The 45,061-nt window shown below is 57.6% G+C and carries 36 protein-coding genes and 3 pseudogenes (1 of these 39 cut by a window edge); 19 read left to right on the forward strand and 20 right to left on the reverse strand.

The features are described 5' to 3' along the window. Positions 1-801: the 5' portion of a histone deacetylase gene (locus NC979_RS18300; RefSeq protein ID WP_190519555.1), read on the reverse strand. 144 nt of this gene lie to the left of the window's left edge; 801 of the gene's 945 nt are visible here — the first part of the coding sequence; the start codon lies at positions 799-801; the stop codon falls past the left edge of the window. Positions 802-1,048: 247 nt separating this feature from the next. Here NC979_RS18300 and gyrA point away from each other — a divergent pair, with 247 nt between their 5' ends. Next, entirely contained in the window at positions 1,049-3,706 is a 2,658-nt protein-coding gene (gene gyrA / locus NC979_RS18305; RefSeq protein WP_190519557.1) for a DNA gyrase subunit A, read from the forward strand. A gap of 14 nt (positions 3,707-3,720) precedes the next feature. After that, entirely contained in the window at positions 3,721-4,152 is a 432-nt protein-coding gene (locus NC979_RS18310) for a VOC family protein (RefSeq protein WP_242024025.1), read from the forward strand. Between the two features lie 7 nt (positions 4,153-4,159). Here NC979_RS18310 and NC979_RS18315 read toward each other — a convergent pair whose 3' ends face one another. Together NC979_RS18315 and NC979_RS18320 are read right to left on the reverse strand one after the other, a co-directional pair. Next, positions 4,160-5,047, reverse strand: coding sequence for a 3'-5' exonuclease (locus NC979_RS18315; protein WP_190519559.1), 888 nt, complete (start codon positions 5,045-5,047; stop codon positions 4,160-4,162). Between the two features lie 87 nt (positions 5,048-5,134). Continuing rightward, positions 5,135-6,181, reverse strand: coding sequence for a sirohydrochlorin chelatase (locus tag NC979_RS18320; RefSeq protein ID WP_190519561.1), 1,047 nt, complete (start codon positions 6,179-6,181; stop codon positions 5,135-5,137). 261 nt (positions 6,182-6,442) lie between these two features. On the opposite strand from NC979_RS18320, the gene NC979_RS18325 reads away from it, so the two are divergent. The 3 genes from NC979_RS18325 to hemL all read left to right on the forward strand — a co-directional run bounded on the left by NC979_RS18325 (position 6,443) and on the right by hemL (position 9,740). After that, positions 6,443-7,264, forward strand: a complete 822-nt coding sequence (locus NC979_RS18325) for an ion transporter (RefSeq protein ID WP_190519563.1) — start codon at positions 6,443-6,445, stop codon at positions 7,262-7,264. Positions 7,265-7,476: 212 nt separating this feature from the next. Then, positions 7,477-8,316 (forward strand): cell division ATP-binding protein FtsE, encoded by an 840-nt coding sequence (gene ftsE / locus NC979_RS18330; protein ID WP_190519565.1) that lies wholly within the window; start codon positions 7,477-7,479, stop codon positions 8,314-8,316. A 122-nt stretch (positions 8,317-8,438) separates the two neighbouring features. Continuing rightward, positions 8,439-9,740, forward strand: coding sequence for a glutamate-1-semialdehyde 2,1-aminomutase (hemL, locus tag NC979_RS18335; RefSeq protein WP_190519567.1), 1,302 nt, complete (start codon positions 8,439-8,441; stop codon positions 9,738-9,740). Between the two features lie 113 nt (positions 9,741-9,853). Here hemL and NC979_RS18340 read toward each other — a convergent pair whose 3' ends face one another. The 3 genes and pseudogenes from NC979_RS18340 to dnaK form a co-directional block, all read right to left on the reverse strand. Next, on the reverse strand, positions 9,854-10,339 hold the full coding sequence (locus NC979_RS18340) for an allophycocyanin subunit alpha-B (RefSeq protein ID WP_190519569.1): 486 nt from the start codon (positions 10,337-10,339) through the stop codon (positions 9,854-9,856). 227 nt (positions 10,340-10,566) lie between these two features. Further along, complete coding sequence (locus NC979_RS18345) at positions 10,567-11,514, reverse strand: DnaJ C-terminal domain-containing protein (RefSeq protein WP_190519571.1); 948 nt, start codon at positions 11,512-11,514, stop codon at positions 10,567-10,569. A gap of 1,073 nt (positions 11,515-12,587) precedes the next feature. Further along, positions 12,588-14,489, reverse strand: a pseudogene (gene dnaK / locus NC979_RS18350) (molecular chaperone DnaK); the annotation flags it as partial. 261 nt (positions 14,490-14,750) lie between these two features. On the opposite strand from dnaK, the gene NC979_RS18355 reads away from it, so the two are divergent. The 5 genes from NC979_RS18355 to NC979_RS18375 all read left to right on the forward strand — a co-directional run bounded on the left by NC979_RS18355 (position 14,751) and on the right by NC979_RS18375 (position 21,117). Next, positions 14,751-15,332 (forward strand): Uma2 family endonuclease, encoded by a 582-nt coding sequence (locus tag NC979_RS18355; RefSeq protein ID WP_190519575.1) that lies wholly within the window; start codon positions 14,751-14,753, stop codon positions 15,330-15,332. A gap of 88 nt (positions 15,333-15,420) precedes the next feature. Continuing rightward, a complete protein-coding gene (locus NC979_RS18360) occupies positions 15,421-15,672 on the forward strand; it encodes a UPF0175 family protein (protein ID WP_190519577.1) in 252 nt (83 codons plus the stop codon). Then, on the forward strand, positions 15,669-16,157 hold the full coding sequence (locus tag NC979_RS18365; RefSeq protein WP_190519580.1) for a PIN domain-containing protein: 489 nt from the start codon (positions 15,669-15,671) through the stop codon (positions 16,155-16,157). Before NC979_RS18360 ends, NC979_RS18365 begins: the two co-directional genes overlap by 4 nt. 192 nt (positions 16,158-16,349) lie before the next feature. Next, positions 16,350-19,592, forward strand: a complete 3,243-nt coding sequence (locus NC979_RS18370) for a valine--tRNA ligase (protein WP_190519586.1) — start codon at positions 16,350-16,352, stop codon at positions 19,590-19,592. 145 nt (positions 19,593-19,737) lie between these two features. Next, positions 19,738-21,117 (forward strand): MATE family efflux transporter, encoded by a 1,380-nt coding sequence (locus NC979_RS18375; protein WP_190519588.1) that lies wholly within the window; start codon positions 19,738-19,740, stop codon positions 21,115-21,117. Between the two features lie 40 nt (positions 21,118-21,157). Here NC979_RS18375 and NC979_RS18380 read toward each other — a convergent pair whose 3' ends face one another. Further along, the gene (locus tag NC979_RS18380) at positions 21,158-21,568 is read right to left on the reverse strand and encodes a hypothetical protein (RefSeq protein WP_190519590.1); all 411 of its coding nucleotides are present in this window, start codon (positions 21,566-21,568) and stop codon (positions 21,158-21,160) included. A gap of 382 nt (positions 21,569-21,950) precedes the next feature. Between NC979_RS18380 and NC979_RS18385 the strand changes: the two genes are divergently transcribed. From NC979_RS18385 to NC979_RS18400, 4 genes are all read left to right on the forward strand, one after another. Continuing rightward, on the forward strand, positions 21,951-23,264 hold the full coding sequence (locus tag NC979_RS18385; protein WP_190519592.1) for a sensor histidine kinase: 1,314 nt from the start codon (positions 21,951-21,953) through the stop codon (positions 23,262-23,264). A 105-nt stretch (positions 23,265-23,369) separates the two neighbouring features. After that, positions 23,370-24,482 (forward strand): phosphate ABC transporter substrate-binding protein PstS, encoded by a 1,113-nt coding sequence (pstS, locus tag NC979_RS18390; RefSeq protein ID WP_190519595.1) that lies wholly within the window; start codon positions 23,370-23,372, stop codon positions 24,480-24,482. Between the two features lie 257 nt (positions 24,483-24,739). Beyond that, on the forward strand, positions 24,740-27,337 hold the full coding sequence (locus tag NC979_RS18395) for a replicative DNA helicase (protein WP_190519597.1): 2,598 nt from the start codon (positions 24,740-24,742) through the stop codon (positions 27,335-27,337). Positions 27,338-27,501: 164 nt separating this feature from the next. Further along, on the forward strand, positions 27,502-28,170 hold the full coding sequence (locus tag NC979_RS18400; RefSeq protein ID WP_190519598.1) for a dienelactone hydrolase family protein: 669 nt from the start codon (positions 27,502-27,504) through the stop codon (positions 28,168-28,170). Between the two features lie 113 nt (positions 28,171-28,283). Here the strand turns inward: NC979_RS18400 and NC979_RS18405 are convergent, their stop codons facing one another. The 4 genes and pseudogenes from NC979_RS18405 to NC979_RS18415 all read right to left on the reverse strand — a co-directional run bounded on the left by NC979_RS18405 (position 28,284) and on the right by NC979_RS18415 (position 32,295). After that, positions 28,284-29,939, reverse strand: coding sequence for a CheR family methyltransferase (locus NC979_RS18405; RefSeq protein ID WP_431191085.1), 1,656 nt, complete (start codon positions 29,937-29,939; stop codon positions 28,284-28,286). A gap of 32 nt (positions 29,940-29,971) precedes the next feature. Next, a pseudogene (locus NC979_RS25415) lies at positions 29,972-30,133 on the reverse strand (hypothetical protein); the annotation flags it as partial. Between the two features lie 3 nt (positions 30,134-30,136). Next, on the reverse strand, positions 30,137-30,748 hold the full coding sequence (locus NC979_RS18410; protein ID WP_190519600.1) for a chemotaxis protein CheB: 612 nt from the start codon (positions 30,746-30,748) through the stop codon (positions 30,137-30,139). Between the two features lie 470 nt (positions 30,749-31,218). After that, on the reverse strand, positions 31,219-32,295 hold the full coding sequence (locus NC979_RS18415; protein WP_190519602.1) for a chemotaxis protein CheB: 1,077 nt from the start codon (positions 32,293-32,295) through the stop codon (positions 31,219-31,221). Positions 32,296-32,591: 296 nt separating this feature from the next. Here NC979_RS18415 and wrbA point away from each other — a divergent pair, with 296 nt between their 5' ends. After that, complete coding sequence (gene wrbA / locus NC979_RS18420; protein WP_190519604.1) at positions 32,592-33,206, forward strand: NAD(P)H:quinone oxidoreductase; 615 nt, start codon at positions 32,592-32,594, stop codon at positions 33,204-33,206. 3 nt (positions 33,207-33,209) lie between these two features. Here wrbA and NC979_RS18425 read toward each other — a convergent pair whose 3' ends face one another. The 5 genes from NC979_RS18425 to leuB form a co-directional block, all read right to left on the reverse strand. Further along, positions 33,210-34,568, reverse strand: a complete 1,359-nt coding sequence (locus NC979_RS18425) for a sensor histidine kinase (RefSeq protein ID WP_347403936.1) — start codon at positions 34,566-34,568, stop codon at positions 33,210-33,212. Between the two features lie 231 nt (positions 34,569-34,799). Further along, on the reverse strand, positions 34,800-35,543 hold the full coding sequence (locus tag NC979_RS18430; RefSeq protein ID WP_190519606.1) for a DUF561 domain-containing protein: 744 nt from the start codon (positions 35,541-35,543) through the stop codon (positions 34,800-34,802). Between the two features lie 153 nt (positions 35,544-35,696). Then, complete coding sequence (gene hpsE / locus NC979_RS18435; RefSeq protein WP_199308845.1) at positions 35,697-36,854, reverse strand: hormogonium polysaccharide biosynthesis glycosyltransferase HpsE; 1,158 nt, start codon at positions 36,852-36,854, stop codon at positions 35,697-35,699. A 104-nt stretch (positions 36,855-36,958) separates the two neighbouring features. Next, on the reverse strand, positions 36,959-37,201 hold the full coding sequence (locus NC979_RS18440; RefSeq protein WP_242019869.1) for a hypothetical protein: 243 nt from the start codon (positions 37,199-37,201) through the stop codon (positions 36,959-36,961). 117 nt (positions 37,202-37,318) lie between these two features. Then, positions 37,319-38,401, reverse strand: a complete 1,083-nt coding sequence (leuB, locus tag NC979_RS18445; RefSeq protein ID WP_190519608.1) for a 3-isopropylmalate dehydrogenase — start codon at positions 38,399-38,401, stop codon at positions 37,319-37,321. Positions 38,402-38,718: 317 nt separating this feature from the next. Between leuB and NC979_RS18450 the strand changes: the two genes are divergently transcribed. From NC979_RS18450 to NC979_RS18460, 3 genes are all read left to right on the forward strand, one after another. Next, entirely contained in the window at positions 38,719-39,369 is a 651-nt protein-coding gene (locus NC979_RS18450; RefSeq protein WP_190519610.1) for a YqiA/YcfP family alpha/beta fold hydrolase, read from the forward strand. A gap of 170 nt (positions 39,370-39,539) precedes the next feature. Then, positions 39,540-40,124, forward strand: coding sequence for a DUF3038 domain-containing protein (locus NC979_RS18455; protein ID WP_073608763.1), 585 nt, complete (start codon positions 39,540-39,542; stop codon positions 40,122-40,124). Between the two features lie 50 nt (positions 40,125-40,174). After that, positions 40,175-41,521 (forward strand): DUF4335 domain-containing protein, encoded by a 1,347-nt coding sequence (locus tag NC979_RS18460; protein WP_190519612.1) that lies wholly within the window; start codon positions 40,175-40,177, stop codon positions 41,519-41,521. A gap of 17 nt (positions 41,522-41,538) precedes the next feature. Here the strand turns inward: NC979_RS18460 and NC979_RS18465 are convergent, their stop codons facing one another. The 3 genes from NC979_RS18465 to NC979_RS18475 all read right to left on the reverse strand — a co-directional run bounded on the left by NC979_RS18465 (position 41,539) and on the right by NC979_RS18475 (position 42,732). Continuing rightward, positions 41,539-41,988: a ferredoxin gene (locus tag NC979_RS18465; RefSeq protein ID WP_190519614.1), complete on the reverse strand. Its 450-nt coding sequence runs from the start codon at positions 41,986-41,988 to the stop codon at positions 41,539-41,541. Positions 41,989-42,084: 96 nt separating this feature from the next. Beyond that, positions 42,085-42,477: a DUF1257 domain-containing protein gene (locus NC979_RS18470; RefSeq protein ID WP_190519616.1), complete on the reverse strand. Its 393-nt coding sequence runs from the start codon at positions 42,475-42,477 to the stop codon at positions 42,085-42,087. A gap of 39 nt (positions 42,478-42,516) precedes the next feature. Further along, positions 42,517-42,732 (reverse strand): DUF2997 domain-containing protein, encoded by a 216-nt coding sequence (locus NC979_RS18475; protein ID WP_190519618.1) that lies wholly within the window; start codon positions 42,730-42,732, stop codon positions 42,517-42,519. A gap of 811 nt (positions 42,733-43,543) precedes the next feature. Between NC979_RS18475 and NC979_RS18480 the strand changes: the two genes are divergently transcribed. Beyond that, a complete protein-coding gene (locus NC979_RS18480; RefSeq protein ID WP_190519620.1) occupies positions 43,544-44,818 on the forward strand; it encodes a class I SAM-dependent methyltransferase in 1,275 nt (424 codons plus the stop codon). Between the two features lie 102 nt (positions 44,819-44,920). On the opposite strand, the pseudogene NC979_RS18485 reads toward NC979_RS18480, so the two are convergent. Further along, positions 44,921-45,061, reverse strand: a pseudogene (locus tag NC979_RS18485) (photosystem II q(b) protein); the annotation flags it as partial.

Here is a 45,061-nt window from a genome sequence, read left to right on the forward strand (position 1 = left end):
ATTGACATTGGCTAGGGGATCCGCGGCGTTGGCGTCATACCCAGCACTGATGATGAGCAAGTCGGGGGCGAAGGACTTGAGGAAGGGCATTACCTTTTGGTCAAACTTTAGCTGATAGTCGTCGCTGGTACTGCCGGGGGGCATGGGCAAGTTCAAGACGTTTTGGTGAAAGCCGGTTTCGCTGCTGTGGCCCGTGCCGGGGTAAGCAGGAAGCTGGTGGAGAGAGCAGTAGGCGATCGCCGCGTTCTCCTCTACTAAAGCTTGGGTGCCGTTGCCATGATGCACATCCCAATCGAGGATAGCAACGCGATTAACCGCAGATTGTTCTAGAGCATAGTGGGCTGCGATCGCCGCATTGGAAAACAGACAAAAGCCCATGCCGCGATCGCGCACCGCATGGTGCCCCGGTGGCCGCGCCAGCACAAAGGCCGAGTGCCCCGTTTCTAGAACATAATCGACGCCATCGAGCCAAGCGCTCACCGCCAGCTGCGCTACGGCGTAGCTAGCCTCAGACACCACAGTATCGCCGTCGATGTGGCCACCGCCCGAGTGGGCAATTTCCCGCAGAGCTGTGACATAGCGGGGGTTGTGAATTTGGGCGATCAGGGTATCTACATCCCGCTGGTTCACTGGGGTGGGTTCGCGCCAGTCGAGGTGATCGGCCCAGGCAACTGTCTCTAAAGCAGCCACAATCGCTTTCAATCGGCCCGCGTTTTCGGGGTGGAAACTGCCGGTATCGTGGGTCAAAAAATCGGGCGAATAGATAACGCCAAAATCGGCCAGGGTGAGAGCGTGGTGCACGGCAAAGTCAGGGGTGGTGAACTACTACGAATTAAGGATGCAGTCGGGGCGGTAAAACGTCGCTAAATCAGGCCTCTTGTGCCCCTACACCCACCATAGCGTCTGCTGATTTGAACCGGGGAATTCGTGCTAAAATATAACTCACATGAGTCCGCAAAAAACATGCTGATTAAGCGCTATTCAGCACCACTCGGTGCGAGGGTCTGACTAGCGCTTTGTTGTTCGCAAATTCGGAGTTTTTTAGCCTATGGCAACCCCAGAAGAGCGTATCGTCCCCACGGATCTGCGCGTTGAAATGCAAAGCTCTTACCTGGAATACGCCATGAGCGTGATCGTGGGTCGGGCGCTGCCAGATGCAAGGGACGGGCTCAAGCCGGTGCATCGCCGCATTCTCTATGCTATGCACGAGCTGGGTTTGGCTGCCGATCGCCCCTTTCGTAAATGCGCCCGTGTAGTCGGAGAAGTGCTGGGTAAGTATCACCCCCACGGCGACACAGCGGTGTATGACGCCCTAGTGCGCATGGCTCAAGATTTCTCTATGCGTATGCCGCTGATTAACGGTCACGGCAACTTTGGTTCTATCGACAACGACCCGCCAGCGGCGATGCGATACACCGAGTGTCGTCTGCAATCGCTGACCAGTGACTCGCTGCTGCAAGACATCGAGTCTGACACCGTCGATTTTGCCGACAACTTCGACGGCTCTCAGCAGGAGCCAGTGGTCATGCCGTCTCGGTTACCCCAGCTGTTGCTCAACGGCTCCTCGGGTATTGCCGTGGGGATGGCAACTAACATTCCGCCCCACAACCCGGGTGAGCTAATTGATGGCGTAATTGCGCTGATCAACAACCCCGACATCACTACCGCCGAGCTGATGGAAATCATTCCCGGCCCCGACTTCCCCACGGGCGGGCAGATTTTGGGTCGCAGCGGCATTCGCGATGCTTACATGACCGGGCGTGGCTCTGTCACCATGCGCGGTGTAGCCAGCATGGAAACCATCGAGCACCGGGGACGGCCCGATCGCGAAGCCATCATCATCACCGAGCTGCCCTACCAGACCAATAAGGCGGGAATGATCGAGCGGATCGCCGAAATGGTGAACGAGCGTCGCCTGGAAGGGATTTCGGATATTCGCGACGAGAGCGATCGCGACGGCATGCGCATCGTTATCGAGCTGAAGCGCGACGCCTACCCTCGAGTTGTGCTCAACAACCTCTACAAGCAGACACCGCTGCAAAACAACTTTGGCGTCAACATGCTGGCCTTGGTCAACAGCGAACCCCAGCTGCTTGGCCTCAAGCGCATGCTGGAGGTCTTCCTCGAGTTTCGCGAAGAAACCATTGTGCGCCGTACCCAGTACGAGCTGCGCCGGGCCCAAGAGAAAGACCACATTCTCCAGGGCTATCTGATTGCTCTGACGAACTTAGACGCCATTATTGCGCGGATTCGTGGTGCGGCTGATACCCCCGCTGCCAAGCAAGAGCTGATGGATACCTACAGTCTGTCAGACTTGCAGGCTGACGCTATTTTGCAGATGCAGCTGCGTCGCCTTACCGCGCTAGAAGCTGACAAAATTCAGCAGGAGCACGAAGAGCTGGTCGCCAAAATCACCGACCTGGAGGATATTTTGGCCCGTCGCGAGCGGGTGCTCGAAATCATCACCACCGAGCTGGGTGAGCTTAAGGCCAAGCACAATAGCCCCCGCCGCACCATCATTGAGATGGACGATGCGGAACTGACCGACATCTCCCTGATTGCCAACGAGCAGGTGGTCATTCTGGTCACCGACCAAGGCTACATCAAACGGATGCCGGTAGCCACCTTTGAGGCCCAGAGCCGCGCCACCCGAGGCAAAGCCGGGGCCAAGATGAAGGAAGACGACGGCGTGCAGCACTTCATCACCTGCTACACCCACGATTACCTGCTGTTCTTTAGCGATCGCGGCGTCACCTACGCCCTGCGGGCTTACCAGATTGCCGAAGGTTCTCGAACCTCGCGGGGTATGCCCATTGTGCAGATGTTGCCCATTCCTAAAGAAGAGGCGATTACCTCGGTGCTGGCGGTGCGCGAGTTTACCGACGAAGAATACCTAGTGATGCTCACCCAGGGCGGCTTTGTGAAGAAGACGGCCCTATCCGCCTTCAGCAACATTCGCACTAATGGGTTAATTGCCATCTCCCTCGAAGAGGGTGACCACCTCAGGTGGGTGCGCCTAGCCCGCAACACCGACAGCATCTTGATCGGCTCGCGCCGGGGCATGACCATTCACTTTAAGGCTGATGACGACCAGCTGCGGCCCCTAGGTCGCCCCACGCGTGGGGTGCGGGCCATGGCTCTGCGCAACGGCGACGAGCTGATCAGCATGGATATTCTGCCCAGTCAGGTGGTGGAAGCGGTGGTGCAGGCCACGGAGGCAGGCAGCAACAGTGACGATGACGATGATATCGTGACCAACGGCAGTGAGGGTGGCCCCTGGGTGCTGGTGATTACCGCGTCGGGTCTGGGCAAGCGGGTGCCGGTGGCCAAGTTCCGCCTGCAGAACCGGGCCGGTATGGGCCTGATGGCGATTAAGTTCCGCAAGCGCGACGACGCCTTGGCCTCGCTGCTGGTGGTGGGCGAGGGCGATGAGCTAATGCTGGTGACTAACCGAGGCATTATCATTCGCCAGCGGGTGAACGATATCTCGATTCAGTCGCGCCCGGCGACCGGTGTGCGGTTGCAGAGGCTCGATGCAGAGGATGCGATCGCCGCCGTCGCTGTCGTACCCCCCGCCCTGCAAGAAGAACCCTTCGAGGACACGGTAGAAGCGATTGTGGAAGCGATCGAGGAGGCTACCGAGGTATCCACCGAAGTGATCCTTACCGAGGCATCCACCGAAGCCACTCTTGAGGAACCCATCTAACTACTGCCCCGCCCTTGGGAAAGGAAGTCGCCATGGTGGATCTGGGGTTAACTCACATTGCCCTGCCCGTCGCTGATGTAGAACGAAGCATTGCGTTCTATAGGGCCTATGCAGCGATGGAGGTGATCCACCACCGGGTCGATCAGGCAACGGGGGTCAGGGTTGTGTGGCTATCTGACCACACGCGCCCTTTTGCGATCGTGCTCATCGAGCAAGCTGAGGTGCAGCCCCTGCTGACACCCTTGGCCCACTTGGGAGTCGGATGCAAAAGTCGCGAGGCAGTGGATACCCTGTGCAACCTGGCCCGGCAGGAGGGTTGCCTACTGCAAGACCCGCAAGATTCTGGCTACCCGGTGGGCTACTGGGCCTTTTTGCGCGACCCCGATGGCCACACGTTGGAACTCTCCTACGGGCAAGAGATTGGGCTGACCGTGGAGACTGGCTGACGCAACCTTAGGCCGCTTGGTCTGTAGCTACGGCGGTGGCAGACAGGGGAATAACCATGGCATCGTTGGGTGGGAGGTTGAAACTGTCCCACCGATGCAGGTATTGAGTTAAGTGATGGTCACCTTGGGCAATGCGATCGCCCAGCATTCGCCGCACCCGCAATTCCTCTTCCAGGTACTGTCCTGCACTAAAGAACCCAGCGAACCGTGCCGTTCGCAGCCACACCAGGTAGGTACTCAACGCGTCAAACTGGCTCTGCGCCACGATCGCTCGCAGATCTCCCTCAACCCACCAGTCCACCACATCGTGGGGTTGCGCCCCCACCTCGCCCGGAATGCCCATCGCCGCCGCTAGTTCGTGCAGAGTAGGCGTAGCAATCCCCCAGCCGCTGAGAATACTTTTCAAATCAATATGGGCATCGCCGTGGCGGCTGAAATAGTCGCTGCCCCAGCCCTTGTCGGCCCGGCGGCAAAACTCTGCTGCCGAGACACCTGCCACCAGCCCGCGCTGAAGCAAGATCGGCAGGTCAGCGGTTTGAGAATTAAAGCCCACCAGCTGAGGATGGTGCTGCCCCAGATAGCCCAGAAAAGTAGAAATCAGTTCGCCTTCATCCATCAGGCGATCGATCTGTCTGGGCAGAGTGGTCAGCCGCAGGTTGACCTCGCCGTTGTGCTGCTCTCGCACCACTGCCGAGACCGCCACTAAGCGGCACAGCGCTGTTTTGAGATGGGGCCGAGGTTTTTCTGCCGTGGCTCCAGCCTTAGCCCACATCACCTCAAACACCTCGGCATCCGATAGCGTGGCGGGCAGGCCGTACACTCGCCGTCCCGATGTCGGGTCAGGCACCCACTCTAAGTCAAAGGCGCACACGTGCCGACTGACAGATTTAAACATGGCTGCTCCCTGGGCTGCGCTAAAGACTTACCTAGGCCGCTGCCCAGGCGCTTCTTTAAACATTCCCAGCCCAAGTCAGATAAGCAGCTAGGGCACCTGCCAGGCCCGCTGATGGTAATCGTCGGGTTCGGGAAAAAGATCAACGGGTTCGCCGTGGTGATGGCCGTGATCGTGGCCGTGACCGTGATCATGGGCATGACCTTGTTCGTGAGCATGCCCGTGGTCATGACCGTGACCGTGCTGACCACCCCCGGCAGCCAGGCGAAATTTACACATTTCGCAGTTCATCGCTACCTGGCCCAGGTGGGTTTCAATTTCGCGATCGCGCAAAATCTGCATCAGTTGAGGATGACTGCCCATCTCCGGCAGGTAGCTCACCAGCTGTTCTGGATAGGCTGCCTGCTCCTGCTCACAGATGCCCATGATTTTCTTGATCAGCACCCCCGTAAAGAGGAAGTAGGGCAGCACAATAATGCGTTTTGGCTCGTACATCCTGGCGCGGCGAAATCCCTCTTCTAGGCGGGGATGGGTAATGCCAATAAAGCAAATTTCAACGGTTTTGTAGCGGCTGCCCTCCCACACAATGCGAGCTAGCTTGTAGACATCACCATTGGCATCGGGGTCGCTGGCTCCCCGACCCACAAACAGCAGCACCGTATCTTCGCGGGCAATATTGTTGGGATTGAATCGAGGCGTATCTAGCTCCGCCAGCCGCTCCTGCCAAAGCTGAATAATGGCCGGGGTAATGCCAAAGTGGCGACCGTAGTGAAAGGTTACCTGGGGGTGGCGCTGGCGAGCCCGATCTAATTCGTTGGTAACATCAAACTTGTTGTGGCGAGCGGCAAAGAGCAAAATTGGCAGCACTGAAATGTCGGTGTAGCCCTTCTCCACACACAGATCTACCCCGTCTTGAATCGTCGGTTCTGTTAACTCTAAAAAGCAGGGAATTACCGGGCGAGAAGTGTCGAGTTTCTGGTAGGCGGCGGCAAATTCTAGAACGCGATCGCGCCCCTCCGTATCTCGGCTGCCATGACCCACCAGCAACAGCGGTCGCTGGGTCGGTAGCGGCGACCAAGTGCCCGTCGCGCTGGGCGAAAAATCGTTGGGGGTAGTAATAATTGGTGCGATCGCCATAGGTGCTCAAAGTGCCGCAGTGATACTAAATCTAACCCTCAGTCCAGCTTAAAGATATCACTGGTGAAAATTTGGCCCACAGCAGCCTAGGAGCAAGCGCTAACCTAGACCCAGTTCATCCCTCAAAGCCAAATTGACCGTTGGATAATTCAAAGCCAGGGCAAGATAGCTATAAAATCGCAGCCAGATAAAAATCAGTCTGCCTGGTTATCTTAGCCCAGGCCAGAGCATAGAACCATCCTGGGGGTGGGCATTAACACGATGGAAGAAACTACCGATGAAAAGCAGGAAGCCCAGCACGAGGGTCAGGAACTGGCGCTGCGTGAACGCCTGCGCGGCCACCTAGACACCACCGACACGATGCCTGGTCGGGTAGTCAATAGCGCGATCGTGCTGCTGATCTTTACGTCGGCCGCCATTTTTGTTGTCAAAAGCTACCCCATCTCTCCTGCCCTAGATGAATGGCTGGACTGGCTCGACTGGCTGATCGTACTGGCTTTTACCCTCGAGTATGGTTTGCGCCTCTGGACAGCCCCGCGCCCCTGGCAGTACGCCTTTAGCCTCTACGGCCTGATCGACCTAATTGCCATTCTGCCTTCTTGGATTGGCGTCTTTGACATTCGCTTTTTGCGCTTTTTTAGATCGCTGCGAATTTTGCGCTTAGTGCGAATCTTCAACGACCGGCTCTGGTTTGGCCAAGTAACCAGCACAGACAGCCTCATCTTAATTCGTATTTTGCTGACGTTAGGAACAATTGTTTTTATCTACTCCGGCCTGATCTTTCAAGTTGAGCATCCCAGCAACCCCGAAGAATTCGGCACCTTTTTAGACGCGCTCTATTTCGCTGTAGTCACAATGACCACGGTAGGCTACGGCGATGTCACCCCCATTTCTGAAGCGGGGCGGGGGCTCACGGTGATGATGATTCTTACCGGCATCGCGCTCATTCCGACCCAAGTCAGCAGCCTGATTCGACAACTGGGCCAAGTCGGTCAACACCGCCCCTGTGCCAGCTGCGGCCTGACTCTGCACGACAACGATGCCCAATTTTGCAAACGTTGCGGTACTCTTCTAGAGCCCTAGTTAGGCAAGCCCTTCAGCCGCGCTGTTGTCTCAGTAACGAAACATAACGATTATTGAAAAAACAAATAGGCCTTTTGCCGGATACGGTCTTTCCGGTACAATGACCACCCAAAAGCCTCGTCAGCCCTGTCCTCGGTGCTGGCTGCGCAGTTCATACGTTTTTGTCAGCCTCACCCCTGAGCCTGTCTAGCCCATCTCAGTTAGGACGCTCCATGACTTCTGTGCTCCATCGCCCCACCGACGACGCCAAGCTGTCCGGTCTTCCCGAAGACGTCAAGGCTAGACTACAAGACCGCTTCAAACTTGTAGTGCCCGCCCGTTCCGCCGCCGACCCTTCTCCTGCCCCCGTGCTCGACGCTGCTCCTCCCCAAAACACCTCTGTTCAGCCCATCGTTTCCCTCAACAACGTTGAGAAGGTCTATGCCAACGGCAGCAAGGCGCTGGCAGGTGTAAATCTAACGGTCAATCCCGGCGATTTTCTCTTCGTCACCGGCCCGTCGGGCTCAGGCAAATCAACCCTACTCAAACTGCTCTACGGCTATGAGCGCCCCACCAGCGGCAACATCCTCGTGGGCGATGAACCGATTTCTGACTTGCGGGGCAACCGCCTAGCGATGATGCGCCGCCGCATCGGTGTCGTATTCCAAGACTACAAGCTGATTCCTAAGCGCACTGTGGCCGAGAACGTAGCCTTTGTGCTGTGGGCCCAGGGTTTTACCCGCAAAGAGATTCATCGCCGCCTCTGGCCGACTCTCAAAATGGTGGGTCTTCAGGGCAAAGCCCAGTGCTTCCCCGACGAACTCTCTGGCGGTGAGCAGCAGCGAGTGAGCATTGCCCGCGCCGTGGTCAGCACCCCACCCCTGCTGCTGGCCGACGAGCCCACTGGCAACCTAGATGCGGAGAACTCCCTTCAGGTGATCAAGATCCTCAAAAAGCTCAACTCCATCGGCATTACTGTCATTGTCACCACCCACGACGAGCACCTAGTGCGCATTTCTAACCATCCCGTCGTGCAGATTAAGAATGGTCGTCTGCATCACCTGCGCCGGTAGTTTACTTTCCTTAACATCAACAGGTGTGCCTTATCCAATCAATAGGATAATGATCAGAGCTAACATTCAGGCGGTTTCAATCTAGGCCGCCGAATGACTTTGGACTCTGAGAGGAACGTGCTTTGGTCAGTACAGCCCCGTTTAAAACAGCAAAATCACAAGAAATTTTTTCCGCTGCCCAAAACCTCATGCCGGGCGGCGTTAACTCTCCAGTACGGGCCTTCAAATCAGTGGGCGGGCAGCCCATCGTATTTGACCGCGTCAAGGGCGCCTACATTTGGGATGTCGACGGTAACCAGTACATCGACTACGTCGGTACCTGGGGCCCAGCTATCTGCGGTCACGCCCACCCCGAAGTGCTGGCGGCTCTAGCAGCGGCTTTAGAAAAAGGCACCAGTTTTGGCGCGCCCTGCTACCTTGAAAACGTGCTGGCCGAAATGGTGATTCAGGCCGTGCCTAGCATTGAGATGGTGCGCTTTGTGAACTCTGGCACTGAAGCCTGTATGGCCGTGTTGCGGCTAATGCGGGCCTACACCGGTCGCAACAAAATCATTAAATTCTCAGGTTGCTATCACGGCCACGCCGACATGTTCTTAGTGCAGGCAGGTTCTGGGGTTGCAACCCTAGGCTTGCCTGATTCTCCAGGGGTGCCCAAATCAGCCACCAGCGACACCCTGACCGCCCCCTACAATGATCTTGAAGCGGTCAAGGCCCTCTTTGCCCAAAACCCTGGGGAAATTGCTGGGGTGATTCTAGAGCCAGTGGTAGGTAACGCCGGGTTTATCACTCCCGATGGCGGCTTTCTAGAAGGGTTGCGAGAAATCACCCGCGAAAACGATGCGCTGCTGGTGTTCGATGAAGTGATGACTGGCTTCCGCATTGCCTACGGCGGCGCCCAGGCCAAGTTCAACGTCACCCCCGACCTCACCACCTTGGGTAAGGTGATTGGCGGTGGCTTGCCCGTAGGCGCCTACGGCGGTCGCCGCGACATCATGGAAATGATTGCTCCTGCGGGTCCGGTCTACCAGGCGGGCACCCTATCGGGGAATCCCTTAGCCATGACTGCCGGCATTAAAACCCTGGAGTTGCTCCAGCGCCCCGGCACCTACGACGAGCTCGATCGCCTGACGAAGAAGCTCATCGACGGTCTACTTCAGGTGGCTCGAGATGCAGGCCATGAGGTGTATGGTGGCCACATCAGCGCTATGTTTGGCATGTTCTTCCATGCGGGGCCGATCAGCAACTTTGAAGACGCTAAGGGGGCCGATCTGGAGAAGTTTAGCCGCTTCCACCGGGGCATGTTAGAGCGCGGCGTCTACTTGGCACCGTCGCAGTTTGAGGCCGGGTTTACTTCCTTAGCCCACACCGACGCGGATATTGACGCCACGATCGCAGCCGCCCGCGACGTGCTGGCAACCCTGTAACTCGTTCAGTCTGGTGCGTCACCGCTCGGGGTGACGCACCCCAGGACAGTTAGCCCACCTAAAGCAAAACCCCGGATTCTCGAAGAATCCGGGGTTTTTAGGTTGCTCTAAAACTACGACATCGCCTGGATGATGTAGTCAAAGTAGGGCTGAGCTTCGGCGGCGTCTTCGTCAGACAGCAGATTCAGAGAAGCCTCTTTTAGGCAGCGGATGGCTTCAGCCATGCCGGGCACGGGTACGTCTAGAGCGTTGTACATTTCGCGGACGCCCACAATGCCAATGGCCTCAATGGGGGTCTGGTCACCAGCCAGCACGCCGTAGGTGACGAGGCGCAGGTACCAGCCGTAGTCACGAATGCAGAGAGACCGCTGCTTTTGACCATAGGCATTGCCGCCGGGGGCGATGAAGTCGGGTCGTCGCCGCCATAGCTCTCTGCTGGCCTGGTCAACAATCTTTTTCTCGTTTTCAGACAAAGTAGCGGCAATGCGGGTGCGCTGCTCGCCAGTCTTCAAAAATTCTTCAATGGCCTTGAGCTCGCCGGTGGTTGGGTAGCGCAGCTCGTCGTCGGCATTCAAAATAACTTGGCTAACAACAGACATAGTTAAAAATGACGGGATGACCTTTTTCCATAGCTAGTTTAGCGACTTGGGGGCCATCAGGGAAAGCTAAATTCTCATTTAGTTGTCGATGCTAACGGCGCTCCGAGTGGGTTTGCCGTGGCGAGAACTAGGCTAAAACGTCCATTCTATAGGGAATTTTTAGGGATTACGCAATATTCTTCTGGTGAGAAAACAGGGGGATTTCGTAACGCTTTTGCAACAATCGATTAGGTGAAAAGGTCAGCGCGGGGGCGGAAGCGTTCGGTTTGGCGGAGCTCTTCGTAAAGAGCTTTTTCGCGATCGCTTAGCCCCGTCGGCACTACCACCTCTAGCTCCACAATCTGATCGCCCCGGTCTCGGCCAACGGGATAGCCCCGCCCCGGCAGCTGGATAATTTGTCCGGTTTGCGCTCCCTGGGGTAGGGGGGTGCGCAAGGGACCATCCAGCGTGGGGATATCGATGGTGCTGCCTAGGGCAGCTTCGCTGGGGGTGATGGGCACACGGCAATACACATCGTTGCCTCGGAGGGTGTAGAAGGGATGGGGGTCAACCTGAATGCGCAGGTACAAGTTGCCACCGCCCACACCCTGGCCCCGCAAGCGAATGCGCTGACCAGTGACCATGCCAGCGGGCATATTGACCTCTAGCGATCGCCCATCCTCTAGGCGAATACGCTCGCGCCCGCCTCGAAAGGCTTTTTCTAGGGGAACAGTGAGGTCGGCCTCGGCATCGCGGCGGCCAGTAGTAGTAGATGGGCTATAGGTAGCGGTATTGGCCGCATAGCCGTCGTCATCGCTAGCGCTACGGCGGGCTGGGCGACGGTTGAGAAGCTGGTCAACAAAAACATTGAAGTCGGGAAATTCGCCAAAGCCAAAGTCTTCTAAGGAAATCCGCCCACCGAAAAAATCGCTGACGACAGATTTACCCTGGCCTTTCTTAAAGCCCTCCTGCTGCCAGTACTCGCTGAATTTCTCGTACTGGGCGCGTTTTTCGTCGTCGGAGAGCACGGTGTAGGCTTCGCTGATCAGCTTGAACTGATCCTCTGCGGCCTGGTCGCCAGGGTTGAGGTCGGGGTGGTACTGTCGGGCGAGCTTGCGGTAGGCCTGCTTGATGTCACTAAACGTTGCTTCTCTGGAAACCCCCAGAATGTCGTAGTAGTTCCGAAAGTTCTCCATGCAGGGTGGATAGGTGGGCGGGTAGGGGGTAGATGAGTGGATGGGTAGGCGGGTAGGGGAGTGGATGGTTCTGTTGGCCGGTTCGCTCCCCTAGCTGGCAGGGCGAAGTGAAGGGTGGGTTAGAGCCACTCGTCGCGATCGCTCCAGTTGTCACCGTCGTAGCGAGGGGCAGGGCGGCGATTGTCTTGGCGAGGGGGTACCGATCTCGCAGCATCAGCGCCGCGTTCGGCGGGTGCAGGCCGCGCGCGCGTCTCTGGAGCCGGGTTTTCAGCGGGACGGTTCGCCGATGCGGGCTGCCCCCAGGGGTCGTCTTCCCAACTGTTGTCTCGGCGAGGAGCGGCGGAGGCGGGATTAGGTCGATCTGCTGGAGACGCATCGCGAGCGTAAGGGTCATAGCCCTGATCATCGTAACCACGGTTTCCAGAGCGCTCTGTTTCAGCGTCGCGATAGTCGGCATCGCCGTAGCCTGGCTCAGGGGCGCTAGGCCGGTCGTAGCGTGGGTCATCGTAGGTCGATTGACCGTAACCCGCATCGCCATAGCTAGGGCGGGCGGGCTCAGAATTTTGCGTTCTTGGGGCGTCTTGACCGTAGTCTTGGCGGCCATAGCTGGGCTGATCATAGCTACGATAGTCGTCGGCAGCGGATGGGGTATCGGTCGACGGTCTGTAGTCTTGGCGATCGTAATCCTGGCGATCGTAGCCAGGTTGCCCATAGTCCTGGCGGCCATAGTCTTGACGTCCATAGTCCGATGTGGGCGGCTGGGGGCGGCTGGGTTCTTGGGGGCGGTCGTAGCCATTGCCATAGCCCTGGTCATAGCCAGAGTTGCCGTAGCTAGAGCCGCCGCTAGAACGTTCACTGTACCCCTGATTGCCGTAGCCCTGATCGCTGTATCCTGGGCTGTCGTAGTTCGGGTTGTTGTAACCCTGGCCGTTGTAGCCGGTCGTTCCGTAGGCCCGGTTGTCGTAAGCTGGGCTATTGTAGCGCTGGCCACCCGCTCCGCCACGATTGTCGTAGTCCCAGTCGTCGTCCCAGTTGCCCCAAGTAGTAGATCCCTGATAGCCGTAGTTGGGCCGCGCATCCAGGTCATCGTCGAAGGAGAAGGTCTTCTTTAGGGTATTGCCGATCTGGCCGAGGATGCCGCCTTCGGGAGCATCTTCAGCTTCGTAGAGGTAGGCCTCGCGGTTGAGGTCGTAGAGTTCGTCTTGCAGCTCGGCCTGGGCAATGTCGATGCCTCGCTCGTCGCTTTTCTCTAGGTAGTCGCGTAGCTCTTGCACTAGCCCTTCGATGCGGCGCCGGCGATCGCGGGCAAACTGCATGCCAAAGTCGAGGGCTACCTCCCGCAGCAGTCGCTCGGCCTGGAAAGTCAGCGCCTCGGCTCGGTTGCGCTTCTCAACTCGCTCGCGCTGGAGGCGATCGGTTTCGGCAAACTCCTCCGCCTCGCGAATCATCCGCTGCACTTCGCCTTCTTCGAGATTAGAAGCGCCCTGGACGGTCAAACTCTGCTCGCGCCCGGTGGTCTTATCCATGGCCGACACTTGCAGAATGCCGTTAGCGTCGATGTCAAAGGATACCAGCACCTGGGGTACGCCGCGCGGTGCGGGGGGAATGCCCATCAACTTGAAGCGACCCAGAGACTTGTTGTCGGCTCCCATTTCGCGCTCGCCCTGGAGCACGTGCACTTCTACCGAGGTCTGGTTGTTTTCAGAGGTGGAGAAAATATCCGATCGCCGCACCGGAATCGTGGTGTTGCGGGGAATCACCTTCTTCATCACGCCGCCGATAGTCTCCAGCCCTAGAGAGAGCGAGGTGACATCTAGCAGCATGATGTCCTGCACTTCCTGGGTGATGATGCCTGCCTGCACGGCAGCACCTACAGCCACGGCTTCGTCAGGGTTCACGTTTTGGCTGGGTTCGAGGCCGATCAGACCGCGCACCAAGTTCTGCACCATGGGCATGCGGCTGCCGCCGCCCACCAGCACCACTTCGTCGATGTCGTTGGGGGTGAGGCCCGCATCGCTGAGGGCCTGCTTGAGGGGCGCGCGCAGGGCGCTGACCAAGTCGCCGCAGAGGCCTTCGAACTGCGATCGGCTCAGGCGCGTCTCGATATGCTTAGGACCTTCAGGGCTAGCAGTAATAAACGGCAGGCTGATTTCGGTGCTGGCCACGCCAGAAAGCTCAATCTTGGCTTTCTCGGCCGCCTCAGTTAATCGCTGGAGCGCCTGACGATCTTTGCGTAGGTCAATGCCCTCTTTTTCAAGGAATTCATCGGCCAGCCAGTCAACAATTTTGGTGTCGAAGTTGGTGCCGCCCAGCTGGGTATCGCCCGAGGTCGAGCGTACCTCAAACACCCCATCGCCCACGTCGAGAATCGACACGTCAAAGGTGCCGCCCCCCAAGTCAAACACCAGAATGGTTTCGTTCTGCACCTGGTCGAGACCGTAAGCCAACGCTGCCGCCGTGGGCTCGTTCAAAATGCGCTTGACTTCCAGCCCGGCGATCCGCCCGGCGTTGCGGGTGGCCTGGCGCTGGGCGTCGTTAAAGTAGGCGGGCACGGTGATCACCGCCCCGGTCACTGGCTGGCCCAGGTAGCGACTGGCCTCATCCGCCAGCTTGCGCAGCACGATGGCCGAAATTTCTTCGGGGGCAAAATCTTTTTCAAGGCGGGGGCAGCGAATTTTGACGTTGCCTAAATCATCGCGGCGAATCGTGTAGGGCACCCGCTTAGAGGATGGGTCGAGCTCGGCGTAGCGACGACCCATATAGCGCTTGACACTATAAAAGGTGTTTTGGGGATTGAGCACCGCCTGCCTGCGGGCCATCTGCCCCACCAGCCGCTCGCCCTCTTTGCTAAACGCCACTACCGAAGGCGTAGTCCGCATCCCTTCGGCGTTGGCAATCACTACCGGCTTGCCGCCCTCCATTACAGAGACCACGGAGTTGGTCGTACCCAGGTCGATGCCAACTACTTTTCCCATGCGCTCTGGCGTCTCCTTATCTGTCGGACTGCGTGCTCAATGAAGGTTAGCACCGAGGGGGCATCGCTTCTGCCAACCTACTTACATCAACTTTCTTAATGATAGTCTGTCACAGGCTGGCCTAGATTCTACCGCACGGCTTTTGGAGGCTTAGTAAAGGTTGAAAGAGAGAGGATAAAGGTGATTGGCTTAGCAGTATCTCTGAGCCGAGGAATGGCCTAGACTGGAGCTATCTTGAGAGCGCTTAGCCTTCTTTGGTTTATGGTGCAGACGCGGCCCAGGTTCTATAGCTTTGAAGAATATCTGGCCTACGACGACGGCACGGAACATTTTTACGAGCTATTTAATGGAGAACTAATTGCGGTGCCACCAGAGTCGGGGCAAAACGTACAAATTGCCAATCGCCTGCTGCTAATCTTTGCACTGCTATTAGGAATAGACCGGGTGCGGGGGCATGGCCTGGAGCTAGAAGTCAGGGGTGAACCGAAAAATCGTTATCCTGACCTGACGGTAATTCAGCCTGAACACATTGAGCTATTGGCGAAGCGCAACACCATTCGCCTGACGATACTACCCCCAGCACTAGTGGTCGAGGTAGTTAGCCCTGGAGAATTGCAGTGGGAGCGCGACTACGTAGCTAAGCGTGCCCAGTACGAAGACTTAGGCATTCCTGAATACTGGATCATCAACCCCCAAGATCGCACGGTGCTGGTACTGGCGCAGCAGGGTCAGGGGTTTGCCCCGGTAGGAACCTTTGCCGGAGAGCAACGGATAGAGTCGGCCCAGTTCACAAATCTCACTCTGACCGCCGCTCAGCTTTTTGCGGCAGGGTTGCCGGAATAAAACGCCATTGTTAGAGGTGCAGTTTTATTGACCGCATCGCACCCTGCTCGCAGACTTTCAATGACAATCCTCAGGGTAACCACCCTCTATGCGCATCAACCTGAATATTCCTGATGAAGTCGCCCAATGCCCAACCTTTTCTAAGTCCGATTGGCTGCGGGAAATGGCGATTTCCCTGTTTGAGCAGGAGCGGGTTACCCTAGGCATCGCCAGCCAGATCGCAGGCATTCACCTGATGGAGTTTCAAAAAATCATCGGCAGTCGCGGCGTTTGTGCTCATTACGATGCCGAAGAGTTTGTTAAGGATATTGAAAACCTGCGCAGCCGGGGTTGGCTATGACCATTGTGAGCGATGCTTCATCCCTGGGCAGCTTGGCCCTGATTGACTGTCTCTGGCTGCTGGAGGCGCTCTACGGCACTGTGGTGATTTCAGATGTGGTGGCGCGGGAGCTGGCAACAGCTAAGAATGCTCGTATTCAGGCGGTGCTATCGGTCAGTTGGGTCAAGGTGCAGGTGCCGACGGAGAGCGCGATCGCAACCATCCAGCAGCAGGGCCAGCAGCTCGACCTGGGCGAAACCCAAACTCTGGCCCTAGCCCTTCAGCTCAACGCCGACGAACTGCTGATCAACGAGCGCAGAGGACGGCAGGTCGCCCAAGCGCTGGGTCTGTCGGCGATCGGCATCGTTGGCATTGTCATCGTCGCCAAGCAGCGGGCGCTGATTCCCAGCGTGCGACGGGTGATGGATGCCCTGGTGGAGCTGGCTGGTTTTCGCATCAGCCACCAGCTTTACCAAAAGATTCTTAAGTTTGTCGATGAAATCTAAGGTCTCAGCGAACGGGGTTCAGGTTTTAAGGTTCAGGGTTCAGGGCTGCACCTTAAACCCTAAACCCTAGACCTAATACCTCAAACCCGTTAGCCCTTGATACCCAGCAACTCCCCAGGTTCACCATCAAAATGACAGGATCCCTAGGTACACTGTCTTTAATGCAATAGTCCCCGCGCTCCAGGTTTTGTGATGACGGCCACCGTTCCCGCTCTCTCCGCCCAGTACGACCCCACGCAGACCGAAACCAAGTGGCAGGCTCAGTGGGAAGAGAACCAGGTCTTTAAAGCCGACCCCGACCACCCCGGCGAACCCTACTGCGTGGTGATTCCGCCGCCGAACGTGACCGGCAGTCTGCACATGGGCCACGCCTTTGAGAATGCGCTGATCGACACTCTGGTGCGCTACCAACGTATGGCTGGGCGCAACACCCTGTGGCTGCCGGGCACCGACCACGCCAGCATTGCGGTGAGCACGATTTTAGATCGGCAGTTCCAAGATGAGGGGTTGAAGAAGGAGGATGTGGGGCGCGATCGCTACCTGGAGCGCGCCTGGGAATGGAAGGCTGAGTCGGGTGGCACCATCGTCAACCAACTGCGTAAGCTAGGCGTCTCGGTGGACTGGAGCCGCGAGCGCTTCACCATGGATGAAGGGCTCAATACTGCGGTGCTGACCGCCTTTACCCAACTCTACGACGAGGGGCTGATCTACCGGGGTAACTACATGGTCAATTGGTGCCCCGCCAGCCAGTCAGCGGTGTCTGACCTAGAGGTGGAGCAGCGGGAGGTGGACGGCCACCTGTGGCACTTCCGCTACCCCTTTACCGATGGCTCGGGCTACCTGGAAGTAGCCACCACCCGCCCCGAAACTATGCTAGGTGACACGGCAGTGGCAGTGAACCCCAACGACGATCGCTACCGCGACATGGTGGGCAAAACTCTCACGCTGCCAATTGTGAATCGCGAAATTCCTGTCATCGCCGATGACTACGTCGATGCGGAGTTTGGCACCGGCTGCGTCAAAGTCACCCCTGCCCACGACCCCAACGACTTTGCCATGGGCCAGCGCCACAACCTGCCCATGGTCACCGTCATGAACAAAGACGGCACCATGAATGAAAACACTGCCCATTTTCAGGGGCTAGACCGTTTTGAAGCCCGCAGTGCAGTGGTGCGTCAGCTCGATAACGAAGGCTTTCTAGTGCGCATCGAGGACTACCGCCACACGGTGCCCTACAGCGATCGCGGCAAGGTGCCCATCGAGCCGCTGCTCTCCACTCAGTGGTTCGTCAAAATTCGGCCTTTGGCAGACAAAGCGTTGGACTATCTCGACAACCGCCAAGAGCCCAAGTTTGTGCCCGAGCGCTGGACGAAGGTGTACCGCGACTGGCTGGTCAACCTCAAAGACTGGTGCATCTCGCGCCAACTGTGGTGGGGCCACCAAATTCCGGCTTGGTACGCCGTTAGCGAAACCAACGGCGAAATCACTGACGACACTCCCTTTTTCGTGGCAGCCACCGAAGCAGAGGCTAGGGAAAAGGCCACCGATCGCTATGGTGAATGGGTGGAACTGGTGCGCGACCCCGACGTACTCGACACCTGGTTTTCGTCAGGCCTGTGGCCCTTCTCAACCATGGGCTGGCCCGATGAATCGGCTCAGGACTTCCAGACCTACTACCCCACGACCACCCTGGTTACCGGCTTCGACATCATCTTCTTCTGGGTGGCCCGCATGACTCTGATGGCGGGGCACTTCACCGACACCATGCCCTTTGAGACCGTCTATATTCACGGTCTGGTGCGCGATGAAAACAACAAAAAGATGTCGAAGTCGGCCAATAACGGCATCGACCCCCTGCTGCTGATCAACAAGTACGGCACCGACGCCCTGCGCTACACCCTGATTCGCGAAGTCACCGGAGCAGGTCAGGATATTCGCCTGGAGTACGATCGCAACACCGACGAATCCGTCTCGGTGGAAGCTTCTCGCAACTTCACCAACAAGCTGTGGAACGCCTCCCGCTTTGTAATGATGAACCTGGGCGGGCAATCTCCCGACAGCCTAGGTGTGCCCGATGTAGCGGGGCTGGAGCTGGCTGATCGCTGGATTTTGTCTCGCTTTAACCGAGTTGTGCAGAGCGTGCGCGACAACCTAGACCAGTACGGCATGGGCGAAGCCGCCAAAGACCTTTACGAATTTGTGTGGGGCGACTTCTGCGACTGGTACATCGAGCTGGTCAAGCCCCGCCTCCAAGGGGAAGGCTCGTCGAAGTTCACTGCAGCTCAGCAAACCCTAGCCTTTGTGCTCGACGGCATTCTCAAACTGCTGCACCCGTTTATGCCCCACATTACCGAGGAGCTGTGGCACACCCTCAACCAGGTGGGCAACGACCAGTTTTTGGCTGTGCAGCCCTACCCTACGGTGCAGCCTGACCTCATTGACGATGCCCTAGAGCAGCAGTTTGCTCTGGTGTTTAACACCGTGCGCACTGTGCGCAACCTACGGGCTGAGGCCGGTATTAAACCCAGCCTGCGCATTGAGACCATTCTCGAAAGCGAGAGTGCTGACGAGCGCCATATTCTGCAAGCCACCGCCGACTACATCAAAGACCTGGGCAAAATCGATACCCTGGTGATTCTCGGTGGCAAGCAGCCGGTCTCTACAGCCCACAGCGCAGAGGAAAGCGCCAGTGCGTCGAACGCCGTGGCAAAGCTGAGCGACAACCCGGTGGTGGCCGAAGTGCAAGGCTTCTGGCACAACCTGCTGCCCCTGCTTGACGACCCTCTGCACTACGGCGACTTGTTTTTTACCGCTTTGCGCCGTCCCGCTTTTACCATGCTGTGGATTTTGGTGGGTCTGGTGGCCCTCAAGTTTACGGGGGCGTTGGTGAGCGCGGTTGACAGCACCCCCATCTTTAGTGCCCTGATGGAGCTGGTGGGGCTGTGGGTGACGGTTAACTTTGTGCGGCAGAACTTGCTCAGCGGGGGCGATCGCGCCCGCCTCAATCAGACCTACCAGCAGTGGCGGCACAAGGTGCTTGACCCCGATATCGCAGCGCCAGCTCCCACCCCGGTCCTGCTGCCTGCGCCCGTGCCCCAAGAAGGCAGCGATGACGGTGCCCCCACCCCCCACGATGAGGGCCACGATACGGTTAGAGGGGATGGGGAGCCGAATCAAAAGCTGTTTGCTGGGGTCACCGGCACCGTGCAGGTACTCATTCCTTTGACGGGCGTGGTAGATGTCGATGCCCTCAGAGCCAAGGTGGAAAAAGACCTGGGCAAGGTGGAGGCGGAGATCAAGTCGCTCTCGGGGCGGCTGAGCAACCCCGGCTTTGTGGATAAAGCCCCCGCCGATGTGGTGCAGGGAGCCCGCAATTCCCTGGCCGAGGCCGAGGCCCAAGCGACAATTCTCAAGGCGCGGCTGGCGATGCTGTAAGGGGCAACAGGACTCAATCCTTTGGCGGCAAAATCTCCGAACGATTTCCCCTGCCCCAGAAAGCCTTACGGAATGCGATACCGCAAAGGATTGGGAATTTTGACTGAGCCATAGGGCATTTCACCAAACTGGGCTCAATCTTTGCATGCGTACACAGAGCAGATCCGTCGCCCAAGTCAAAACTGGCTCAGAGGTACGAGCATTTTTAACCCTGGCGGTGCCCCTGGCCGGAGCCCAAGTGGCTCAGGCTGCCGTCGGCTTCGTCGACACCCTAATGATGGGGCGGCTGGGGGCCGAGACCCTCGCCGCTGGCGGCCTAGCGGCCATTAGCTTTCAGCTACTGCTGGCGGTGATCGGCGGGTTTGTGATGACCGTGGGGCCGCTGGTGGCCCAGGCCTTTGGGGCGGGGCAAAAGGATCAGGTTGAGGCAATCGCCCGGCAGGGGTTTTGGCTTTCGCTAGGGCTGAGTCTGCCGATGATGGCGGTGCTGAGCCAGCTCGATCGCATGTTGCTGGGGCTAGGGCAGCCCGAGGCGATCGCCACCCTCACCGCCCCCTACTTCCAAGGAATTCTCTGGGGCGCGTTTCCGGCTCTAGCCTTTGCCATGCTGCGGGGCTACGCTGCGGCCCTAGCCGAGGCCCAGGTGGTGATTGTGATTGTGCTGGTGGGCACAGTCTTTAACATTGTGGGCAACTATGCCCTAGGGTTTGGCAAATGGGGCTTCCCGGCCCTGGGGCTGGGGGGGCTAGGGCTATCCAGCGGACTGAGCTACTGGCTGATGTTTGGGCTATTTTTGCTCTACACCCTCAAGCATCCCAATTTGAAGGAATATCGTTTTTGGCGGGGGTGGCACCGGGTGCAGCCCCGGCTAGTCGGTCGGCTGCTGGGCATGGGGGGCGAGATCGCCGTCACCATCGCCTTAGAATTTAGCCTGTTTGCTGTGGTCACGTTTTTGATGGGGATCCTTGGCCCTGAGGTGCTGGCCGCCCACCAGACCGTATATCAAACGATTTACCTGATTTTCATGGTTCCTCTAGGTATGTCCTACGCGGCGACGGCGCGGGTGGGACTGGCTTTTGGTCAGCAGGATATGGGCGCGGCGCGACGGGCAGGGTATGTGGCGATGGCGATCGCCGCTGTCTTTATGCTGCTAGCCACCCTCGGCCTCCTGCTATTTCGCCAGTCCATTATTGGCCTCTACCTAGACCTGCGTGATCCAGTTAATGCCCCGGTAATTGCCCTGGCCCTGCCAATGCTTTTTGTGGCGGCATTGGCCCAGCTCACCGACGGTGTCCAGCGAGTCGCTTCAGGGGCGCTCTACGGGCTGCAAGATACCCGCATGCCTATGGTGCTCAGCGGGCTAGCTTTCTGGGGCGTAGGGCTGACTACGGGCTATCTCCTAGGCTTTTGGCTCGGCCTCGACGGGGTCGGGCTGTGGATTGGCCAATCCATTGGGGTAGCCACCGCTGGAATCATTTTTGTGGTCCGGTTCCATCGCTTGACCCGCCCCAGCCGGGCAGTCTGACGGCGGCACATAAGCGCTAGGGCCGGTGAGCCAGGTTAGTTTATGGACGCACGGTTTCGTAGCGAATGAGGCGACGAATGGTGTCTGTAGAAACATTCAGCCGCTGCGCCATTTCGGCTTCAATGGTCGCTGGCGATCGCATCGGTAGGTAAAAGTCGAGGGTGCGCGGCACCGGCTTCACCACAATCACCTCAACCCGAGTCGCCCGGCGATCGCCCCCAGCCGCCCCAGCCTGACCATCGTTGTCAATGACCGCGCGAATGCTGAGAATGCCTTCGTCCTGCGCCGCCGCATTGGTCGCTAAAACCAGAGGTGCGATCGCCCGGCCTGCCACCCCCAGGTAGTGATGAGTCCAGCCGTAGCCAGCCAGCCAAAATGCGGCCCCCAACAGCCCCAGGGGTAGCCAAAACTCTAGGCCAGAGTGAGTAAGGAGACGTTTGAACGCAGGCATAAGCGATGGGGAAAGGTGGGAAGTGGGTAATGTAGGGGATGATTCTAAAGCTTAACGTCACCAGCATCACATCCACCCATCTACTCATCCACCTGCCCATCCACCCCTCTCCTCTTCACACTTCCCTTAGGTAAACTAATTAATGGTAAACAGCAGGTTAAGCTAGCAAAGCGAGATTTGTAGCCCTGAGAACACTTGCTGCGTTATCCCAAGCGGGTGCCAACCCACAGCCCGCTAGAACAAGCCCTGTAGGTCCTGGGCACCGAGCCCTGGCTCGCACCCATCAATGGCAGAGGCGATCGCTTCAGCATTCGCGAACTCTGTGCCTAAGCCCCTCTGATCCCATCCACTCACCTCCTATCCCTCGTCTCCCCATCTCCCCATGTTTACCCGCAGCCGCAAACACCTCACCCAGTGGCTCATGCTGACCATGGGCAGCGTTTTTGTGGTGTTTGGCGGGCTGCTCTACGTCATTGAAGTAGAGCGCGAGCTAAACAAACTCGACCAGCAGCTCTACCGCGAAGCGGAACTGATGATTAGCAGCGGCGGCGCTGACTCGTCACCCAACCCAACCTACCCCGTGCAGTTTCAGATCAAAACGGTGCCGCTGCTCGGGGGCAGCACCCTCAGCGTTAGCTCAGATCTGGTCTACGCCCGCTGGTACGACACTAACAACCACCTGCTGATGTTTTTTGGGCCGCTGTCGGGCGATCAGCGCGACATTCAGCCGGGCTACAAAACTCTGACCTACGAGGGCCAACGCCTGCGCCAGATGACGGTGCCCATTGAGTCGGAAGGGCAAACCCTGGGCCACCTAGAACTGGCCACTACCCTGGTGCCGGTAGAAACCGCCCTCAACCAAGTTCGGCTGGTTTTAAGCCTAGGGCTGCCAGTGGGGGTGGGCCTGATTGGGCTGCTGAGCTGGTGGTTCGCGGGCCAGGTGATGCGGCCCATTCAGTTGTCGTACCAGCGATTAGAACAGTTTAGTGCCGATGCCAGCCACGAGCTGAGGACGCCAATGGCCGCCATTCTCAGTCAGGCCAAGCTGGGGCTGATGACGGCTTCGCCCCAAGAGCAGGTGGCGCGGCTCCAGCACATTGCCGGGCTAGCCCAGTCAATGGGGCAACTGATTAACAGTTTGCTTGTGCTGGTGACAGCCGATCGCTGGTCGGGCACCCAGCAGTGCAACCTCACCCTCTTGGTGAAAGAACTCGCCCGCGAGTATCAGCCCCAGGTCAAGGCTAAGGGGCTTTGGTGGCGGCTAGAGCTGCCCCAAGCCCCCCTCTGGGTGAATGGAGACGCCAATTTGCTCCGGCAGGCCATTGCCAACCTGCTCAGCAATGCCTGCCGCTACACTGCTACCGGCGGAGAGGTCGCCCTCTCCCTCAGCCACCGCGTCGACCGAATTATTATTACTGTGCAGGACAGCGGCATTGGCATTCCGGCAGCAGATTTGCCCCGTGTGTTTGACCGCTTTTACCGGGTTGACAAGGCGCGATCGCGCGATACTGGTGGCTTCGGGCTAGGGCTGGCGATCGCCCAGCAAATTGTTCAGGCGCACCAGGGCAAACTTACTGTAGTCAGCACCGAAAACCAGGGGTCAACCTTCACCATTACCCTGCCGTTGCTCCTGCCCGCCAATGCTCAAGGGCAACCTGCCCCCCCGCAGACTTCGGGCTACAAGGCAAAGTGCTAGACCCAAACGCTTCATTGATTTCTCGTCGGCCAGATCACTACGGAAGATGCCTGAAACCCCTCACTCTACCGTTGACCGTCAAAAACTGTCCGGAGTGTTGTTCCGATGATTGTTGAGCGCAAAGTATGGCTAGCGGCGGCTTTGCCCGTGGTTTTGGCGGTAGCGGCCTGTGGTGGCGGCTCTTCTCCCACTACCGAGACCGACCCCAATGCTTCCCCGGTGTCCGCTGGCGACGGCAGCGGCACCACTATTGCGATCAGCGGTGCTGGGGCGACATTTCCTGCGCCGATTTTCCAGCGCTGGTTTGACGCCTATACCCGTCAAGTTGACTTCGATGTGCAGGTGAGCTACCAGTCGGTGGGCAGTGGCGCTGGCTTAGAGCAGTACATCGCCGGCACCGTAGACTTTGGCGCGTCTGAGGCCCCAATTACCGATTCCGAAGATCTCACCCAGGCTTTCGTCGACGCCTTTGGTTACGCCCCCATTCAGGTGCCGATCACTGGCGGTTTATTATCGTTCTCCTATAATCTTCCTGGGATTGACGATCTGGAGCTGCGCCTTTCCCGCGATGTCTACTGCGGCATCGTCACGGGCGAAATTACCCAGTGGAGCGACGCTGCGATCGCGGCGATCAACCCCGACATAGAGATGCCTGACCTGCCCATCACTTGGGCTCACCGCTCCGACGGTTCGGGCACTACCTTTGTCTTTGTCAACCACATTGACACCGTCTGCGACGGCTGGGCCGGCGGCGTTGGCACCTCCGTCGACTGGCCCGTGGGCATTGGTGGCCAGGGCAATGAGGGGGTAGCTGCTACGATTCAGCAAACCGAAGGCGCGATTGGCTATCTGTCCTACGCCTATGCTGCTCTCAAGGACATTGATTCAGCGTTGGTGGAAAACAACGCCGGCAACTACGTCGAGCCCTCCCCCGAAACCGCAGGCAATGCCCTTCTCGATGAAGAAATACCGGACGACTTTGCCCTGCTTGTGCCCGACCCAACTGGCGAAAACTCCTACCCCATCGTCGGTCTAACCTGGGTGATGATCTATAAGAACTACGAAGACGCAGCCAAGTGGGAAGCCATGCGCGACGTGTTTGAGTGGTCCCTCGGCCCCGAAGGCCGCGCCATTGCTGAAGAGTTGCTCTATGTGCCTCTGCCCGAGCCCCTGGTGGAGCGGATTCAAGAGGTGTTTGACACCGTTAACGCGGGCTAATTTAGACCACATTACTCCGCGATACCCGACTAAGGCGGGGCGCTCTCGCTAGAGTTTGCTGCGGCCTTTTGGCGTGAAAACAGCCCTCGGAAAACTTGGTTAAAAGCTACAGGCCCTATTGCGCTGTGGGCAATTTTGAAGAGTTGTTTCGCCATGAGCGCGCTGGGAGTCTAGGCGCATGTTCCTAAGTTTGGCTAGGCCACACCAGGGAAGACGAGTTTAAAGCACAATTAAATCTATTCCCCTCCTCCAAGGTCATGGTTCAGAATCTCAAGTTTGATGCGGTCAGCGATCGCCTGCCACCCCAAAACATCGAGGCCGAAGAGGCCATTCTGGGCGGGATTTTGCTCGACCCTGAAGCCATTAACCGGGTGATGGAGATTCTCACCCCCGACGCCTTTTACATCGGTGCCCACCGGGATATTTATAAGGGGGCGCTGGCCCTTCACGCCAAGGGGCAGCCCGCTGATCTGATGACCATCGCCGTCTGGCTGAAGGACAACGGCAAGCTCGAACAGGTGGGCGGCCAAACCCGCCTGGCTCAACTGGTCGATCGCACCATCAGCGCCGCCAACATCGACCAGTACGCCACCCTGGTGATGGATAAGTACACCCGCCGCCTGCTGATTCAAACCGGCGGCGAGATTTCTCAGCTGGGCTACGACACGACGTTGCCCATTGAGAATGTGATGGATCAGTCGGAGCAGCGGCTGTTTGGCATTACCCAGTCGCGACCTCAGGGGGGCTTGACCTCTACGTCCGATATTTTGATTGAGACTTTTTCGGAGATCGAGCAGCGATCGCTCGGCGTTGTGCTGCCTGGCATCCCCTGCGGTTTCTACGACTTAGATGCCATGACCCAGGGTTTTCAGCGCTCAGACCTGATTATTGCTGCTGCCCGTCCGTCAATGGGCAAGACCAGCTTCGTGCTGAACATAGCTCGCAACATTGCGGCTTTACAGAAGCTTCCTGTAGCTATTTATAGCCTGGAAATGTCGAAGGTGCAGCTGGTCTACCGCTTGCTCTCCAGCGAAGTGGAGATGGAAAGCAGCCGCTTGCGTACCGGGCGCATTGCCCAGAACGAGTGGGAAAAACTGGGCCACGCCATCAGCATTCTCTCCCAGATGCCGATTTTCATCGACGATACCCCCAGCATTTCAGTGACCGAGATTCGCTCTCGCTGCCGCCGCCTCCAGGCCGAGCAGGGCGGTGCCCTGGGGCTGATTTTGATCGACTATCTCCAGCTGATGGAGGGTGGCGGCGACAACCGGGTGCAGGAACTGTCGAAGATGACGCGATCGCTCAAGGGTCTCGCCCGCGAACTCAACGTACCGATCATCGCCCTCTCCCAGCTCAGCCGGGGCGTCGAATCGCGCACCAACAAGCGTCCAATGATGAGCGACCTACGGGAGTGCGTCACTGGCGATACCCTGGTTGTCCTCGCAGACGGTCGACGAGTACCGATTCAGGAGTTGGTAGGCAGCACCCCAGACGTGGTGAGTTTAGATGAACAGGGTAAGTTGACCCAGGCTCAGGCCGACTTAGTTTGGCAGGTGGGTACTCGCCCAATTTATGAGTTGACCACAGCCAGCGGACGCAAAATTCGCGCGACTGAAAAGCACCGACTCTATACCCTCGATGGCTGGCAGCGATTAGAGCAGTTGAAGAAGGGGAGCCGTATTGGTGTGGCTCAGCATCTGCCCGAACCTGCTGTTGCCGAGACCTGGCCTGAGTTAAGGCTGGCACTACTAGGGCAGCTAATTGGCGATGGTAGCTACCTCAAGGGGCAGCCCCTTCGATACACCACCAGCTCCGAAGACAATAGCCAGATCGTCAAATTAGCTGCTGAGCAAGAATTTGGCTGTGAGGTAAAGCGCTACAGGGGCAGAGGGCAGTGGCATCAGCTTTTGATCTCTGGTAACGGCAATCGCTGGCACCCTGCTGGAGTAAATCGTTGGTTACGGCAGCTTGGCATCTTTAATCAGCCTTCTCGGGAGAAACGCATTCCTGCCGAAGTATTTCAGCTCTCTAATCAACAGGTAGGTCTTCTCCTAAAACACTTGTGGGCAACCGATGGCTGTATCTCTGTACGCAAGGGCAGAGGCGGAGACGCCGTATTCTTCTCTACTAGCAGTGAGGGCTTGGCCCGTGATGTTGCCGCTCTACTCCTAAGGCTTGGTATTTGGGCCTCCGTGTTTTGGCAGCCAAGTCAGTGTTTTACCGTCAACGTTCAGGGTAGCGTCAACCAGCTGAGGTTCTTAACTCGGGTTGGGGCTTTTGGCCCTAGGGTAGAACCCGCCACCGCTCTACGGCTCAAGCTTGAGAGCATCATCTCAAATCCCAACCGAGACACCTTGCCCAGAGAAGTTTTTGAGCGAGTCAAGGCTGATATGAGAGCCCAGGGCATTAGTCAACGCCAAATGGCAACCTTGCGAGGCACCTCCTACGGCGGGACATCACACTTCAAATTCGCTCCTTCGCGGCAAACACTCCTCAGCTACGCAGAGATTTTGGCCAATGAATCCCTCAAGGAAATTGCCGCAGCAGATATTTTCTGGGATGAAGTGCTTTCTATTGAGCCTGCGGGGGAAGAACCCGTGTATGACCTGACTGTACCAGGGCCTGCCTCTTGGCTAGCAGACGGCATTGTGTCCCACAACTCAGGTGCAATCGAGCAGGACGCAGACTTGATCATGATGCTCTACCGCGAAGAGTACTACGACCCCGACACCCCCGATCGCGGCATTGCCGAGATCATCATCACCAAGCACCGCAACGGCCCTACCGGCACCGTCAAGCTGCTGTTCGAGCCGCAGTTTACTCGCTTCCGCAACCTGGCCACCCCGGGTATGTAGCGATCGCCGTTAGGCTCAACCGAAACCGCTGGAGAGCACTGGTCGTAAACTCTGGAGGGCTGCGACTCAACTTCTAGCGCTTAGATTTTGCTCCTTTGAGAGGTAATCTAGCATTGGCGCAGCCTCTCCTTTAGAGAATCGCAACTCAACTTCAGGAGATTTCCATGGGCGACATGATTAGCTTTAAGCGACCCGATGGCCAATCGTGCCAGGGCTACTACGTCGAGCCGGCTAGCGGCAGCACCGCCCCCGGCATTGTCGTGATTCAAGAGTGGTGGGGCCTCAACGATCAGATCAAGGGCGTGGCCGACCAGCTAGTTCAGCAGGGTTACCGGGTGCTGGTGCCCGATCTCTACAAAGGCGAAGTCACTGTAGAAGCCGCCGAGGCCGAGCACCTGATGAACGACCTCGACTTTGGCGATGCCGCCACTCAAAACATTCGTGGCGCGGTGCAGCACCTTAAGGCCACCAGCCCCAAGGTGGCGGTAATGGGCTACTGCATGGGCGGGGCACTGACGGTACTGGCGGCGGTGTACGCCCCCGAGACTGACGTGGCTATCAGCTGGTACGGGGTACCTCCGGCAGAAGCTGCCGATGTCAGCACGATCGCAATTCCGTTCCAAGGGCACTTTGCCCAGCAAGACGAGTTCTTTTCGCCAGACGCAGTGAAGGCGTTTGAAGCGCGGCTCCAAAAGGGCGGTGTGAACTACGAGTCTTACTGGTACGACGCCCACCACGCCTTTGGCAATGAGAACAACGACATTCATGACCCCGAAGCTACTCAGCTGGCTTGGGAGCGATCGCTCACCTTCCTCGCCACCCACTTAGGCTAGGGTCAGCCCCTTACCCAACGCCGATTACTACTGGTTTGGACCAATCCCCTGGGCTCGGAGTAGGGCTGCCGCTGGGGGAAAGCTGTCGTTCGTCGATTCTCTGCTGATGACGGCTATTCCATGATCAGGATTACGCCCTGCACCTGCTTTTTGGCGTTTACCAAAGGGGTGCAGGTAATGTGGCAGCTTAGGCTGCGGCCCTTGCGGTTAACGGCCTCAATGGTCAGCTCGACGGAGCCGACGCCGGCTGAGGCCAGGCAGTCGCGAATGGGCTGGCGCAGCTGCTCTACCGGCAGACCCATATCTAGGTTGAGGAAATATTGGCCGACGACTTCTTCGGGGCGCAGGCCCCAGAGGTCTTCGGCTTTGTTATTCCAAATTTGCACTTGCAGGTCGCGGTTGACCACTGCCACGCCGCCTTTGAGACTAGCGAATACGCATTCTAGAAACGTGTTGCTTTGATTTAGGTCGCCGCTGCTACGCTGGAGTTCTTCGTTGAGGGTTTGGAGTTCTTCGTTGGCCGATTGCAGTTCTTCGTTCATGGTTTCCAACTCTTCGTTGGTGGATTGCAGCTCTTCGTTGGTGGTTTCTAGTTCTTCGTTGGTGGATTGCAGCTCTTCATTGGTGGTTTCTAGTTCTTCGTTGGTGGATTGCAGCTCTTCGTAGGCCATCTCTAGCTCTTGGTTGGCGTGCTCTAGCTCGGCCTGCAACCGTTTGAACTGGGTGATATCGACAAAGCTAATGCTGGCTCCAAGAATGGCGCTGTCGCTGCCAAACAGCGGGGTGACCTGCACCTCGAAGAAAACGGAATCACCTCGAGGATTTTGCCAGGCGACATCGGGCAGGTTGACGGTGCGGCGGCGTTCGTAGGTTTCTTCTAGGCAAGAGCGCAGCTCTACGGGGCGGTAGGAGAGTTCTAAATCTTGCAGGGGGCGACCGATATCCTGCTGGGAGAGACCAAAGAGCACCTTGACGCGCTGGTTGGCCAAAACCAACACGCCGTTGTGCTTGAGCACAATGCGGGCCACTGGGCTGACGTCAAAGGCGGTCTCTAGCAAGCGAAGCTGGTCGGTCAGGTCATCGACAGTGGCTTCGTGACCGGTTTGAGCCATAATCAGCAGGCGATCGCGCCCGCTCAACTGAGGCACCTTAGTAAAGATGCGCCCCTTTAGCTGCACCGGGCTAAAGAGTTTGCTGTGGGTGAGCAGCATTTCGGCTTTGCCCAAGAACAGATAGCCGTTGTCGTTGAGGGCAAAGTGAAACCGGGTCAAAATTCGAGCCTGGGTTTCAGCGTTGAAATACATCAACGTGTTGCGGCACAGCAGCAGGTCAATCCTAGAGATCGGGGCATCTTGAACCAGGTCGTGGCGACCAAAAATGACCGATCGCCGCAGCTCTTTGCTAAAGGTGTAAATTTCGTCTTTGTGGTCAAAAAATGTGCTGAGCTGGGTTTCTGATAGACCGTCTATCTTGTGGCTAGAGTAGATGGCCTGGCGCGCCGTTGCCAGAGCGTCTTCGTCGAGATCGGTGGCATAGATTTTGACTCTGGCCTGAAACTGCTCAAGGCCCAGCAGCTCCGCCAGCAGCATGGCAATGGAGTAGGTTTCTTCGCCGGAGGCGCAGCCAGCGCTCCAAATTCGGATGGGTTCGGTGCTTGCCTTGGAGCGAAAAATTGTCGGTAAGACGTCGGTGCGCAGGGCATCCCAGCTGGTGGAATCGCGAAAAAATGCGGTGACGTTGATAGCAGTGTGTTGAACAACTGCTGAAATTCATCGGGATGCACTTCTAGATAGTCGATGTATTCGCTAAAACTGGTGACACCGACCGTCTGCATGCGGCGGGTCACCCGCCGCATGAGGCTGGGCTGTTTGTAGCCGGTAAAGTCAAACCCCCGGTTGCTGCGAACGTAGTCTAATAGAGTTCTAAAGGCGGCATCGTCAGAACTTTCTAGATTTGAGGCCACAGACTATATCCTTGCTTGCTGCACCAGGTTAATCAGGGTTTGGGGAATTGTCTCTAGGGGCAAAACCCAGTCTACCTGGCCGGTATCAATGGCCATCTGGGGCATGCTGGCCACATTGGCGGTGGCCGGATCTTGCACAATCACCCGACCGCCGTGCTGCTTGATGGCCTGAATGCCGGCCGCGCCATCCCGACCATAGCCGGTTAGAACGACGGCGATCGCCCGCTCCCCAAAGCGCTCTGCCACCGATACTAGGGTACAGTCGGCGGCAGACCGAGAGTAGTTTACTTTGGCGGTGTGGGTCAGGCGCAGGGTGCGACCGGCCCCAATCAGCAGGTGGTGGTCTGGGGGCGCTGTGTAAATCGTCCCGGCCTGCAACAACTCTCCGGTTTTGGCGTCTTTGACGGGGAGCGCCGTCATGGGCTTTAAGACCTGGGGCAGCAGGCTAGCCATGTTGGGGTCAAGGTGAATGACCAGGACAATGGCGGCGGCAAAATCGGCGGGCAGCTGGGGCAGCAGTTGCGCCAACGCTTTGATGCCCCCAGCGGAGGCCGCGATCGCCACGATGTCAAACCGCGCCGCTGAAGATAGCACTGAGGACGGCGAAGCGTTCATAGGGTTTTAGGCCGATAGCCCGGTGTCTGGTCTAGCATGACGGCGAAATGACGACCTAGGCCTAACCAGGGCAAACAATAGACTGTGGTGAGGCACGGCTCAACTTCGAAAGGGTTGGAGCGCGATCGCCAGCTCCGCCAAACAGCTAGAAAAGGGGTACAGACGCCTATTTCTAAACTAGTTTAGACTCGTTCTACCGTCAGAGGCAGCGCTCTAATTTTAGTTAATTAAATGAAATAAACAGTCACGTTGACTTCGTCCCTCTTCTACCTAGAGATTGATGATTTCAGCGGCTGATTTAGAAAAAGTTCTGCTTCCCAAACGAAAGTAAAGATTCCCTTAATCTCTCTTAAAAGAAAGACTTTCACCCATCTTTTTGACAGGAGCAGGAAAAATCAGTTGGCAGCTAAAGCTACAGCAAATCGCTTTTCAAATGCCCGCATAGATCTTTATAGACGTGCTTATCCCGTCTATAAACGCTCAGGAACGGTGTCTCCTTGAAGATGAATTTCTTTCTGATTGAGGATGAGCTGCCTGACGAGGCGAGCGTTTTCTTCGGCCTCCCGAGCCCGTTTCGAAAACTGTTCGGCTGATTGGGTTCGATTTTGCTGATAGGCGTAGGCCATTAGTCGGCGAGACAGGGCGGCTCGCTCTTCGATCGCCCGCACCGCCGTCCACAGGGCGCGCTCTAGATTCTCACCGTGGAGCGACATCAAACTGTCGAGGGAGTAGGCGTGACCGATATGGCAGCGAAATCGCAGCAGATTGTAGGCGTCTCGCACTTCCCACAGCACGCCACCACAGTCGGGGCAGGTGAATGGGGAGGCGGCATTGGGTCGCTGGCCCTCTTCGGCGGCGGCTTTCTCTGCGGCAACAATTTTCTCTTCGGGTACGGGTGGATTATTGGTCATAGGAGATTCCTGAGTAATAGGAGATTCCTGAGTAATAGGAGATTCCTGAGTAATAGGAGATTCCTGAGTGGCGTCTGCCACTAAATCCACAATGTGGCTAGCTAGAGCGGAAATTGGCAGCACTCGATCGACGGCGACATGGGCGATCGCATTTTCAGGCATGCTTCTAAACATCGCCTCGTCAGGGTCTTGCACGAGGGCGACCCCGCCCTCGGCCTTGATCACCTGTAGACCATTGGTGCCATCGTCTAGCATGCCCGTGAGCACCACCCCCACGGTGTAGGGGCCGTGGGCCTGGGCCGCCGAGCGAAACAGCACGTCGATGGCGGGGCGATGGCCGTTTTCTCTGGGGCCTCGGTTCAGCTCTATGGTGCCGCGATGAACCAGCAGGTGATAGTCGGGCGGGGCCACATAGATGCGCCCTGGCTGAATGGTTTCGCCGCTGTGGGGATGGACGGCGGGCAGGGTTTTGGCCCGGCTGAGAATATCGGGCAAAAAGCTCACGCTACCAGCCGGAAAATGGACTGCCACAAAAACCGCGGCGTTGAGCTGAGGGGGTAGTTGTTCAACGAGCTGCATTAACGCTTCAACTCCACCGGCTGAAGCACCAATGACAACGACACGACAATTGGTCATAATCTGCTCCTGCCAGCGGCGTCCACAAACAACTAGTTCAACAGTTTCTCCAAATTCAAAGCTTAACTAAACCGTCAAAGATCAACATCCCCCCAGGCTTATATATGGTTAGACCGCTAGCCTTTGAGGGCTAGGGCGGTGGCCGCCGTTTTGCTTAGGGTGGGGAGGGTTGGCGCGATCGCCCAAAATCACCCTCCAGAGAGATAAAAATTGTCAACCCATGCCCGCAGCATTAGCATTAACAGGAGCGAGCAACCTTGACCTGACGCGCTAAAACGCCGAAATTTGGAGAATTTATGAAAGTTTTGGTCGTCTACTATTCTATGTATGGCCACACCCTGAAGCTGGCCCAGGCGGTAGCCGAGGGCGCGGGGCAGGTGGCTGGGGTAGAGGTGGTGTTGCGCCGGGTGCAGGAGTTCGACGCCGTCAACCAAATCATTGACCAAAACGAGGCCGCCCGCGCCGTGCGAGAGCAGCAGCAGCAGATCCCGGTCTGCACCGTAGACGACCTCAAACAGGCTGACGGCGTGGTGTTTGGCTCGCCCACCCGCTACGGCAACATGACTGCCCAAATGAAGCAGCTGTTTGACTCGACCGCCAGCCTCTGGCTCAACGGCGACATGGAAGGCAAACCCGCCGGGGTCTTCACCGCCACCGCCTCGACCCACGGCGGCCAAGAAACCACTCTGCTCACCATGATGGTGCCCCTGCTGCACCTCGGCATGCTCGTCGTGGGGGTGCCCTATTCGACCGCCGGCATGATTCACACCGAGGCCCGAGGCGGCACCCCCTATGGGGCCAGCACCATCACCGGTGGCCAGGGCGAGCTACAGCCCCAGCCAGAAGATTTGGCGATCGCCCGCACCCTGGGGCAGCGCGTAGCCGAAGTCACCACAAAAGTGCGCGGCTAGCGCTCAGCGGCAGATGGCGGGGGGCTCTTGGCTGGGGCTCACGCTCTGCGGTAGTTCAATGGTGAACTCACTGCCCCGGTCTAGCTCACTGTTGACGGTAATCGTGCCCTGCATGACCTGCACCAGCGCATAGACAATGGCCAGCCCCAGGCCGGTGCCTTTGGCGGCGCTGCGAGCGTCATGCACCTGCCAAAACTCTTGAAAAATATGGGGCTGATCGTCTCGGCTAATGCCGCAGCCCGTGTCTTTGACCTGTAGCAGCAGTCGGTCAGCGGGCAGCGCGTCTAGGCTCACCACAATCCGCCCGGCATCGGTAAACTTGATGGCGTTGGAGATCAGGTTGGTCAAAATTTGCCGCAGCCGGTTGCGATCGTTGACCACCACCACGGGGCGATCGGGCAGGTTTGCCTCTAGAGTCAGGGCCTTTTGGTCGGCCAACGTGCCCAGTTCGTCTATGGTGGTCACGATCAGGTCGGTCAGGTCAAAGCGTTCAAGCTTCAGCTCGACTTGGTCTGCCCGCAGCCGCAAAAAATTGAGCATGTCTTCAATCATGCCGAGCAGGTGCTGCCCGTTGTGAAAGATGCGCTGCACCATCCTGACGGTCTTAGAATCGCGCTGGGGGTCAAACTGCGCCATCAACACCTGAGAAAACCCCAAAATGGCGTTCATCGGCGTTTTGAGCTCGTGGGAAACGGTGGCTAGCAGCTGCGCTCTCAGGCGATCGGCCTCTAACAGTTCTAAATTTTCAACTTGCAGCTGGCGCAGGGTGGCTTCGGCTTTTTTGCGATCGCTAATATCTCGCATTTGCCATCGCAGCCCAACCCCATTGCCTTCGATATCTTTGACGATCTCAACCGTTGTCGAGACGGTGATGGTGGCGGCTTTCCGCCTCTGTATCGTCAGCTCCCAGCCCTCGATGCGATGCGATGTCACAATTTGGTTGAGCAGCGTGCGAAAGGACACCCGTTCAGCTGGGGGCACATGGGAGACTAGGGGTTTGCCAATCAGGTAGGGCTGCTCCAGGTTCAACAGCGCAACGGCAGCATGATTTGCCTCCTGCACCACCCCATTCATATCGGTTACGAGGTAGCCATCGGGGGCAAAATTAAACAGATCTTGGTAGCGCTGGCGCTCGGCCTCAGCAATGTAGTTAGCGGCAGCGAGCTGTTCGTTTTGGGCCAACAGCTCTTCTTCGGCAATGTGGAGTTCTTCTACCGCTAGGCCCAGTTCTTCTAATAGAGCTGTGGTCAATTGCTGAGATTCGTCTGAGGGAAGTTGTCGGGTCTCTTCATAGAGCGCCGTCACCCGAGTCTGAACGTTCTCAATATAGCGAGTCAACACCTCGTCCCTTGCCACACTCACAAAGCCCTCTCCCAGCTATTCGCTCAGTCTGTCGCCATTGCCCTATCACCGCATCCACCCCACGAAATATGAGTTAGGGGCTCGAGGGGCAGAGCGCAGACGCACCCTAAGTTTTAGTTCGAAACAAGAGGGCTGGTCTAGGCTATTGACAGTCTCTAGCACTAACATGACATATTTTCACTGAGGCCAAGGTTATTGCCTTGACCCCAGTTGACAGATTAGCGCCGGCGTCTACTGCACCGCTGCCGAGACTCGCACCCGTTGCAGGCTCTCGGCTAGCTGGCGCACCACGGCGACCATAGCCAGAGAGTTGTCGAGCCGGTTGACGGCAGAACCCACGCCAACGCCAGCGGCTCCAGCGGCGATCGCCATCGGTGCGGTCACATCCGACAGCCCCGACGCGCAGAGCACCGGCACCGACACAGCCCGAGCGATCGCGTGGGCGGCAGCCAGCGTCGGCGCCGCCTTCTCAATTAACCCCAGGGTGCCGGAGTGAGTCGGCTGGCTAGAGGTACCCCCCTCGGTCTGAATAATATCGGCCCCAGCATCCACCAAGGCTTCGGCCAAGCTCACCTGCTCATCCAGCGCCAAAATGTGGGGCACCGTAACCGACAGCGTAATCTGGGGCAGCAGGGCGCGGGTGCGGCGGGTCAGTTCTAGCACCTCGGGCGCTTCAAACCGCCGACCCTGGGCGTAGAAAGCGTCGAAGTTGCCAATTTCGATCAGGTCGGCCCCAGCGGCCACGGGGGCGAGAAACGCCTCGGCCTCGACGGCAGAAACGCAGATGGGCAGAGTCGTGGCGGCCTTGGCCAAACGAACCAACTCGGCATCGGCGGCGATATCCACAAAGGTGGCACCGCCCTGGTCGGCGGCCTTCACCACGGCCACCACCCGCTCGGGGTCAAAGTTGGTGAGACCGCTAATAATTTTAAGGGCGCTGCGGGTATCGAGGGCGCGTTGTAAGTCAGAGCGCATAGGTCTATCTCTCAAAATTGGGCAGTGACCCGCCCAGGACATAGCTGGGCGGGCGCTAGTTTGACCTATTGTTGCACTGTTGGCCGAATTGCGGATAGCCCCATGTTTGGAGTTCTTGGTTCTCAGTTTTGAGTTCACCAGTCAACTCAAAACTCAAAATTTAGAACTCCACCGCATCCACTGCTGCCGCCACAGCCGCTGGGTAATGTAAAACGGGCTGATCAGACTGTAGAGATAGAGTCGCATTTCGCAGGCGGTCACCGTATCGCTGACCACCTCGCCCTGGTATTTGACCAAGTGGCGCACAATCTTGCGAATATCGTTGATCAGGTAGGCATGGGCCGCCAGCGGACGCTGCCACAGAGGCACGCTGAGCATGCGCGTGCGATGGCGGCTAAGGCCAATACCCCGAAACATTTGCAGCAGATAGTCGCGCTCAAACCGACTGGCCGGAATCTCGTGCTGCATGCGCATGGCCGGGTTATACCAGATCTCCCAGCCGTGGCGCTGCATGTGGAGCACCACCTCCAGATCTTCCCCCGCCGCCCGAAAGCCAATGGCATCGGCCAGCGATAGCTGATCGGGCACGCTGCCTAGCCAGGCCTGCCGCCGCACCACCAACCCCGCCGCTGGCGGCAGCACCTTCTGTTTAGACTCGTAGAGCAGGGGGGCAGAGCCGCGCTCGGTCAACGCCAACAGAGACCCAATGCGGCCAAAGTTTGGCGGTGGGGTCACTTCAAAATCTCCCCGAATGCGGCTGCCAAAGGCCCCCGCCTGGGGGTGGGCCTGACCAAATCGGTGGGCCGCCACTACCCAGCCCAGGGCGGGGTGGTTGTCGTCGTCTAGAAATCCGATTAGGGGGCTGCGGGCTAAGGTAATGGCAGATTGGCGAGCATAGCCAGCTCCCTGGCGGGGCTCAAAGGCATAGCGCAGGGGAATGTCTTGGGGCCACTGCTGCTGATAGGTTTCGAACACCTGGGTGGTGCCGTCGGTGCTGTTGTTGTCAACCACAATCACCTCCCAGGCCAGGTGCTCGGTGCCCAGCTGGGCGAGCAGACAGTCAAGCACCTTGGGCAGGCGGTGCTCACCGTTATAGGTGCAAATCACCACCGATAGGTCGAGAACTTCTTTGCCGGGGGCAGCGTTGGCCAGCTTCAGCCGCAGGCGCCGCAGCAGGCGTTGGGTATAGCTAGGCAGCGGTCGGTTGGCCATCGCCCGCCGCTGCGGGTCTAGGGCGATCGGTCTTTTAGCGGGTGAAGAGCCTACCCCAGCAGAGAACGATTCAGCTACCGCCAAAAAAGACTCAGCCATAGGTACCAAACCCTTTGCGCTACTGGGTGACGCTCCCCAGTGTGCCCGTGGGGAATGACCCAATATCTCGACTGGTGGCTGAGTGTGGCAGAAAGGCCGCTGGCTTAGTGTAGCCCTGGCTCGATCTGGCTGATGGGGACAAAGCACTCGGTGGGCAGCAGCACGGGGCGATCGCCAAAGATCAGCTTGCCGCGATGGGTCTTAGTGCTAATGGCAATGCCGATGGGGCGCTGCACATCTTCGGGGTGCACTTCGTAATAGGTGCGGTAAATTTGCCGGGCCGACTTGAGCAGGGCCGGGTTAAGCGCCATGGGCAGGGCACCAGCCCCCGATAGCTGACTGGGCAATGGGCTAGAAGAAGGGGGTTGCTGTAGACCGTACACGGCTCACCTGTGCGCTTATGAACAGACTTTAACTCGACTTTTCAGGGGCAGCGCATTCTAGAAAGACTTCTAGAAAGAACTTTATGACAGGGCACTCAATAGGGCTTCGCCCATGGCCTTGCAACCCACCTGGGTCATAGTCTCAGACATGATATCGCCAGTTCGATAACCCTGATCTAAAACTGTGGTTACGGCTTGCTCAATGCGATCGGCAGCGGCGGGCTGATCGAGGGCGTAGCGTAGCATCATGGCGGCGCTCAGCACCTGGGCCAAGGGGTTGGCCTTGTCTTGCCCAGCAATGTCGGGGGCCGACCCGTGGACGGGCTCGTAGACCCCCGGCCCGCTGGCTCCCAAGCTAGCCGAGGGCAACATGCCAATGCTGCCAGTGAGCATCGCCGCCGCATCGGAGAGAATGTCGCCGAACAGGTTGCCGGTCACAATGGTGTCAAACTGCTTCGGCCAGCGGATCAGCTGCATGGCCGCATTGTCGACATACATGTGGGTGAGCGCGACATCGGGGTAGTCAGCAGAGAGGGCGGTGATGCGATCGCGCCACAGCTGCGACACCTCCAGCACGTTGGCCTTATCAACTGAGCACAGCTGGCCTTTGCGTTTTTGGGCAGTCTCAAAGGCGACCTTGCCGATGCGATCGATTTCGCGATCGGTATAGGCCATAGTATTGACCCCCCGCTTTTCCCCCGTCTCGGTCTCAAATACCCCCTTGGGACTGCCAAAGTAAATGCCCCCAGTGAGTTCGCGCACCACCATAATGTCGACCCCTTCCACCACCTCTCGCTTGAGCGAAGAGGCATCGATCAGCTGCGGCAAGATGGTGGCCGGACGCAGGTTGGCAAATAGCTCCAGCCCCGATCGCAGACCCAGCAGCCCTGTCTCAGGCCGCTGGTGGCGAGGCAATGTATCCCACTTGTAGCCCCCGATCGCCGCCAGTAGCACCGCATCGCTGGCCTTGCAGGTCTTCAGCGTTTCCTCCGGCAGCGGCTCCCCAGTTTCGTCAATCGCAGCTCCCCCGATCAGCGCTTCCTCAAACTCAAAAGCCAGATCCATCTGGCGGCCCACAGTGTTGAGTACGTCCACCGCCACCGCCATAATCTCAGGGCCAATGCCGTCGCCGGGCAGCAGGGTAATGCGATAGGTCGAAGTCATAGCGTTTGCAAAAGATGGATCGAAAATAGGGCCGGCACTAACCCCCCAGCCAGCCTGGGAAGCGCACCGATTCAATATCATACCCCCAGGGGCTAACCCCGCCCCGCCCGCTTTCCCCCAACTCACCCGTCCCCAATCCGACCCACCCAACCCCCAGCTGATGGTCGATACCCTATACGGGCAAACGACCGTTTGCCCCTACAAGATTCTTGCCTTGCTCAAAGTCCCAGTCTCTCAATAAACCCCACCGCCCCTCATCCACCCATCCACCCGCCTACCCCCCTACCCATCCACCCTCCCTCCCACCCACTCCCCCCATGCCCCAATACCTCTACCTCCACGGCTTCGCCTCCAGCCCCCGCTCGGCCAAAGCCCAGGCCATGCAGACCCGCTTCTCAATGCTGGGCCTCGACCTCATCATCCCCGACCTCAACCAGGACGGCTTTGGCCACCTCACCCTCAGCCGCCAAATTCAGCAGGTCAGCGCCCTGATTTTGGCCCAGAGCGAACCTACCGTTCTGATCGGCTCCAGCCTAGGGGGCCTCACCGCCGCCTGGGTTGCCCAACAAGCTGCAATTACAGACCGCATCGAAAAACTGGTGCTGCTGGCCCCCGCCTTTGACTTTCTCGCTCAGTGGCTGCCCCGCCTCGGCCCCGACCAGCTCGAAGCCTGGCGCACCGAGGGCACTTTCCCCATCTATCACTACACCGAGCAGCGCACTCTACCGCTGCACTACGACTTCATCGCCGACGCCCAAGGCTACAGTGACGATGGCCTAAAAGCCCAGATCCCGACTTTGATTCTCCACGGCACCAACGACGAGACTATATCTATAGAAGCCAGCCGCGCCTACGCAGCCCCGCGCCCCTGGGTGCGACTGGTAGAACTCTTCAGCGACCATGCCCTGACAGATGTGGAGAAAGATATTTGGCGGCACACCCACGATTTTCTGGAGCTTGGAACCTAGGGAAGTGCTTTAGCTGTCGAGTTGGGCCGTTGTTGAGTCGCTAGGTTCTTGCAGTTGCGGTTTGTGGTCGCGCTGGGTCTGTGTGACGGTAGTTTCCCAACCCGTTTCAAGAACTGCAACCCCCATGCCACAATTAGCCCAATCCTCTACGTTAGTAACAGGGCAGCCCGGTGGAACCGTCTTCCCTCAGTGCGTCAAACAGTGAGCCCAATCCAGTTCAGCCGCAGGGGCCACCAACCCCACGGCAGTTGAGCAGCATCAAAGCTCAGCTCGACCTGGTGCTACTAGCCCTAGAAGCCCTTACCGGCCTAGGGTCAGACGCCATGCTGGCAGCAGCCAACGATTTGGGGGTATCGGATTTGCTGAGCGATCGCGTCAACCTATGGCGACTGCGCCAGGCCAGCCCGCTGCGCAAGGGACAGGGCCGCAAAAAGCTCGATGTTGACGAAGCCCGCGCCCTGGTGCTGGTGAGTTGTCATTTAGCGATCGCCCATCGCGATCCCATTCGGCAGGCCGTGGCGCGGCTAGAGAAAGCCCTCGAACAGGGGCAGCCTCCGCACCGCACCGCGCAGCTAGGCGACTACCTCGACGCCTTTAGCAATGCCTACCAAGACCGCATGGAGGGCGATCAAACCGCCACCACCGACGAGATCAATGCCCTAGGGCTGAAGCTGCTGGTCGATCTGCTGTTCTACAGTGGCTCCGGCGGTAGCCGTAAGCTGTGGGTGGCGCTGCTTGAGCGGGCTGGCCAGTGAGAAGTTTGAATTTTGGTTGGATTGGTTAAGGTGTTCTTGAGCTGAGTGCTATGGCCGCGATCGCCACTGTCACCTCCTATGAATATGCGGCGGGCACCTGTACTCTACGGCTGGTGGGGGAGCTTTCGCCCTTGAGCCAGATTACGGGCCGCCCGGTGCTGGGGCGATCGCGGTTTCACCTGCAGGTGCAGGGAGACGACGCGCTCAGAGAAGCCAGAACCCTCGCTAGCCGGGCCATGATTCTGGAGATCGGTGGCCGAGAGCCGCAGTTTTCAGCCCTGGCGGATCTGGTGCAAACCTACGTCCAAAATTATCTCAATGCCGATGCGATCGCCGCTGGAGGAGCGGTTGCTCGGGGGGAAAATTCGCTTCACCCCGTCGGGCTAACTCGCCATCGGCTCACCCTGGCTGTGCCCCTAGAGCCACCTAGAGTAGTTGAACTCTCTACCCTGCAACTGTCTGACCTAGCCGATGCCCTAGAGCAGGCCGACAGCAACCTTCAGATCCTGCCCGACGCGGCGATGCCCAAGACTCGTCGAGTGCGCCCTAAACTGCCGCTTTGGCTAGGGTCGGTGGCGGCAGTGGGCATTGCGGCACTGCTGGGCAACCAGCTGCTCACTACCGCCCCTAGCTCCGTAGTGCTTTCCCCCAGCGAGTCTCAATCAACCGGTGAGGCAACGCCCCAGCCTTCTGCTGATAACCCACAGCTGACCCCAGCAGCACCTGCGCCCCCCGCCGCCAATACTCCTGCTGCGGCGGACTCTGCCCCCGCTGCCACAGGCGAGGCTCTGCAAGCGCCCATTACAACAGCGCCGACCAGCCCAGCGGCTCCCTCAGGCACTGCACCTGGGCCTGGAACACCTAAGGCATCGCCCCCGCTCGCCGACGCTGACCCAGCCCCAGCTCAACCATCCCAAAGCGAGCCTGCTCTAGCCCCTACCCCCCTAACCCAGGACGAGGCACGCGCCGGGGGGCAAGCCGCGGCTGAGGCACGCATAGCCGCTGAACCGGCACCGAATGCTGCCCAGCCCGAGGCCCTAACGGCCCCGGCCAGCCCCGAAGCCTTTGACACTGGACCCAGCATTGCTGCCACTACCGCCCCCGACTCTGCGATCGCCTGGATCAGCAACCTCACCCAAGCCCTTGAGCAGCAGTGGCGCCCTCCAGCCAACCTAGCCGCGCCCCTGCGCTACCGCCTTGCCCTTGAGCCAGATGGCACCGTAACTGCCCTAGAGCCTCTGAATGACTTCTCGGCTAATTACCAAACCAATGCCACCCTGCCTAAGCCCGGTGACATCATCCCCGGCGTCGTCAAAGATGCATCAACCACGGTAGAGGTGCAGTTTTTACCCACCGGAGCAGTCGTCGTGGTGCCGCCTGAAGGTTCAAACCCTTAGGGTTAGGGGTCTGCCTCTCAGGAACCGGTCTCTGGCCGTCGCTGGCTTCGGCGCTTGGCTTTGCGCATTTGCAATGTTGACATGGCTTTGTCAACAGGGAAGCCAGCGACGGGAATGACCTGGTGCTTGCGATCGCGCTCCAGCTGCTTCAACTCTGTATAGTCAATCCAGTGGATGCAGTCCACCGGGCAGGTGTCGATTGCCTCTTGAATGAGCTCCTCAGAGTCGCCATCCTGGCGGTAAACGCGCGATCGCCCGTGGTCAGGCTCAATATAAAAGGTGTTGCGGGCCACGTGGGCGCAGTGCTTACAGCCAATGCAGGTAATTTCGTCGACGTAGACACCCTTTTGGCGCAGCTGGCCGCCTAGCTCGGGTTCATAACCGGTGCGGTCTTCTGCCTGGCGCAGGTGACCACCAAGCTCGGGTTCAAAGCCGGTCGCATCAGGTTGCCCGTCAAACTGTGTCATTGTGGTTGCTACTCGTGCTTTAGAACGCCCAAATGCTGGGCCAATACAAAGAAAGGGGCCAAATAGCCCCTCTCTAAGATTCAAAAGGTCAATGGGTTAGCCATTCCAGCGCTGCACTACCAGCCGCACAGAACCATCTTCCCGTACCTGCTCTTCAGACAACTGAAAGCCCTGACGAGAGGTCTCAGCCACTACGGTGTTATAGGCGTAGCGCTGGGTCACCCGGCTGAGAAACCCTTCAACAGTTAGCGGTTGCTGCCAATATTGGAGATCAGCTACCAGCTCATAGTCACTGGTTTCGGGGTTGCGGCGAAAGCCAATATCGTAGCCGTTGTCTTGGGCAATTACCACGTCCGCAGACTGGGTTTGGCCCTGATAGCCACGCACATCACAAGGGCCAGACTTCCAGTCGGTGCCCAGGTCATTCAAAGCCAGCTTTAGGGAATCTAGATTGCGAATTTTGGTTTTGATTTGGCTAAAGTGTGACATTTGCTCGGGGTGATAATAGGGGACTCTAGAATCGAAAAATTACCACTGACTGTAGGCAGTTTGGGCAGCCACAGTTTCGGTAGCCGTTTGCTCATTCCGCTGAGCAAAATACTCAGAGGTCTGCTGCTGCGCCACCACGGTACCCAGCTGAGCTTCAATAGCCGCAGTTACCTCAGCACAGGAGGCCCCCACAATGCCAGTCACCGTCTCTTTAACCCGGCCGTCAGGGTAAATAATGAACTCTAACGTTTCCATAGGATTGCTCGTTTCAACACCAGTGATGGTGATACTAGTGACCTTTAAACATCGTGGGTGTTAACAACTTCCCCAGCGGTATGTCAGGTTGGCAAGCGCCAAATTAATAACCCGATCTTAACCGGCAGGGGTAGTGTAGTTCGCCACTGTTCATTACGAAACTCAATCTACTGCATTGATCCCGGAAGTGGGCACATCCATTAGACGTAGTGTCGCGTAACTTTTAGAGAGCGTCAAGGCAACTTTTGTTACATATCGCAGTGCTTTTAACGACCTACAACCGCGCAAATGCCCTTTCAGCCGTAGGTTGAGCCTAAAACAATTTAAGAAATATTAAGAGCCTACTCAACCTGGGAAACACTGATTGGCAACACAAGTTGTCTTCTGCTCGAGACTCTAGACTTTGCTTCGTTGAGGTTGCCTGACTCAGTACTATGGCTAGGCATCGTCGGAGAGTCGTGTTTTTCCGTTTTGGCCTTGCGAATGCGAAACGTATCCTCCATCTCACCCTAAATGACATCAAGAATCGAGTACAGCTGATTCTCCACCAGGATTAGGTGCTCTATCGGAAAAATCATCCGTCGCAAAACGTAATATCCCACGACAAGCATTTAGATTGAAGGGGTATCATTTTTGGCAAGGCTGTAAGTGTCCAATTTAGCCCCGTGGACTCAGGACGTTCTCCTATTTCCTTGGCAGTATGACGGATAACTATTGCCAACGGATACCAAATCCTGAGCGTATTGGCATAGGTTGGCATCGTCGAGTCTGATCAGGCTTTTCTAGCACTGCTCATCCTAGGAGAAAGACTATGTCCTCTTCTTTGCACTTCGACCTCAACCCCATCACCTTCGCAACCGCTGAAGATGACAGACTGAGGCAGCAACTTCTCAACCAAGGCATTCAAGTCCTCACCGAACAAGAAGCCCTACAGGGTTCAAGACCTTGGGACATTATTTGCCAAGACGACCAGCGCGAAACAGTTCTTCACCAGCTCAAAACCTTCAAAACCCTAGGGTTGGGTAATACCTACATTCAAGGATTGTGGCGTTGCGATCAGATCGATCTGCTCTCCGAACGTCTTTTTGCTCTGAATCCAGCGGCTAAAACCAATGCTCTGCTTTTTGATTTACCCAATTCTCCTTATCTAGTTATAGAACAGCTTCTGTACAAGTTTTTTAACCTTTCCCTTCTCCGACAGAACGATGTAGCTAAGTCCCATTACGATCTGCCCACGGAACTGTATGAAGGCTTTCTGGGAGAGTCAATGAAATACACTACCGGGGATTGGACGGGGTTAGATCCAGTGCCGGAAAACCTTACCGCTGCCCAGTACCAGAATCTAGATTACTGGTGTAATGAGCTAGAGATTACCGATGGCGACATCATTTTAGACTGTGGTTGTGGCTGGGGAACCCTACTTGACTATTTAAGCCCTCGTGTCAATGTCACCTACATCGGCATCACCATTTCAGAGGTGCAACTCGACTATTGCCGTAGCACTTTCCAAGAATTTGAGAACGCCTATTTCTACAACCATAGCTACCACAATCGGTATCAGGATATTCTGGCCGCATCTGGTGTAGATCACATCAAAAAATGCATCTTCCTGGAAACTATTGAACATGGCGGCACCAGAAATTGGCCAAATATTCTCAAAAATGTCCGGGAAGTGATCAGTCCCGACGGTCTCTTGGGAATCCAAACGATTGGCGCTGATCATCCCAATTTGGTCTGCGATCCTTATGTCAATCGCTATATTTTTCCCCACGCTTCTCTCGGTTCCCCCTCAGAACTGGGGCGAGCCATTGAGAGCGACCGCCAATTCGTCAAATGCAAAGAACACAATATTGCCCATCACTATCCAGCCACGTTGCGAGCCTGGAATCACCTTTTCCAACAAAACTGGGAAGAGATTCAGCCTTATATCCAATCCATCCTTAATTTGACTCCGTTTCAAACGCTGGATGAGTGGAAGCGCCATTGGGAATTTTACCTTTTACTCTGTGCAGGAGCTTTCGTGGCCGGAACCTATCCCCAGGTCTATCAACTGACGGCAAAACCCAATTTCTTTAGCAAATTCTAGGCGTTCTGCTAGGGAAAGCTCCAGAGACTGGCAAAACGCAACAGCGCCCCTCTTGCGAGGAGCGCTGTTGTGCTAATCAATCAGTGGGGTAGTCGTCGAGGACTAGCCGATGATTTCAGGCGCCTCAGCGGTAGCGAGGTCGAGGGGGAAGTTGTGAGCATTGCGCTCGTGCATCACTTCCATACCCAGGTTCGCCCGGTTGATGACGTCAGCCCAGGTGCCAATCACGCGACCCTGAGAATC

Origin of the sequence: Leptolyngbya subtilissima AS-A7 (genome assembly GCF_039962255.1) — a bacterium.
Taxonomy (GTDB): Bacteria; Cyanobacteriota; Cyanobacteriia; order Phormidesmidales; family Phormidesmidaceae; genus Nodosilinea.

Bases quoted from the DNA above. Each gene is read 5' to 3' on its own strand.
- NC979_RS18340 (WP_190519569.1), bottom strand. From the start codon at position 10,339: ATGTCTGTTGTTAGCCAAGTTATTTTGAATGCCGACGACGAGCTGCGC.
- ftsE (WP_190519565.1), top strand. From the start codon at position 7,477: ATGACTTCTGTGCTCCATCGCCCCACCGACGACGCCAAGCTGTCCGGT.
- NC979_RS18385 (WP_190519592.1), top strand. From the start codon at position 21,951: ATGTTTACCCGCAGCCGCAAACACCTCACCCAGTGGCTCATGCTGACC.
- pstS (WP_190519595.1), top strand. From the start codon at position 23,370: ATGATTGTTGAGCGCAAAGTATGGCTAGCGGCGGCTTTGCCCGTGGTT.
- NC979_RS18380 (WP_190519590.1), bottom strand. From the start codon at position 21,568: ATGCCTGCGTTCAAACGTCTCCTTACTCACTCTGGCCTAGAGTTTTGG.
- wrbA (WP_190519604.1), top strand. From the start codon at position 32,592: ATGAAAGTTTTGGTCGTCTACTATTCTATGTATGGCCACACCCTGAAG.
- NC979_RS18430 (WP_190519606.1), bottom strand. From the start codon at position 35,543: ATGCGCTCTGACTTACAACGCGCCCTCGATACCCGCAGCGCCCTTAAA.
- NC979_RS18410 (WP_190519600.1), bottom strand. From the start codon at position 30,748: ATGAACGCTTCGCCGTCCTCAGTGCTATCTTCAGCGGCGCGGTTTGAC.
- NC979_RS18415 (WP_190519602.1), bottom strand. From the start codon at position 32,295: ATGACCAATTGTCGTGTCGTTGTCATTGGTGCTTCAGCCGGTGGAGTT.
- NC979_RS18325 (WP_190519563.1), top strand. From the start codon at position 6,443: ATGGAAGAAACTACCGATGAAAAGCAGGAAGCCCAGCACGAGGGTCAG.
- NC979_RS18375 (WP_190519588.1), top strand. From the start codon at position 19,738: ATGCGTACACAGAGCAGATCCGTCGCCCAAGTCAAAACTGGCTCAGAG.
- NC979_RS18400 (WP_190519598.1), top strand. From the start codon at position 27,502: ATGGGCGACATGATTAGCTTTAAGCGACCCGATGGCCAATCGTGCCAG.
- hpsE (WP_199308845.1), bottom strand. From the start codon at position 36,854: ATGGCTGAGTCTTTTTTGGCGGTAGCTGAATCGTTCTCTGCTGGGGTA.
- NC979_RS18320 (WP_190519561.1), bottom strand. From the start codon at position 6,181: ATGGCGATCGCACCAATTATTACTACCCCCAACGATTTTTCGCCCAGC.
- NC979_RS18370 (WP_190519586.1), top strand. From the start codon at position 16,350: ATGACGGCCACCGTTCCCGCTCTCTCCGCCCAGTACGACCCCACGCAG.
- NC979_RS18475 (WP_190519618.1), bottom strand. From the start codon at position 42,732: ATGGAAACGTTAGAGTTCATTATTTACCCTGACGGCCGGGTTAAAGAG.
- NC979_RS18365 (WP_190519580.1), top strand. From the start codon at position 15,669: ATGACCATTGTGAGCGATGCTTCATCCCTGGGCAGCTTGGCCCTGATT.
- NC979_RS18345 (WP_190519571.1), bottom strand. From the start codon at position 11,514: ATGGAGAACTTTCGGAACTACTACGACATTCTGGGGGTTTCCAGAGAA.
- NC979_RS18395 (WP_190519597.1), top strand. From the start codon at position 24,740: ATGGTTCAGAATCTCAAGTTTGATGCGGTCAGCGATCGCCTGCCACCC.
- NC979_RS18315 (WP_190519559.1), bottom strand. From the start codon at position 5,047: ATGTTTAAATCTGTCAGTCGGCACGTGTGCGCCTTTGACTTAGAGTGG.
- NC979_RS18360 (WP_190519577.1), top strand. From the start codon at position 15,421: ATGCGCATCAACCTGAATATTCCTGATGAAGTCGCCCAATGCCCAACC.
- NC979_RS18450 (WP_190519610.1), top strand. From the start codon at position 38,719: ATGCCCCAATACCTCTACCTCCACGGCTTCGCCTCCAGCCCCCGCTCG.
- leuB (WP_190519608.1), bottom strand. From the start codon at position 38,401: ATGACTTCGACCTATCGCATTACCCTGCTGCCCGGCGACGGCATTGGC.
- NC979_RS18480 (WP_190519620.1), top strand. From the start codon at position 43,544: ATGTCCTCTTCTTTGCACTTCGACCTCAACCCCATCACCTTCGCAACC.
- gyrA (WP_190519557.1), top strand. From the start codon at position 1,049: ATGGCAACCCCAGAAGAGCGTATCGTCCCCACGGATCTGCGCGTTGAA.
- NC979_RS18460 (WP_190519612.1), top strand. From the start codon at position 40,175: ATGGCCGCGATCGCCACTGTCACCTCCTATGAATATGCGGCGGGCACC.
- NC979_RS18355 (WP_190519575.1), top strand. From the start codon at position 14,751: ATGGTGCAGACGCGGCCCAGGTTCTATAGCTTTGAAGAATATCTGGCC.
- NC979_RS18470 (WP_190519616.1), bottom strand. From the start codon at position 42,477: ATGTCACACTTTAGCCAAATCAAAACCAAAATTCGCAATCTAGATTCC.
- NC979_RS18465 (WP_190519614.1), bottom strand. From the start codon at position 41,988: ATGACACAGTTTGACGGGCAACCTGATGCGACCGGCTTTGAACCCGAG.